The 49,470-nt window shown below is 60.0% G+C and carries 42 protein-coding genes; 9 read left to right on the top strand and 33 right to left on the bottom strand.

All coding sequences use genetic code 11. The annotated features are described in order from the left end of the window. Positions 1 to 23: 23 nt before the first annotated feature. The gene (gene lpxH, locus NTD84_RS28415; protein ID WP_262172377.1) at positions 24 to 776 is read right to left on the bottom strand and encodes a UDP-2,3-diacylglucosamine diphosphatase; all 753 of its coding nucleotides are present in this window, start codon (positions 774 to 776) and stop codon (positions 24 to 26) included. After that, positions 773 to 1,279, bottom strand: coding sequence for a peptidylprolyl isomerase (locus tag NTD84_RS28410; protein ID WP_262172376.1), 507 nt, complete (start codon positions 1,277 to 1,279; stop codon positions 773 to 775). The genes lpxH and NTD84_RS28410 overlap by 4 nt, the downstream gene beginning before the upstream one ends. Before the next feature lie 249 nt (positions 1,280 to 1,528). Between NTD84_RS28410 and NTD84_RS28405 the strand changes: the two genes are divergently transcribed. Together NTD84_RS28405 and cysS are read left to right on the top strand one after the other, a co-directional pair. Further along, complete coding sequence (locus tag NTD84_RS28405) at positions 1,529 to 3,229, top strand: glutamine--tRNA ligase/YqeY domain fusion protein (protein WP_262172375.1); 1,701 nt, start codon at positions 1,529 to 1,531, stop codon at positions 3,227 to 3,229. A gap of 15 nt (positions 3,230 to 3,244) precedes the next feature. Next, complete coding sequence (gene cysS, locus NTD84_RS28400; protein ID WP_262172374.1) at positions 3,245 to 4,627, top strand: cysteine--tRNA ligase; 1,383 nt, start codon at positions 3,245 to 3,247, stop codon at positions 4,625 to 4,627. A gap of 171 nt (positions 4,628 to 4,798) precedes the next feature. Here the strand turns inward: cysS and NTD84_RS28395 are convergent, their stop codons facing one another. After that, on the bottom strand, positions 4,799 to 6,649 hold the full coding sequence (locus NTD84_RS28395; protein WP_262172373.1) for a sigma-54-dependent Fis family transcriptional regulator: 1,851 nt from the start codon (positions 6,647 to 6,649) through the stop codon (positions 4,799 to 4,801). Between the two features lie 383 nt (positions 6,650 to 7,032). On the opposite strand from NTD84_RS28395, the gene NTD84_RS28390 reads away from it, so the two are divergent. Genes NTD84_RS28390 through NTD84_RS28365 form a run of 6 tightly spaced genes read left to right on the top strand, consistent with a single transcriptional unit; the run spans position 7,033 to position 12,987 of the window. Further along, a complete protein-coding gene (locus tag NTD84_RS28390) occupies positions 7,033 to 8,127 on the top strand; it encodes an ABC transporter ATP-binding protein (protein WP_046032511.1) in 1,095 nt (364 codons plus the stop codon). Then, entirely contained in the window at positions 8,127 to 9,242 is a 1,116-nt protein-coding gene (locus NTD84_RS28385; protein ID WP_262172372.1) for an ABC transporter ATP-binding protein, read from the top strand. The genes NTD84_RS28390 and NTD84_RS28385 overlap by 1 nt, the downstream gene beginning before the upstream one ends. Then, a complete protein-coding gene (locus tag NTD84_RS28380; RefSeq protein ID WP_262172371.1) occupies positions 9,239 to 10,105 on the top strand; it encodes a carbohydrate ABC transporter permease in 867 nt (288 codons plus the stop codon). The genes NTD84_RS28385 and NTD84_RS28380 overlap by 4 nt, the downstream gene beginning before the upstream one ends. A gap of 8 nt (positions 10,106 to 10,113) precedes the next feature. Beyond that, on the top strand, positions 10,114 to 10,914 hold the full coding sequence (locus NTD84_RS28375; RefSeq protein WP_262172370.1) for a carbohydrate ABC transporter permease: 801 nt from the start codon (positions 10,114 to 10,116) through the stop codon (positions 10,912 to 10,914). A 10-nt stretch (positions 10,915 to 10,924) separates the two neighbouring features. Beyond that, the gene (locus NTD84_RS28370; RefSeq protein WP_007912485.1) at positions 10,925 to 11,197 is read left to right on the top strand and encodes a DUF2160 domain-containing protein; all 273 of its coding nucleotides are present in this window, start codon (positions 10,925 to 10,927) and stop codon (positions 11,195 to 11,197) included. Between the two features lie 47 nt (positions 11,198 to 11,244). Beyond that, entirely contained in the window at positions 11,245 to 12,987 is a 1,743-nt protein-coding gene (locus tag NTD84_RS28365) for an extracellular solute-binding protein (protein ID WP_262172369.1), read from the top strand. A gap of 50 nt (positions 12,988 to 13,037) precedes the next feature. Here NTD84_RS28365 and NTD84_RS28360 read toward each other — a convergent pair whose 3' ends face one another. The 30 genes from NTD84_RS28360 to NTD84_RS28215 all read right to left on the bottom strand — a co-directional run bounded on the left by NTD84_RS28360 (position 13,038) and on the right by NTD84_RS28215 (position 47,615). Next, positions 13,038 to 13,982, bottom strand: a complete 945-nt coding sequence (locus NTD84_RS28360) for a class I SAM-dependent methyltransferase (protein ID WP_262172368.1) — start codon at positions 13,980 to 13,982, stop codon at positions 13,038 to 13,040. Beyond that, entirely contained in the window at positions 13,979 to 15,214 is a 1,236-nt protein-coding gene (locus tag NTD84_RS28355) for a YcaO-like family protein (protein ID WP_262172367.1), read from the bottom strand. The genes NTD84_RS28360 and NTD84_RS28355 overlap by 4 nt, the downstream gene beginning before the upstream one ends. A 630-nt stretch (positions 15,215 to 15,844) precedes the next feature. Further along, positions 15,845 to 16,222: a type II toxin-antitoxin system VapC family toxin gene (locus tag NTD84_RS28350; RefSeq protein WP_262172366.1), complete on the bottom strand. Its 378-nt coding sequence runs from the start codon at positions 16,220 to 16,222 to the stop codon at positions 15,845 to 15,847. Next, a complete protein-coding gene (locus tag NTD84_RS28345) occupies positions 16,219 to 16,650 on the bottom strand; it encodes a type II toxin-antitoxin system Phd/YefM family antitoxin (RefSeq protein ID WP_262172365.1) in 432 nt (143 codons plus the stop codon). The genes NTD84_RS28350 and NTD84_RS28345 overlap by 4 nt, the downstream gene beginning before the upstream one ends. Positions 16,651 to 16,856: 206 nt before the next feature. Beyond that, a complete protein-coding gene (gene nuoN, locus NTD84_RS28340) occupies positions 16,857 to 18,320 on the bottom strand; it encodes an NADH-quinone oxidoreductase subunit NuoN (RefSeq protein ID WP_262172364.1) in 1,464 nt (487 codons plus the stop codon). A 7-nt stretch (positions 18,321 to 18,327) separates the two neighbouring features. After that, positions 18,328 to 19,860, bottom strand: a complete 1,533-nt coding sequence (gene nuoM / locus NTD84_RS28335; RefSeq protein WP_262172363.1) for an NADH-quinone oxidoreductase subunit M — start codon at positions 19,858 to 19,860, stop codon at positions 18,328 to 18,330. A 40-nt stretch (positions 19,861 to 19,900) separates the two neighbouring features. Further along, positions 19,901 to 21,754 carry an NADH-quinone oxidoreductase subunit L gene (gene nuoL / locus NTD84_RS28330; RefSeq protein WP_262172362.1) on the bottom strand — a complete coding sequence of 618 codons (1,854 nt, stop codon included), beginning with the start codon at positions 21,752 to 21,754 and terminating at the stop codon, positions 19,901 to 19,903. Continuing rightward, positions 21,751 to 22,059, bottom strand: a complete 309-nt coding sequence (gene nuoK / locus NTD84_RS28325) for an NADH-quinone oxidoreductase subunit NuoK (protein WP_262172361.1) — start codon at positions 22,057 to 22,059, stop codon at positions 21,751 to 21,753. Before nuoK ends, nuoL begins: the two co-directional genes overlap by 4 nt. A 2-nt stretch (positions 22,060 to 22,061) precedes the next feature. Next, complete coding sequence (nuoJ, locus tag NTD84_RS28320; RefSeq protein ID WP_262172360.1) at positions 22,062 to 22,565, bottom strand: NADH-quinone oxidoreductase subunit J; 504 nt, start codon at positions 22,563 to 22,565, stop codon at positions 22,062 to 22,064. A gap of 9 nt (positions 22,566 to 22,574) precedes the next feature. After that, positions 22,575 to 23,123: an NADH-quinone oxidoreductase subunit NuoI gene (gene nuoI, locus NTD84_RS28315; protein ID WP_410017387.1), complete on the bottom strand. Its 549-nt coding sequence runs from the start codon at positions 23,121 to 23,123 to the stop codon at positions 22,575 to 22,577. A gap of 9 nt (positions 23,124 to 23,132) precedes the next feature. Next, positions 23,133 to 24,140 carry an NADH-quinone oxidoreductase subunit NuoH gene (nuoH, locus tag NTD84_RS28310; protein ID WP_008032732.1) on the bottom strand — a complete coding sequence of 336 codons (1,008 nt, stop codon included), beginning with the start codon at positions 24,138 to 24,140 and terminating at the stop codon, positions 23,133 to 23,135. Then, positions 24,137 to 26,851 carry an NADH-quinone oxidoreductase subunit NuoG gene (nuoG, locus tag NTD84_RS28305; RefSeq protein WP_262172358.1) on the bottom strand — a complete coding sequence of 905 codons (2,715 nt, stop codon included), beginning with the start codon at positions 26,849 to 26,851 and terminating at the stop codon, positions 24,137 to 24,139. Before nuoG ends, nuoH begins: the two co-directional genes overlap by 4 nt. A gap of 137 nt (positions 26,852 to 26,988) precedes the next feature. Further along, entirely contained in the window at positions 26,989 to 28,347 is a 1,359-nt protein-coding gene (gene nuoF / locus NTD84_RS28300) for an NADH-quinone oxidoreductase subunit NuoF (protein WP_262172357.1), read from the bottom strand. After that, the gene (gene nuoE, locus NTD84_RS28295; RefSeq protein ID WP_007946422.1) at positions 28,344 to 28,841 is read right to left on the bottom strand and encodes an NADH-quinone oxidoreductase subunit NuoE; all 498 of its coding nucleotides are present in this window, start codon (positions 28,839 to 28,841) and stop codon (positions 28,344 to 28,346) included. The genes nuoF and nuoE overlap by 4 nt, the downstream gene beginning before the upstream one ends. A gap of 2 nt (positions 28,842 to 28,843) precedes the next feature. Next, a complete protein-coding gene (nuoC, locus tag NTD84_RS28290) occupies positions 28,844 to 30,628 on the bottom strand; it encodes an NADH-quinone oxidoreductase subunit C/D (protein ID WP_262172356.1) in 1,785 nt (594 codons plus the stop codon). 72 nt (positions 30,629 to 30,700) lie between these two features. Next, positions 30,701 to 31,375 carry a NuoB/complex I 20 kDa subunit family protein gene (locus tag NTD84_RS28285; protein ID WP_008146035.1) on the bottom strand — a complete coding sequence of 225 codons (675 nt, stop codon included), beginning with the start codon at positions 31,373 to 31,375 and terminating at the stop codon, positions 30,701 to 30,703. Between the two features lie 10 nt (positions 31,376 to 31,385). Beyond that, a complete protein-coding gene (locus NTD84_RS28280) occupies positions 31,386 to 31,799 on the bottom strand; it encodes an NADH-quinone oxidoreductase subunit A (protein WP_077045930.1) in 414 nt (137 codons plus the stop codon). Between the two features lie 499 nt (positions 31,800 to 32,298). Next, a complete protein-coding gene (locus NTD84_RS28275; RefSeq protein ID WP_262172355.1) occupies positions 32,299 to 33,540 on the bottom strand; it encodes an aspartate aminotransferase family protein in 1,242 nt (413 codons plus the stop codon). Between the two features lie 32 nt (positions 33,541 to 33,572). Further along, positions 33,573 to 34,484, bottom strand: coding sequence for a LysR family transcriptional regulator (locus tag NTD84_RS28270; protein WP_262172354.1), 912 nt, complete (start codon positions 34,482 to 34,484; stop codon positions 33,573 to 33,575). Positions 34,485 to 34,526: 42 nt separating this feature from the next. Continuing rightward, positions 34,527 to 35,063, bottom strand: coding sequence for a 2,4'-dihydroxyacetophenone dioxygenase family protein (locus NTD84_RS28265; protein ID WP_053121625.1), 537 nt, complete (start codon positions 35,061 to 35,063; stop codon positions 34,527 to 34,529). Positions 35,064 to 35,202: 139 nt separating this feature from the next. After that, on the bottom strand, positions 35,203 to 36,627 hold the full coding sequence (locus NTD84_RS28260) for an amino acid permease (RefSeq protein WP_262172353.1): 1,425 nt from the start codon (positions 36,625 to 36,627) through the stop codon (positions 35,203 to 35,205). A 303-nt stretch (positions 36,628 to 36,930) separates the two neighbouring features. Beyond that, positions 36,931 to 38,256, bottom strand: a complete 1,326-nt coding sequence (aceA, locus tag NTD84_RS28255) for an isocitrate lyase (protein ID WP_053121621.1) — start codon at positions 38,254 to 38,256, stop codon at positions 36,931 to 36,933. Positions 38,257 to 38,731: 475 nt separating this feature from the next. Beyond that, a complete protein-coding gene (locus NTD84_RS28250; RefSeq protein WP_262172351.1) occupies positions 38,732 to 39,493 on the bottom strand; it encodes a secretin N-terminal domain-containing protein in 762 nt (253 codons plus the stop codon). Positions 39,494 to 39,764: 271 nt separating this feature from the next. Continuing rightward, positions 39,765 to 40,190, bottom strand: coding sequence for a GNAT family N-acetyltransferase (locus NTD84_RS28245; protein ID WP_017339601.1), 426 nt, complete (start codon positions 40,188 to 40,190; stop codon positions 39,765 to 39,767). Then, positions 40,183 to 41,352 carry a cupin domain-containing protein gene (locus NTD84_RS28240; protein WP_262172350.1) on the bottom strand — a complete coding sequence of 390 codons (1,170 nt, stop codon included), beginning with the start codon at positions 41,350 to 41,352 and terminating at the stop codon, positions 40,183 to 40,185. The genes NTD84_RS28245 and NTD84_RS28240 overlap by 8 nt, the downstream gene beginning before the upstream one ends. Before the next feature lie 86 nt (positions 41,353 to 41,438). Continuing rightward, on the bottom strand, positions 41,439 to 42,809 hold the full coding sequence (gene purB, locus NTD84_RS28235) for an adenylosuccinate lyase (protein ID WP_262172349.1): 1,371 nt from the start codon (positions 42,807 to 42,809) through the stop codon (positions 41,439 to 41,441). 126 nt (positions 42,810 to 42,935) lie between these two features. Then, positions 42,936 to 43,559, bottom strand: coding sequence for a high frequency lysogenization protein HflD (gene hflD, locus NTD84_RS28230; protein ID WP_262172348.1), 624 nt, complete (start codon positions 43,557 to 43,559; stop codon positions 42,936 to 42,938). Continuing rightward, positions 43,556 to 44,689 (bottom strand): tRNA 2-thiouridine(34) synthase MnmA, encoded by a 1,134-nt coding sequence (mnmA, locus tag NTD84_RS28225; protein WP_262172347.1) that lies wholly within the window; start codon positions 44,687 to 44,689, stop codon positions 43,556 to 43,558. Before mnmA ends, hflD begins: the two co-directional genes overlap by 4 nt. A gap of 59 nt (positions 44,690 to 44,748) precedes the next feature. After that, positions 44,749 to 45,195: an NUDIX hydrolase gene (locus NTD84_RS28220; protein WP_262172346.1), complete on the bottom strand. Its 447-nt coding sequence runs from the start codon at positions 45,193 to 45,195 to the stop codon at positions 44,749 to 44,751. Positions 45,196 to 45,389: 194 nt separating this feature from the next. Continuing rightward, positions 45,390 to 47,615, bottom strand: coding sequence for an NADP-dependent isocitrate dehydrogenase (locus tag NTD84_RS28215; RefSeq protein ID WP_262172345.1), 2,226 nt, complete (start codon positions 47,613 to 47,615; stop codon positions 45,390 to 45,392). A gap of 492 nt (positions 47,616 to 48,107) precedes the next feature. Here NTD84_RS28215 and icd point away from each other — a divergent pair, with 492 nt between their 5' ends. Continuing rightward, on the top strand, positions 48,108 to 49,364 hold the full coding sequence (gene icd / locus NTD84_RS28210) for an NADP-dependent isocitrate dehydrogenase (RefSeq protein ID WP_262172344.1): 1,257 nt from the start codon (positions 48,108 to 48,110) through the stop codon (positions 49,362 to 49,364). Positions 49,365 to 49,470 lie beyond the last annotated feature (106 nt).

The raw sequence follows: 49,470 nt of genomic DNA, 5'->3' as shown, positions 1-49,470 counted from the left end.
CACAAGGGGATTTGTGCGTGCCGTCAGATTGCAGGCGCAGCCAACGCCGGCGGCGGGGCGAAGTCGAACGGCGCCAGGGCAAATCCGCTCTCGTCTACCTGCAACGCCCAGCCCTGGCGATCCCAATCTCCCAACACAATGCGTTTGGCCGCTTGTTCGCCAATCTGCAATTTGTGGATGGCCGGGCGGTGGGTGTGGCCATGGATCAGCGTTTTCACGCCATGGGCCTGCATGACCCGCGGCACTTCGTCGGGGGTGACGTCGACGATGTCATTGGCCTTCATCCGCGTTTGCGCACGGCTTTCACTGCGCAGTTTGCGCGCCAGTTTGTGCCGGGTGCGCAGGGGCAGGTGACGCAGGATGAACAGGGTGACCGGGTTGCGCAGGTAGCGACGCAGCTTCATGTAGGCTTCGTCGCGGGTGCAGAGGCTGTCGCCGTGCATCAGCAGCACCGGTTCGCCGTAGAATTGCACGACACTTGGGTCCTTCAGCAAGGTGCAACCGGCCTGTTTGCAGAAGGCCTGGCCGAGCATGAAGTCGCGATTGCCGTGCATCAGAAAAATCGCCGTGCCGCTGTCGCTGAGGTCGCGCAGGGCCTGGCAGATGGAACGCTGAAAGGGCGTCATGGCGTCGTCGCCAATCCACGCCTCGAAAAAGTCGCCAAGGATGTACAACGCACTCGCCGAGCGGGCGCGTCCGGCGAGCAAATTCAGAAACGCCCGGGTGATGTCCGGGCGCTCCTCTTCCAGATGCAAGTCTGAAATCAGCAGTATCACGCTTCGATGATCTCGGCTTTCTCGATGATCACGTCGTCTGCTGGCACGTCCTGGTGGCCGGATTTCATGGTGGTGGAAACGCCTTTGATCTTGTCGACAACGTCGGTGCCCGACACGACTTTAGCGAATACCGCGTAGCCCCAGCCCTGAGTGGTCTTGGCGCTGTGGTTCAGGAAGCTGTTGTCAGCGACGTTGATGAAGAACTGGGCGGAAGCCGAATGCGGCTCCATGGTGCGAGCCATGGCGACGGAGTACTTCTCGTTCGGCAAGCCGTTGTCGGCTTCGTTCTGGATGCTTGGGCGCTTGTCTTTCTTTTCTTTCATGCCTGGCTCGAAACCGCCGCCCTGGATCATGAAGTTACCGATGACGCGGTGGAAAACAGTGTTTTCGTAGTGACCGGCTTTAACGTACTCGATGAAGTTGGCCACGGTGATCGGGGCTTTTTCAGCGTTCAGTTCCAGGACGATGTCGCCATGGTTGGTGGTCAGTTTGACTTGGGTCATGATCGGTACTCTATCAATGAATTCGTGGGTTTCGGGGCTCAGCAGCCCGCAACCGGTCTGGTCTGTATCAACCAAGGTGCGCAGTTTAGCGTGCCGGGCGCGAATTTCGAGGCTGTTTTTCATTTGCATCCGATTAAATGCAGCCGTTTTCCGGCCTGCTCTGTCAGCGGCTTGACGGCATCGGCTATGATAGCGGCTTTGTTTTGTCAGGCTGTCTTCCGGCCGCGCACTTGTACGTTCAAGGATCCTATGAGCAAGCCCACTGTCGACCCTACCTCGAATTCCAAGACCGGCCCTGCCGTGCCGGTCAATTTCCTGCGCCCGATCATCCAGGCGGACCTGGACTCGGGTAAGCACACGCAGATCGTCACCCGTTTCCCGCCTGAGCCCAACGGCTACCTGCACATCGGTCACGCCAAGTCGATCTGTGTGAACTTCGGTCTGGCCCAGGAATTCGGCGGCGTCACGCACCTGCGTTTCGACGACACCAACCCGGCCAAGGAAGACCAGGAATACATCGACGCGATCGAAAGCGACGTCAAATGGCTGGGTTTCGAATGGTCTGGCGAAGTGCGCTACGCCTCGCAGTATTTCGACCAGCTGCACGACTGGGCCGTCGAGCTGATCAAGGCCGGCAAGGCCTATGTCGATGACCTGAGCCCGGAGCAGGCCAGGGAATACCGTGGCAGCCTGACCGAGCCAGGCAAGAACAGTCCGTTCCGTGATCGCTCCGTGGAAGAAAACCTCGACTGGTTCGCCCGCATGCGTGCCGGCGAATTCCCGGACGGCGCACGCGTGCTGCGGGCCAAGATCGACATGGCTTCGCCGAACATGAACCTGCGCGACCCGATCATGTACCGCATCCGTCACGCCCATCACCACCAGACCGGCGACAAGTGGTGCATCTACCCGAACTATGACTTCACCCACGGTCAGTCGGACGCCATCGAAGGCATCACCCACTCGATCTGCACCCTGGAATTCGAAAGCCACCGCCCGCTGTACGAGTGGTTCCTCGAGCACCTGCCGGTGCCGGCGCAGCCGCGCCAGTACGAGTTCAGCCGCCTGAACCTGAACTACACCATCACCAGCAAGCGCAAGCTCAAGCAACTGGTCGATGAAAAGCACGTGCATGGCTGGGATGACCCGCGCATGTCGACCCTGTCGGGCTTCCGTCGTCGCGGCTACACGCCGGCGTCGATCCGTAATTTCTGCGACATGGTCGGCACCAACCGTTCCGATGGCGTGGTCGACTTCGGCATGCTCGAATTCAGCATTCGTCAGGATCTGGACCAGAACGCCCCGCGCGCCATGTGCGTGCTGCGACCGCTGAAGGTCGTGATCACCAACTACCCGGAAGACCAGGTCGATCATCTCGAGCTGCCGCGTCATCCGCAGAAAGAAGAACTGGGCGTGCGCAAGCTGCCGTTCTCCCGTGAAATCTACATCGACCGCGATGACTTCATGGAAGAGCCACCAAAAGGCTACAAGCGCCTGGAACCGAACGGCGAAGTGCGCCTGCGCGGCAGCTACGTGATCCGTGCCGACGAAGCGATCAAGGACGCCGACGGCAACATCGTCGAACTGCGTTGCTCGTACGACCCGGACACCCTGGGCAAGAACCCGGAAGGGCGCAAGGTCAAGGGCGTGATCCACTGGGTGCCGGCCGCCGCCAGCATCGAGTGCGAAGTGCGTCTGTACGACCGTCTGTTCCGCTCGCCGAACCCTGAGAAGGCCGAAGACAGCGCCAGTTTCCTGGACAACATCAACCCTGACTCGCTGCAAGTGCTCACCGGTTGTCGTGCCGAGCCGTCGCTGGGCAATGCACAGCCGGAAGACCGTTTCCAGTTCGAGCGCGAAGGTTACTTCTGCGCGGATATCAAGGACTCGAAACCGGGGGCTCCGGTGTTCAACCGTACCGTGACCTTGCGTGATTCGTGGGGCCAGTGATTCAAGGATACTGACGTGCTTTCTATCTACAACACGCTCACCAAGAGCAAAGAAGTCTTCAAGCCGCTGGATGGCAATAATGTGCGCATGTACGTCTGCGGGATGACCGTGTACGACTATTGCCACATTGGCCACGGGCGCAGCATGGTCGCGTTCGACCTGGTGACCCGCTGGTTGCGGTTCAGCGGTTACAACCTGACCTACGTGCGCAATATCACCGACATCGAAGACAAGATCATCAATCGGGCGAAGGAGAACGGCGAGCCGTTCGACGCGCTGACCGAGCGCATGATCACCGCAATGCACGAGGACGAGGCGCGCCTCAATATCCTCAAACCGGACATGGAGCCGCGGGCCACCGATCATATCGCCGGCATGCAGACCATGATCCAGACCCTGATCGACAAGGGTTACGCCTACGCCCCGGGCAATGGCGACGTGTATTACCGCGTCGCCAAGTTCATGGGCTATGGCAAGCTGTCGCGCAAGAAGATCGAAGACCTGCGCATTGGCGCGCGGATCGAAGTCGACGAGTCGAAACAGGACCCGCTGGACTTCGTGCTGTGGAAGGGCGCCAAGCCGGGCGAGCCGAGCTGGCCTTCGCCGTGGGGCGACGGTCGTCCGGGCTGGCACATCGAATGCTCGGTGATGTCGACCTGCTGCCTGGGTGAGACGTTCGACATTCATGGTGGCGGCAGCGACCTCGAGTTCCCGCACCACGAAAACGAAATCGCCCAGAGCGAAGCGGCCACCGGCAAGACTTACGCAAACGCGTGGATGCATTGCGGCATGATTCGCATCAATGGCGAGAAGATGTCCAAGTCCTTGAACAACTTCTTCACCATTCGCGACGTGCTGGAAAAGTACCACCCGGAAGTCGTGCGTTACCTGCTGGTGTCGAGCCACTACCGCAGTGCGATCAACTACTCGGAAGACAACCTCAAGGACGCCAAGGGCGCACTCGAGCGTTTCTACCACGCGTTGAAAGGCCTGCCGAACGTGGCGCCGGCCGGTGGCGAAGCCTTCGTCGAGCGCTTCACCCAGGTGATGAACGACGACTTTGGTACGCCGGAAGCCTGCGCGGTACTGTTCGAGATGGTGCGCGAGATCAACCGTCTGCGTGAAAGCGATCTGGATGCGGCGGCGGGTCTGGCGGCGCGCCTGAAAGAACTGGCGAGCGTGCTGGGCGTGCTGCAGCTGGAAGCCGATGACTTCCTGCAGGCCGGCGCCGAAGGGCGGGTCGATGCGGCTGAAGTCGATGCGCTGATTGCCGCGCGTCTGGCAGCGCGTGCGGCCAAGGACTGGGCTGAATCCGATCGCATCCGCGACCAGCTCACCGCCATGGGCGTGGTGCTGGAAGACGGCAAGGGCGGCACGACCTGGCGGTTGACGGACTGATAGCGGCTGTACTGGTTGAAAAACAAAACCCGCCTTGTGCGGGTTTTTGTTTTTGGGACCCCGCGGATACCGGCGGTGCCTTGGCTGGCCTCATCGCGAGCAGGCTCGCTCCCACAAGGGATTGCGGAAAACTTGTGGGAGCGAGCCTGCTCGCGATTGACTGCGCAGCAGTCAGCTGTCCGACTGGCGCAATCGCTTGTAGAGGGTATTGCGACTGACCCCAAGCCGCCGCGCCAGGTGCGAAATATTCCCCCCCACCGCCTGCAACTGCCGATTCAAATCTTCGGCATCATCCAGGTCCACCGCCAGCGGCTCCAGCGACCCCACCGGCTCCATCTCCAGATCGACAAAAAAATCATCCGGCAAATGCTCTGGCCGCACCGGTTGTTCCTCGGCCATGGCCAGCGCCACCTGCATCACGCTGCTGACCTGGCGCAGATTCCCCGGCCACGGATGACGGCTGAACAACTCCATCACCTCGCGGCTTAACCCGGCCCATTGCGACGGCTCGCGATGCTGTTCCCACAAGCGTTTGAACAGTGCCTGCTTGTCGCTGCGCTCCCTCAGCGGCGGCAGTTCCAGGGTCAGTCCACCGATCCGGTAATACAAGTCCTCGCGAAACCGCCCCAGCTGCACCTGTTCACGCAACGAACGGTTGGTCGCCGAAATGATGCGGATGTCCACCGCAAACAGCTCGCTGCTGCCCACCGGCTGCACGCAACGTTCCTGCAACACCCGCAACAGGCGCGCCTGGGTCGGCAGCGGCATGTCACCGATTTCATCGAGGAACAGCGTGCCCTTGTCGGCCTTGCGAATCAGGCCGATGCTGCCTTTCTGGTTGGCGCCGGTGAAGGCGCCTTTCTCGTAGCCAAACAGCTCCGATTCCACCAGTTCGGCGGGGATCGCCGCACAGTTGACGGCAATGAACGGTTGTTTGCTCCGGGAGCTGGCTTGGTGCAGGGCTTTGACGAACACTTCCTTGCCGACCCCGGTTTCGCCGTGGATCAGCAGCGGAATGTCTTTCTCCAGCAAGCGTTCGGCCTGGCGCACGGCTTTTTCCACGCGGCTGTCGCCAAAGTGCAGGGTATTGAGGCTGATCGCGGCGGGCGTATTGACGATGGGTTCATTACTTTTCGGTTCAGCGAACAGCCGCGGCTGAATCTGAGCCTGTTTCGGACGCCGCAACACGCATTGGAAGCGGTTGCGTCCGGACGCTTGCAGGGCGAAGGGCAATCCATCCGGCTGGTTCAACAGCTCCAGCAACGAAACCTTGAACAGGCTCTCGACACTCACCCGCGACAGGCTGATGCCCAGCAGATTGTCGGCCCGGCGGTTGGCCGAGAGCACCTGGCCGGTTTCATCGAAAATCAATAACCCGGCCCACTGGCTGTCGAGGTTATTCAACCCGGTGTTGAACGTCAGTTGAAAGTGCTGGCCATGGAACAGGTTGAGGATCAGCCGGTTTTCCACGGTCTGGCTCATCATCTTGACCATGCCGAGGGTGTGGGACGGCGGCAGGTAGCTGTCGCTGGACACGTCCAGCACCGCGATCACCTTGCGTTCGGCATCGAAAATCGGCGCCGCGGAACCGGTCATGAAGCGGTTGGCCTTGAGGAAGTGTTCATCGTGTTCGATGTGCACCGCCTGCTCACAGGCCAGCGCGGTGCCGATCGCATTGGTGCCGCTGCAGCGTTCGATCCAGCTGGCGCCAGCGCTGAAGCCTCGGGTCAGGTTCGGCTCGATGAAGCGCTGGGTGCCCCAGGAGGTGAGCACCTGGCCCTGATTGTCGGCGAGCATAATCAGGCAATTGGAATTGCTGAGGATGTTCTCGTAGTAAGGCAAGACTTCCTGGTGGGTGGTCTGCACCAGTGAATGCTGGCTCTCCAGCAACTGCGCGATGTCTGCCGCCGGCAGTTGGTCGAACGCGGGCGTACTTTGATGATCGAGGCCGAACGCGCGGCAGCGGGACCAGGAGTCCTGGATGACGGCGTCGTGGGAAAGTGGCGAGGCGGGTGCGGCCATGGCAGTCGATCTCTGAACAAGCTTTTATTGTTTTTATGAATACTTCTATCACGCACGACCCCCCTGTAGGAGCGAGCATGCTCGCGATGGTGGTTAACGATAACGCTGGCAGCCTGACACTCGGCAGCGCTCTCACGTCCATCGCGAGCAAGCTCGCTCCTACAGGGGGTGTGGCGGTCTGTAGAGTGTTGTTCACTATTGTTCATTGTCAACCGTTGAATTGTTCAGTTGTTCATTTACGGTTGTTCATTTGTGTTCAGCAACGAAAGTGCTTCTCCTAACCTTTCAACGATTTCTTAATCAGATCAATACGTTGCACTTTTTGGCACGAAACTCGCTCTATCGCTCCGGTCGCTTGACTCCAATAATAAAAAGGCCGAGCCATGTCACTCACTCTGGAGCACGTCAGCCGCACCGTCGAGGGTCAGACCTGGATCGACGATGCGTGCCTTAGTTTCGAACCCGGATCCTTCAACGTTCTGCTCGGCCGCACGCTGTCCGGCAAAACCAGCCTCATGCGCCTGATGGCCGGTCTGGACAAGCCCGACAGCGGCCGCATCCTGATGAACGGCGTCGACGTCACCCAGCGCCCGGTGCGCTTGCGCAACGTGTCGATGGTCTATCAGCAATTCATCAATTACCCGACCATGACGGTGTTCGAGAACATCGCTTCGCCATTGCGCCAGGGCGGTGTGTCCAACGAGCTGATCCAGAGCAAAGTGCTGGAAACCGCGAAGATGCTGCGCATCGAAAAGTTTCTCCAGCGCCATCCGCTGGAACTCTCCGGCGGCCAGCAACAGCGCACCGCCATGGCCCGGGCGCTGGTCAAGGACGCCGAGCTGATTCTGTTCGACGAACCGCTGGTCAACCTCGATTACAAATTGCGCGAAGAGCTGCGCCAGGAAATGCGCGAGCTGTTCAAGGCGCGGCACACCATTGCAATTTATGCCACCACCGAGCCTAACGAGGCCCTGGCACTGGGCGGCACCACCACCATTCTTCATGAAGGCCGGGTGATCCAGAGCGGCAAGTCTTCCGAGGTTTATCACCAGCCGCAAACCGTGCTCGCCGCCGAATTGTTCTCCGAGCCACCGATCAACCTGATGCCAGGTCGGATTGCCGGCAATGAAGTCAGCTTCGCCAACTTCGTGCACTTTCCGTTGAATGTGGATCTGCGTCCGGTAGGCGAGGGTGAGTTCCGCTTCGGCGTGCGCCCGAGCCATATCTCGCTGGTGCCGAGCAACGACGACGACCTCGAACTGGCGGTGACCGTTGAAGTCGCCGAGATCAGCGGTTCGGAAACTTTCCTCCACGTGCGCAACGAACATTTCCTGCTGGTCCTGCATTTGCCGGGCGTTCACGAATACGACGTCGATGCACCGATTCGCATCTACATCCCGACCCATAAACTGTTTGTGTTCGATGCGCAGGGACGACTGGTCCAGGCGCCCGGTCGCCGTATCGCGAGGGTTGCCTGATGGCCGAAATCCGTTTGCACAACCTCGCTCACAGCTACACGCGCACGCCGAGCGGCCCCGAGGATTACGCGATCCGCGAGATGGACCACGTCTGGGAACAGGGCGGTGCCTATGCCTTGCTCGGGCCTTCGGGCTGCGGCAAGTCGACCTTGCTCAACATCATTTCCGGGCTGCTCAGCCCGTCCCAGGGCGAGGTGCAGTTTGACGGTAAAGTGGTCAACGACCTGACGCCCGAGAAGCGCAACATCGCCCAGGTTTTCCAGTTCCCGGTGGTCTACGACACCATGACGGTGTTCGACAACCTGGCGTTCCCCCTGCGCAACCAGGGCATGGCCGAAGCGAAAATTCACAGCAAGGTGCAGGAAATTGCCGAGGTCCTCGACCTCCAGGCGCTGCTGAACAAAAAGGCACGCAACCTCACCGCCGACGAAAAACAGAAAGTTTCCATGGGCCGTGGGCTGGTACGCGATGACGTGTCGGCGATCCTCTTCGATGAGCCGCTGACCGTGATCGACCCGCACCTGAAGTGGAAGCTGCGGCGCAAGCTCAAGCAGATCCACGAGCAGTTCAACATCACCATGGTCTACGTCACCCATGATCAACTGGAGGCCTCGACCTTTGCCGACAAGATCGCGGTGATGTACGGCGGGCAGATCGTGCAGTTCGGCACGCCGCGGGAATTGTTCGAGCGGCCGAGCCACACCTTCGTCGGTTACTTCATCGGCAGTCCGGGGATGAACCTGATCGAGGTGCAGCCGCAGCCGGGCGGGGTTGGTTTCGCCTCGACGCATCTGCCGTTGTCCGACGCGCAACAGCAACGCATCGCCGAGTCCAAATGGAAAACCCTGAAGGTCGGCATCCGTCCAGAGTTCGTGCACGTGTGGGACGAGCCGTTCGACGACGCGATGCAGGCACAGGTCGTACACGTTGAAGACCTCGGCACCTACAAGATCATGACGCTGAATCTGGATGGCGCGCCGTTGAAAGTGCGCCTGGCGGAAGACAAACCGGTGCCGGAAGGCACGGCGTATATCAGTTTTCCTGCGCAGTGGCTGATGGTCTACGCCGACGATTATCTGCTGTCAGCGCACGCCAATAACGGGGAGCAGCCATGAACAAGGTGCAGAACAACAAGGCCTGGTGGCTGGTCCTGCCGGTGTTTTTGCTGGTGGCGTTCAGTGCGGTGATCCCGATGATGACTGTGGTCAACTACTCGGTGCAGGACATCTTCGACCAGTCCAGCCGCTACTTCGTCGGCGCCGACTGGTACAAGCAGGTATTGCTCGATCCACGGCTGCACGATTCGCTGTTGCGGCAGTTCATCTACTCCGGCTGCGTGTTGCTGATCGAGATTCCGCTGGGCATCGCCATTGCCCTGACGATGCCGACCAAGGGACGCTGGTCGTCGCTGGTGCTGATCATCCTGGCGATTCCGCTGCTGATCCCTTGGAATGTGGTCGGCACGATCTGGCAGATTTTTGGCCGGGCCGACATTGGCCTGCTGGGTTCAACCCTTAATGCCATGGGCATCAGCTACAACTATGCGGCGAACACCATGGACGCCTGGGTCACGGTGCTGGTGATGGACGTCTGGCACTGGACGTCGCTGGTGGCGTTGCTGTGTTTCTCCGGGTTGCGGGCCATCCCGGACGTGTACTACCAGGCGGCGCGAATCGATCGGGCATCGGCCTGGGCGGTTTTCCGACACATCCAGTTGCCCAAGCTCAAGAGCGTGCTGTTGATCGCGGTGATGTTGCGCTTCATGGACAGTTTCATGATCTACACCGAGCCGTTCGTGTTGACGGGGGGTGGTCCTGGGAATGCCACGACCTTCCTGAGCCAGACGTTGACCCAGATGGCCGTAGGGCAATTCGACCTTGGCCCGGCGGCAGCTTTCTCGCTGGTGTACTTCCTGATCATCCTGTTGGTGTCCTGGCTGTTCTATACCGCCATGACTCACTCTGACGCCAACCGCTGAGGTCTGCCATGAGCAAGCGAAAACTCATCCCGTTGCTGATCTACATCCTGTTCCTGCTGGTGCCGATCTACTGGCTGCTGAACATGTCCTTCAAGAGCAATACCGAAATCCTCGGTGGCCTGACGCTGTTTCCGCAAAATTTCACCCTCGCCAACTATAAGGTGATCTTCACCGATCCGAGCTGGTACACCGGCTACCTCAACTCGCTGTACTACGTGAGCCTGAACACGGTGATCTCGCTGAGCGTAGCGTTGCCGGCGGCGTATGCGTTCTCGCGCTATCGCTTCCTCGGTGACAAGCACCTGTTTTTCTGGCTGCTGACCAACCGCATGGCACCGCCGGCGGTATTCCTGTTGCCGTTCTTCCAGCTGTATTCCTCGATCGGCCTGTTCGACACGCACATCGCGGTGGCGTTGGCCCATTGCCTGTTCAACGTGCCGTTGGCGGTGTGGATTCTCGAAGGCTTCATGTCCGGGGTTCCCAAGGAAATCGACGAGACGGCCTACATCGACGGGTACAGCTTTCCGAAGTTCTTCGTAAAGATTTTCGTGCCGCTGATTGGCTCGGGCATCGGCGTGACGGCGTTTTTCTGCTTCATGTTTTCCTGGGTCGAGCTGTTGCTGGCGCGCACCCTGACGTCGGTGAACGCCAAGCCGATCGCGGCGGTGATGACCCGAACCGTCTCGGCCTCCGGCATCGACTGGGGCGTGCTGGCGGCGGCGGGGGTGTTGACCATCCTGCCGGGCATGCTGGTGATCTGGTTCGTTCGCAACCACGTGGCCAAGGGCTTTGCCCTGGGCCGGGTATGAGGAACTGATGATGGAATGGATGAGTTGGACCACCCCTACAGCGGCATTCTTTATCGTCATTGGCCTGATCCTGGTGGGCATGACGACCTGGGAGTTGCGCTCGCCGAGCATTCTTCGGCGAGGTTTCCTGCCGATTGCCACCACCCGTGGCGATCGGCTGTTTATCGGTCTTCTCGGTAGCGCCTACCTGCATTTGCTGGTCATTGGCGCGACCGACTGGAGCATCTGGGTAGCGTCTGCGTTGTCCCTGGTGTGGCTGTTGGCTGTGATGCGTTGGGGCTAGTCGAATCGCTCGGCAATGTTGCTCCGAAACCTAAACAGGAGGTCTCTATGTTCGACAAAAACAATAAGCTGCGACATAGCATTTCATTGGCAGCCATGCTGGCACTCAGCGGTTTGAGCGCGTCTGCCTGGGCTGATGCCTACGAAGACGCGGCGAAAAAATGGATCGGCAGCGAATTCAAACCGTCCACCCTGACGGCGGATCAGCAGCTCGAGGAACTGAAGTGGTTCATCAAGGCGGCGCAGCCGTTTCGCGGGATGGACATCAAGGTCGTCTCGGAAACCCTGACCACCCACGAGTATGAGTCCAAGGTGCTGGCCAAGGCGTTCACCGAGATCACCGGGATCAAGGTCACCCACGATCTGCTGCAGGAAGGCGATGTGGTGGAAAAACTGCAGACCGTGATGCAGTCGGACAAAAGCATCTACGACGGTTGGGTCAACGACTCGGACTTGATCGGTACGCACTTCCGCTATGGCAAGACTGAGGCGATCACCGATCTGATGGCCAACGAAGGCAAGGACTTCACCTCGCCAACCCTGGACATCAAGGACTTCATCGGCATTTCCTTCACCACCGCGCCGGACGGCAAGATCTATCAACTGCCCGACCAGCAGTTCGCCAACCTCTACTGGTTCCGTGCCGACTGGTTCGAACGTCCGGAGCTCAAAGCCAAGTTCAAGGAAAAGTACGGCTATGAACTGGGCGTACCGGTGAACTGGTCTGCCTATGAAGACATCGCCAAGTTCTTCAGCGAAGACGTCAAGGAAATCGACGGCAAGCGTATCTATGGGCACATGGACTACGGCAAGAAAGACCCTTCGCTGGGCTGGCGCTTCACCGATGCCTGGTTCTCCATGGCCGGTGGCGGCGACAAGGGCTTGCCTAATGGCTTGCCGGTGGACGAGTGGGGGATCCGCGTCGAGGATTGCCACCCGGTCGGTTCCAGCGTAACCCGTGGCGGCGACACCAACGGCCCGGCCGCGGTGTTTGCCACGCAGAAATACGTCGACTGGATGAAGGCCTACGCACCACCGGAAGCGGCAGGCATGACCTTCTCCGAATCCGGCCCGGTGCCGTCCCAGGGCAACATCGCCCAGCAGATCTTCTGGTACACCGCGTTCACGGCCGACATGACCAAGCCAGGTCTGCCAGTGGTGAACGCCGATGGCACGCCGAAGTGGCGGATGGCGCCGTCGCCGCGTGGCCCGTATTGGGAAGAGGGCATGAAGCTGGGCTATCAGGATGTGGGTTCGTGGACGTTCATGAAGTCCACGCCTGAGAAACAGAAACTGGCGGCCTGGCTGTATGCGCAGTTCGTCACCTCGAAAACCGTATCGCTGAAGAAAACCATCGTCGGCCTGACCCCGATCCGCGAGTCGGACATCAACTCGCAAGCCATGACCGACCTGGCACCGAAACTCGGTGGCCTGGTCGAGTTCTATCGCAGCCCGGCTCGAGTGCAATGGACGCCGACCGGGACCAACGTGCCGGATTATCCGCGTCTGGCACAACTGTGGTGGAGCCACATTGCCGAAGCGGCCAGCGGTGAGAAAACGCCGCAGCAAGCGCTGGATGGGCTGGCCAAGGATCAGGACGCGATCATGACCCGTCTGGAGCGCTCCAAGGCACAACCGGTCTGCGGGCCGAAAATGAACCCGGAGCGCGACGCGCAATACTGGTTCGACCAACCGGGTGCTCCAAAGCCGAAACTGGCGAACGAGAAGCCTAAAGGCGAAACCGTGAGCTACAACGAGCTGCTCAAATCGTGGGCGGATGCGCGTAAGTAAACGGCGGACCTGTACTGTTTAACGGCACCTTCGGGTGCCGTTTTTCATCATCAGGCAGGCTTCCTCAGTCGGTAGAACTGAAACAGCTCCAAATGCCCTGGACGTGCTGCGACGCTGGAGATCAGTTCAAGCTTTTGCACCTGCGCCAGATAGGGCACGGCGACCAGCACCGGCGTATGCCCGAACAGCAGGATCGTGCCGCCGGGTTTAACGCACGGGACCATGTCGTGGAAGGTTTGCTGCGCGTCCTCGCGGGTCATCACTTCGGTATTGAGAAAACGCAGGATCAGCACGTCGCATTGCCTGCCGGTCGTGGCTATCTGGCGGGCGTCGGCCACGGAGAAGCGGGCAGGTGAAGAGCCATGACGTTTCAGGGCATGCTCGATCATCGAGGCTGAGCGGTCGGACCCGCGGCATTGGCGATCCGCGAGTTGGTAGGCCAGGTGCGCAATGAATTCGCCCGTAGAGCACGCCGGGTCGTGGATCAGCGCTCCCGGCTGCGTGAGGGTATTCAGCAGGGTTGCGCAATGCTCGCGGAAATGACCTTCGTCGACATTCAGTTGGGTCGCGAGCGACTCGGTGCACTGCCAGTAGTCGGGCGGGCATACACACTCCAGGCCATTGTGATCCAGGGCGGGGAAGGGGAAGCGCACGTCGCTGTCCGGTTGCGCCAATGCGCTGTGGAACGCGGTTTCCTTGTCCCGTGGAGACACCGCGCGAAAATAGATCACCGCACCTTGATCACCCCACTGCCATTCGGCCAGCGGCCCGAGCAACATCGAGGGTTTGAGCAGGCTGCTGACGTACCAGCCCTCGCTGTCACTGTGTTGCAGGACTTTGCGACCGATCCAGTCGTGGCCGCTCACGCGCAGGACGAACAGGTGTTGCAGGCCGGGTCCGAAGGGTTCGATGTAGCAATCGAGTTCGCCCGGCGCAGCCTTTTGAGGGGAGGGGGATTGAGCGAGGTGGTGTTCTCGACGAAGGGCCGGGGTCATGCGTTTGCCCCCTGATGCCGTTGCAGACTGCGACCGCGTGCCTGCGGGATCACCACATTGCCGCTGGAAACGACGAAAAACCGTTCCAGCCCGGGAATCACGACATTGACCAGGGTGGTCCCCAGTGGGGTTTGATGCAGCCGGGTGACTCCCAGCCTGCGGCCATGCCGGTGCAGGTCTTCGGCCAGCAGATGGATTTGCTCATCCACCGGGCACTCGATGACCGCGTCGGGTAATTCGACCGTGATCTGCTCGCACAAACTGAGCAGTGGATACAGATCGAACTGCAGACAGCGCTGCAGGCGAGGGAATGGGCTCAGGTGTCGTCGTGCGTTGTTCAAGTGGTGTTGCAGTTCCGGCCCTGCGGTCATGTGATGCATCTGGACGAGTTCGGTGAGTGCCCGCCAGGCGCCATGTCGAGCGCTGATCGAGCAGCCGCTGCCAAACACGTTGGGCTGGGCGCCGGGTGCAGATGAGAACGCCAGGAAGCTGTGTGGCAGGAACTCGGTGCTGATGTCGATCAGAATGATTTCCGCACCGACCTCCGCTTCGGCGTCCCGCCAGAGTCGACCCAGTTCATCGTGCTCCGCCACGCGAACAACCCGGCGCAGCGCCGGCCGGTTTTCGTAGTAGAAATGCTCCAGCAGAAACAGCGAGACCGCATCCCGCTCAATGCATTCATTGGCCGCGTGCAGGACTGCTTCGTTGTAACTGGCGCCGATGGCTGTTCCGCTGTTAGAGGCGTAGCGTCTTAGTACGCTGTAGTTTGTCGTGTCGTGTTTCAACGGGTGTTGTGCATAGTCGGGTGTGCATAACGCAACCGGGTAATAGAAGGAGCTTTGTTTGAGTGCGTCCGTATACGTTCTGCAGGCAGTCAATGCATGGGGTTGTTCAATCAGTGGCGCAAGAACAGTGTCGTCGATGAGTAGTTGCGAGTTGGCGAAGTAACTGGGTGCGATGCATTGAATATCTGCAGTGATGAGGTGATCACTTAAATAATGTTCCAGTGTTTCGTAAAGGGCACCGACCTGGGCATGCTGAAGGTAGCCTTTGCCCGCTCCCCTGGCGATGCTCTGCTGGTCGTCAGAACTGACCGTGACCTGAACAGCGACGATCTGTTGGCCCAGCACGCGAGATTCCGCGTGAAGTCTCAGATGCTCCAGGTCGGCCCGGATACGCTGTTCGGCCTGTGTGAGGGTGAGTTCTCGTTCCGCACTTGTGAAACTGTCCATTGTTCGCTCCTTGAAAAACGGGGGCCTTTAAAGCCCCCGATTTTTTAAACGACTTCCAGTTCGGCCTGCTCAGCCTCGGTCAGTTGCAGTTCTTCAAGTTGCTCCGGTGCCGGGGCTTCCTGTTGTTGGAGGTCGGTAAGTTTATTAGCGTTCATGGTTAAGTAACCCATAATCAGACTCTCTTTTATTGTTTGAGGGTGGATGTGCTGAATCAAGCACGGGGTCACTGTATGAGTTGAAAATTGAGCGGTCAAAAATGACCAAAAGTTTCAATGTCGTTATTCCCGGCATATGGAAATACGTACACATTAATCGGCAATTGACGATTGCGATTCGTAAATCCGGGGGAATGCCGAATAGATGCCACATTCGCTTAAGCGATGAAGTCGAACGAGGTGTAGGAAATCTCAGCTCGTTGGGTGGCCAAATCGCGATGACTGCTTGGTTCTGAAGGCTCCGGAACGTGTGCGCAGCGATTTTTCCTATGGAGTCTGGCGGGTCTTCAGGCAGATGGGCAGGCTCGCCTATCTCATTCAACCCAGGAAGTCTGTGGTGCCCGCACAAAAGCAAACGCCCCGAGGGCGTCGGGGCGTTTGCCGGAATAACAGTGACTTGTTTTTCCGCGTCGCCTTAAACCAGAACAGCTAAATCTGTGTACTTCGCAACCAATGGGTCAGCAGTCAGTAGCTTCATGGGCTCAGTCATGGCGGTGGCAATAATCAGACGGTCGAACGGGTCACGGTGGTGATGTTGGAGGTCTTTCACGGCAATCGCATGTTCCGACGTCACCGGCAGTTCGATAAACCCGCTTTCGACGCAGTAAAGGCGGATTTCCTCCAGATCTACCTGCAGCTTGCCCAGACCGACCTTGATTGCCATTTCCCAGAATGTCGCCGCACTGACGTAGATGTCGGTTGCGCCGTCGATAAGCTTTCTGGCATGACCAGACAGTCTGGAATCATCACTGAGTGTCCACAGGAGGATGTGCGTATCGAGCAGAAGCCTCATTCCCGATTACCCTCAAACGCATCAAGCATGTCATCCGGCAGTGGGGCATCGAAGTCTTCACGAAGCACCAGTTTACCTTTCATCAACCCGATTCGCTGACCACGGGGCTTTTTCACCGGAACCAGGCAAGCAAGGGCCCGACCATGTTTCGCGATGGTGATGACCTTTCCAGAGGCGGCGTCATCGACGAGTTTGGACAGGTTGTTTTTTGCTTCGGCTAGCGGAACGATGATCATCACTTCCTCCTCATATTCTGGACAAATATAGCCAAAATATTTTGGAGCTGCAAAGTTGCAAGCCACCTCTGTGCAGCGCAGTGGACTGGTGGCGAATTTCGTTCGATAGGGGAGTCGCATAATTGTACGTTGGCGGCCAATGTCCAAGGTTTCGAAGCCATCAACCCATTCAGAAAAGGTGTCATGTTTCATTTATTCGCTCTCGTTACGATTGCTCCAATCAGCATGCGTTCAAGATAGAGCCGATAGCCCCAATCCGGTTGTAGGACGAAACGGGTAATGCGGCGAGAGCTTTCGGGAACTGAGGAGAAAGGGGCAGCAGCAGTAACAAATCCTACAAACGCAAAAACGGCACCCGAAGGTGCCGTTTCCGTTTTCTACCGAGTCTTGCTAAGCGATCAACCCGCCAGGCCCGCCTGCTGAACCAGCGTCAGCAACGGTTGTGGATACAGCCCGAGGAAGAACGCCAGTACGGCGATGGCCAGCAGCATCACGCCACCTGCGCGTTGTTCCCAGTGCAGTTGGGCATCGTGGCGACGCAGGTTCGGTTCGATCAGGTACAGGGTGACCATGACGCGCAGGTAGTAGAAGACGCCGATGGCGCTGCCCAGTACCAGGGAACCGACCAGCCACCATTGGTGCGACTCGACACCGGTGGCGATGATGTAGAACTTGCCGATGAAGCCCGCGGTCAGCGGGATGCCGGCCAGGGACAGCATCATCACGGTGAGGACGGCGGTCAGGTACGGACGGCGCCAGAACAGGCCGCGGTATTCGTACAGGGCATCCGCGTCACGGCCGTTGTACGGCGAGGACATCAGGGTGATCACGCCGAAGGCGCCGAGGCTGGTGATCACGTAGGTGACCAGGTACACGCCGATAGCTTCCACGGCGAAACCCTTGCTCGCCACCAGGGCAATCAGCAGGTAGCCGAAGTGGGCGATGGACGAGTAACCCAGCAGACGCTTGAGGTTGCTCTGGGTCAGTGCCAGCAGGTTACCGAACAGGATCGAGGCGATGGCGATGATGGTCAGCACGTCGCTGAGTACACCGCTACTGGCTGCTGGCGAGATCTGGAACAGACGCACCATCACCGCGAACACTGCGACTTTCGAGGCGGTGGCCAGGAACGCTGCCACCGGCGCCGGAGCACCCTCGTAAACGTCCGGGGTCCAGAGGTGGAACGGCACCAGCGACAGCTTGAACGCCAGGCCGATCAGCATCATGCCCAGGCCGATTTGCGCCAGCGAGCTTGGCAGGCCGGTGGCCGCGAGGGCCTGGCCGATACCGACGAAGCTCAGGCTGCCGGAGTCGGCGTAGAGCAGGGCCATACCGAACAACAGGAATGCCGAACCGGCGGCCGACAGCACCATGTACTTGATACCGGCTTCCAGCGAACGCTTGTTGAAGAAGGCGTAAGCCACCAGACCGTAGACCGGCACCGACAGCAGCTCCAGACCGATGAACAACCCGGCCAGGTGCTGCGCGCTGACCAGAACCAGGCCACCGGCGGCGGCCATCAGGATCAGCAGGTACAGTTCTTCGCGGTTGCCCGGGTAACCCGAACCGCCATCGCCGAGGTAGGCGTGGGCGAGGGTCACACAGGCGAGGGTGGCGACCAGGATCAGTGCCATGTACAGGCAGGCGAAGCTATCGATCTGCAACAGTGGGGTCACGGCCAGCGGCGCGACTTTCAAGGCAGGCAGGATCGACAGCAGCGCCAGGTTCAGACCCGCCACGGAAATCAGGAAGGTCTGCGAGTGGTTGCGGCGCCAGGCAATCGCCAGCATCACCACGATGATCGTGGCGGTGGTGATCAACAGCGGCGCTAGCGCGATAAAGTGTTGAGTCGTGAATTCCATAGCGCTCTTACCGGGCCGAAGCGAGTTGAGTGAAGGCGGTGCCGAGCCATTGCTGCACGCCATGCATCGTCGCAGCAGAGGTATCGAGGAATGGCTGCGGGTACACGCCGATGTAAATCAGCAACACCGCCAGGCCGACCACCATGATCAGTTCACGACCGTCCATGCCATGCAGTACCGCGTCCGATTTGGCCGGACCGAAGTACGCACGGTGGATCATGATCAGCGAGTAGACCGAGCCGAACACCAGGCCGGTCGTGGCGATCGCCGTGATCCATGGCGCGCTGGCGAAGGTGCCGATCAGGATCAGGAACTCACCCACGAAGTTACCGGTGCCCGGCAAGCCCAGTGACGCGGCGGCGAAGAACAGGCTGATGGCCGGCAGGTAAGCGATCTTCGACCACAGGCCACCCATTTCACGCATGTCACGGGTGTGGGTGCGTTCGTACAGCTGACCACTCAGGATAAACAGTGCCGCGGCCGACACACCGTGCGCCAGCATCTGCATGACGGCGCCTTGCAGCGCCAGTTGGCTGCCGGAGTAGATGCCGATCAGGACGAAACCCATGTGGGAAACGGACGAGAAGGCGATCAGACGCTTGATGTCGGTTTGGGCGAAGGCCAGGAACGCGCCGTAGAAGATCCCGATCAGACCGAGGGTCATGGCAATCGGCGCAAACTCGGCCGACGCATTCGGGAACAGCGGCAGGGCGAAACGCAGCAGACCGTAGGCAGCAGTTTTCAGCAAGATACCCGCCAGGTCGACGGAGCCCGCGGTTGGCGCCTGGGCGTGAGCATCAGGCAGCCAGGAGTGAAACGGCACGACCGGCAGCTTCACCGCGAAGGCGATGAAGAAGCCGAGCATCAGGATGTACTCGGTCGTGAGCGACATCTTGGTTTTCAACAGGTCGGCGTAGTTGAAGGTAATCACGCCGGTGTTGTTGAAGTTGACCAGCACCAGACCGAGGATCGCCACCAGCATGATCAGGCCGGAGGCCTGAGTGAAGATGAAGAACTTGGTCGCCGCGTAGATCCGGGTTTTCTTGCCGTCCGAAGAACTGTGACCCCAGAGCGCGATGAGGAAGTACATCGGCACCAGCATCATTTCCCAGAAGAAGAAGAACATGAACAGGTCGAGGGCAAGGAACACGCCGACGACGCCGCCCAGGATCCACATCAGGTTCAGGTGGAAGAAGCCAACGTGACGTTGAATCTCTTTCCACGAGCAGAGCACCGAGAGGATACCCAGCAGACCGGTCAGCAGGATCATCAGCAGCGACAGGCCATCGAGGGCCAGGTGCACGCTGATGCCGAAGCGCTGGATCCAGAGGTGCTTGAACTCAAGCGCCCAGACCGGATCGGCGCCCGGCGCCGGTGCAAATGAATAGTTACCGTGGGCCCACAGCCAGAGGCCGAGCGCGAGTTCCAGGGTCATGGTCAACAGCGCAATCCAGCGGGGGAGGGTGGCGCCGAAGCGCTCACCCATCCAGCACAGCAGGCCGCCGATGAAGGGGATCAGGATTAGCCAAGGCAGAATCATGACGGGCTCAATTCCTTTCGCAAGTTCGCAAGGTTCATATTCAGACCGCTACCAGCACGATGGCGCCGATGACCAGCACGGAGCCGGCTGCCATCGAGGCTGCGTACCAACGCAGTTGACCGGTTTCGGTACGGCTCAGGGCGTTGTGACCGCCTTTGGCCATACGCGGGATCAGACCGATGGTCTGGTCGAGCGGGTCTTTGCGCAGTACGTGGCTGATCGCAAGGTATGGCTTGACGAACAGTTTGTCGTAGATCCAGTCGAAGCCCCAGGCAGCGAACCACCAGGCCGAAAGGAAGCGGCCGATGCCGCTGTTGGCGATTGCAGTGACGAAACGACGCTTGCCGAGGAACAGCAGCGCGGCCAGCAGGATACCGGCCAGGGCGATGGCGCCCGAGGCGATTTCCAGGCTGTGCTTGGCTTCGCCGCCGGCATGGCCGACGCTTTGCGGCAGCACGCCGTGCAGCGGCGGAACGATCATCGCGCCGACGAAGGTCGACAGCACGATCAGCACCGACAGTGGCAGCCAGTGAGCGATGCCATGACCGGCGTGGGCTTCGGTCTTCGCTTCACCGTGGAACGCGATGAAGATCAGGCGGAAGGTGTACAGCGAGGTCATGAAGGCGCCGACCAGACCTGCGTAGAGCAGACCGTGGTTGCCGCTGGCGAGCGCTTCCCAGAGGATTTCGTCCTTGGAATAGAAGCCTGCGGTCACCAGTGGCAGGGCAGACAGTGCCGCGCCGCCGACGATGAAGCTGGCGTAGGCCAGCGGCAGTTTCTTCCACAGGCCGCCCATCTTGAAGATGTTCTGCTCGTGGTGGCAGGCAACGATCACCGCACCGGAAGCAAGGAACAGCAGCGCCTTGAAGAACGCGTGGGTCATCAGATGGAAGATCGCGCCGTCCCAGGCACCCACGCCCAGCGCCAGGAACATGTAGCCGATCTGGCTCATGGTCGAATAGGCGAGGATACGTTTGATGTCCGTCTGTACCAGTGCAGCAAAACCGGCGAGGACCAGGGTCACGCCGCCGACCAGGCCGACGAGGTGCAGGATCTCCGGCGCCAACGTGAACAGGCCATGGGTACGGGCGATCAGGTAAACGCCCGCGGTCACCATGGTTGCCGCGTGGATCAGTGCCGACACCGGGGTAGGACCGGCCATCGCATCCGCCAGCCAGGTTTGCAGCGGCAGTTGCGCCGATTTACCGACCGCGCCGCCCAGCAGCATCAGGGTGGCCAGAACCATCCAGAAGTCGCCGGCCTGGAATTTCTGCGGTGCCAGCACCAGCAGTTCCTGGACGTTCAGCGTACCCAGCTGGGCGAACAGGATGAACAGGCCGATGGCCATGAACACGTCGCCGATGCGGGTGACGATAAACGCCTTGAGTGCCGCGTTGCCGTTGTTGCGGTTGCTGTAGTAGAAACCGATCAACAGGTACGAGCACAGGCCCACGCCTTCCCAGCCGAAGTACAGGAACAACAGGTTATCGCCGAGAATCAGGAACAGCATGCTGGCGATGAACAGGTTGGTGTAGGCGAAGAAGCGCGAGTAACCGTCTTCACCGCGCATGTACCAGGACGCGAACAGGTGGATCAGGAAGCCGACGCCGACGACCACGCCGAGCATGGTCACGGACAGGCCGTCCAGGTACAGCGCGAAGTTCGGCGTGAAGCCTTCGACCGCCATCCACTGCCACAGCACCTGGGTGAAGTGGCCGCCTTCCGGCGGGGCGACGTTGAATTGCCAGGTCACGTAAGCCGTGACGATGGCAGACAGGCCAATGGAACCGACGCCAATCAGCGCCGACAGGTTTTCCGAAAAGCGGCCGCGTGAGAACGACAGCAGCAGGAAACCTATGAGAGGGAATACGAAAGTCAGATAGAGAAGATTCATCCGCGCATCTCGCTGGCAGCGTCGATATCGAGAGTGTGGAAGCGGCGGTACAGCTGCAACAGAATCGCCAGGCCAATACTGGCCTCGGCGGCTGCGAGGCTGATCACCAGGATGAACATGATCTGTCCATCCGGCTGCGCCCAGCGGCTACCGGCAATGATGAACGCCAGGGCGGAGGCATTCATCATCACCTCCAGGCTCATCAGCACGAAAAGAATGTTGCGGCGGACCATCAGGCCGACCAGACCGAGGCAGAACAGGATGCCGGCGACCGCCAGACCATGCTCCAGAGGGATAGCAGGCATCGTCATTGCTCCTTGGCTTCGTTGCGGCCCAGGTGGAACGCCGTGACGGCTGCCGCAAGCAGCAACATCGAGGCGAGTTCGACCACCAGCAGGTACGGACCGAACAGGCTGATGCCCACGGCCTTGGCGTCTACGGTGGTGTGGCCGATGGCCTGGCCGCTCTGGTGGCTGAACAGCACGTACAGCAATTCAGCCAGCAGCAGCGCGCCGAGAATCACCGGGCCGAGCCAGATGCCCGGCTTGAGCCAGACGCGCTCTTGCTGAACCGAGGCCGGGCCGAGGTTCAGCATCATCACCACGAACACGAACAGCACCATGATGGCGCCAGCGTAGGCGATCACTTCCAGGACACCGGCAAACGGTGCGCCGAGGGCGAAGAACGTCATGGCCACGGCGATCAGCGAAATGATCAGGTAGAGCAGGGCGTGCACGGGGTTGGTGTGGGTGATCACGCGAAGCGTGGACACCACAGCGATACCCGATGCGAAATAGAAAGCGAATTCCATCTTTCTTCCTTAAGGCAGCAAGCTCTTCACGTTGATCGGTTCGGCTTCGTTCTGCGCGGCGCCTTTCGGCTTACCGGCAATCGCCATACCTGCAACACGATAGAAGTTGTAATCAGGGTTTTTGCCGGGGCCGGAGATCAGCAGATCTTCTTTCTCGTAAACCAGGTCCTGACGTTTGAACTCGGCCATCTCGAAATCCGGTGTCAGCTGGATCGCGGTGGTCGGGCAGGCTTCCTCGCAGAGGCCGCAGAAAATGCAGCGCGAGAAGTTGATGCGGAAGAAGTCCGGGTACCAGCGACCGTCTTCGGTTTCAGCTTTCTGCAGCGAGATGCAGCCGACCGGGCACGCCACGGCGCACAGGTTGCAGGCTACGCAACGCTCTTCGCCATCGGGGTCACGGGTCAGCACGATGCGGCCACGGTAGCGCGGCGGCAGGTAGACCGGTTCTTCCGGGTACTGCAGCGTGTCGCGCTTGCGGAAGGCATGGCCGAAGATCATCACCAGGCTGCGAAGCTGGGTGAAGAAGCCATGCACGATGTCGATTATGTACTTCATGATTCTCTATCCTCACTGAGCCGCGACGGCGGGCGTGTTGAGCAACACGATCGCAGCGGTCACCAGCATGTTGACGAGGGTCAGCGGCAGGCAGAACTTCCAGCTGAAATCCATCACTTGGTCATACCGTGGGCGCGGAATCGAGGCGCGCAGCAGGATGAAGATCATGATGAAGAACGCGGTTTTCAGCGCGAACCAGATGAACGGGATCTGCGGCAGGATGTTGAACGGGCCGTGCCAGCCACCGAAGAACAAGGTCACCAGCAGCGCCGAAATCAGCACGATGCCGATGTACTCGCCGACGAAGAACATGCCCCATTTCATGCCGGCGTATTCAATGTGGTAACCGTCGGCCAGTTCCTGCTCCGCTTCCGGCTGGTCGAACGGGTGACGGTGAGTCACGGCGACGCCGGCGATGAAGAAGGTCAGGAAACCGAAGATCTGCGGAATGATGAACCACAGGTTCTGTGCTTGATATTCAACGATGTCGCGCATGTTGAACGAGCCGACCTGGATCACGATGCCCATCAGCGACAGACCCATGAACACTTCGTACGACACGGTCTGCGCCGAGGCCCGCAAGCTGCCCAGCAGGGCGAACTTGTTGTTGCTCGACCAGCCGGCGAACAACACCGCGTAGACCGACAGGCCCGCCATGGCGAAGAAGAACAGGATGCCGATGTTGATGTCCGCCACGCCCCAGGTCGGGGTGATCGGGATGATCGCGAAAGCAATCAGCAGGGCGCTCATGGCCACGACCGGTGCCAGGGTGAAGATCATCTTGTCGGCGAACGGTGGGGTCCAGTCTTCCTTGAAGAACATCTTGATCATGTCGGCCGCGATCTGGAACGCGCCGAACGGGCCGACGCGGTTCGGACCGTAACGGTCCTGCCAGAGGGCGAGCAGACGCCGCTCGACCCAGCTCAGCAGCGCGCCGCAGACCACCACGGCGAGCAGAATCACGATGGCCTTGAGGACCGCGATGATCACGTCAATCACTTCAGGCGTGAACCAGGTCATTGAGCTGCCTCCTGCAGACCGTCAACGGATTTGCCGAAGATCGCCGGCGGAATGCCTGCGATACCGGCCGGCAATGCGACCAGGCCGGCACCCAGCTCTTCGTTGATGCGCAGCGGCAGACGCAAGGTCTGGCCCGCGACGTTCAAGCTCAGCAGGGCACCGTCATTGACGCCCAGGCGGTCGGCTTCGGACTTGGCCAGCGACACGTAGGCGGCCGGAATGCGTTCCTGGACCGGCGCGGCTTTCGAAGAGTTCTCTTCGCTGCCGAACAGGTGGAAGAACGGCACAACCTGCCAGGTGCCCGGCGCCGGGTTGAATGCACGCGGCACGGTGGCGAACCAGTTCAGCGAATCACCGGTGCTTTCGATCAGGCGGGTGCCCGGGTCGCCAGCGCGGAGGTGACCACCGACTTCGTCCTGGAACTTGTTCCAGGCTTGCGGCGAGTTCCAGCCCGGAGACCAGGCGAACGGCACTTGCTGACGCGGTTCGGTGGAGCCCGAGTAACCTTCCATCGAGAAGGCAAACGCGGTGTCCTTATCCTGCGGAGTACGCGGTTCATGCACGCTGATGTCGGCGCGCATGGCGGTACGACCGGAGTAACGCAGCGGTTCGCGGGCCAGTTTCAGGCCTTTGATACGGAACGCGGCGGACGGTGCGGCATCGACGATTCGCGCCAGTTGCGGTGTGCTCGAGGCAACGGCAGCGGTGACGTGGTCCAGTTGGGTCCAGTCGATCGGCTGGTTCAGCAGGGTCGCGCGCAGGGCATGCAGCCAGCGCCAGCCTTCGTGAACCAGGATGCTAGCGTCCAGGTATTGCGGGTCGAATACCTGGAAGAAGCGCTGGGCGCGACCTTCCTGGCTGACCAGCGTACCGTCGCCTTCAGCGAAGCTGGCGGCTGGCAGGACCAGGTGCGCGCGTTCGCTGGTGGCGGTTTTCTGATGGTCGGCAACGATCACCACTTTTGCAGCGGTCAGCGCGGCATCGACCTTGGCCTTGTCGGTACGGGTGTACAGATCGTTTTCCAGCACGACGATGGCGTCGGCCTTGCCGTCGATCACCGCTTGCAGCGCGTCGTCGACCGAGTCACCACCGAGCATGGCCAGACCGAGGCTGTTGGCTTCCGGCACGATCAGGCTGATGGAACCGTTCTTCTCGCGCAGCTTCAGGGCTTTGGCGATGTTCGCTGCCGCTTCGATCAGCGCCTTGGAACCCAACGAGGTGCCGGCGATGATGAGTGGGCGCTTGGCCGCGAGCAGGGCGTCGGCGATGCGCTGGGCCAGTTCGAGGGCTTCAGTGTCCAGGCCTTCGACCGCTGGAGCGCTGGCGTCGAGGGCGTGAGCCACGGCAAAACCGATGCGGGCCAGGTCGTCTGGAGCAGCGTGAACGCATTCTTCAGCGATGTCGTCGAGCTTGGTCTCAGCCAGGCTGGCGATGAACAGCGGGTTCAGCGCGTGCTGACCGATGTTCTTCACCGCAGCGTCGAGCCAGGGCTGAACGCGCATGGCGTCGGCCATGTCTTCAGCCTTGCCCTTGACCGATTGGCGCAGGGACAGGGCCATGCGCGCAGCGGTCTGGGTCAGGTCTTCACCGAGGATGAACACGGCGTCGTGGTCCTCGATGTCGCGCATGTTCGGGATCGGCAGCGGGCTGTCTTTCAACACCTGCATGACCAGACGAATGCGTTCCAGCTCGGCGGCTTCGATGCCGGAGTAGAAGTGTTCGGCACCGACCAGTTCGCGCAACGCATAGTTGCTTTCGAGGCTGGCACGGGGCGAACCGATACCGACGATGTTGCGACCGCGCAGCAGGTCAGCGGCTTTGTCCAGTGCTTCGTCGAGGCCCAGCTTGGCGCCGTTGGCCAGCAGTGGCTGGCGTGGGCGGTCGGTGCGGTTGACGTAGCCATAGCCGAAGCGGCCACGGTCGCACAGGAAGTACTGGTTCACCGAGCCGTTGAAACGGTTTTCGATACGACGCAGTTCACCGTAACGCTCGCCCGGGGAGATGTTGCAACCGCTGGAGCAGCCATGGCAGATGCTCGGCGAGAACTGCATGTCCCACTTGCGGTTGTAGCGCTCGGAGTGCGTCTTGTCGGTGAACACACCGGTCGGGCAGACCTCGGTGAGGTTGCCGGAGAACTCGCTTTCCAGGGTGCCGTCTTCAACGCGACCGAAGTACACGTTGTCGTGGGCGCCGAACACACCAAGGTCGGTGCCGCCGGCGTAGTCCTTATAGAAGCGCACGCAGCGGTAGCAAGCGATGCAGCGGTTCATCTCGTGGGAAATGAACGGGCCCAGTTGCTGGTTCTGGTGAGTACGCTTGGTGAAGCGATAACGGCGCTCGTTGTGGCCGGTCATCACGGTCATGTCTTGCAGGTGGCAGTGACCGCCTTCCTCACAGACCGGGCAGTCGTGAGGGTGGTTGGTCATCAGCCATTCAACGACGCTGGCGCGAAACACTTTCGCTTCTTCGTCGTCGATGGAGATCCAGCTGCCGTCGGTGGCGGGGGTCATGCAGGACATGACGATCCGACCACGCTTGTCGTTTTCGTCGGTGTACTGCTTGACCGCGCACTGGCGGCAAGCGCCAACGCTGCCAAGGGCGGGGTGCCAGCAGAAATAAGGGATATCGAGGCCTAGCGACAGACATGCCTGTAACAGGTTGTCTGCCCCATCGACTTCGAGCTCTTTGCCGTCTACGTGGATAGTGGCCATGGTTCAAAGTTCTTCGTTGGCCCGGTGTCAGCGGGCGTGGCTAATGGAATCTTGTGATCCGCGCGAATCAACACAGCCGATGAAGGCGTCATCGCGCGAAAAGCAAAGGGCACGGACCCTTCGCTTTTGCTAAGTGTTTACGCGCCGACCATGGTCGGCGTTACCACCTGGTTCAGATCGCCTGCGCGCGTGGGCGCGATACCGGCTTCGAACTCATGGCGGAAGTATTTGATGGCACTGCCCAACGGCTCCACGGCGCCCGGTGCGTGAGCACAGAAGGTCTTGCCAGGGCCGAGGAAACCGACCAGACCCAGCAGGGTCTCGATATCGCCGGCTTGCCCTTCACCGTTTTCGATTGCACGAAGCAGCTTGACGCTCCACGGCAAACCGTCACGGCACGGGGTGCAGAAACCGCACGACTCGCGGGAGAAGAACTCTTCCATGTTGCGCAGCAGGGACACCATATTGACGCTGTCGTCCACCGCCATGGCCAGGCCGGTGCCCATCCGGGTGCCCACCTTGGCGATGCCACCGGCGTACATTTGCGCGTCGAGGTGTTCCGGCAACAGGAAACCGGTGCCGGCACCGCCTGGCTGCCAGGCCTTGAGCTTGAAGCCGTCGCGCATGCCGCCCGCGTAGTCTTCGAACAGCTCGCGACCGGTAATGCCGAATGGCAGTTCCCACAGGCCCGGGTTCTTGACCTTGCCGGAGAAGCCCATGAGCTTGGTGCCCATGTCTTCGCTGCCTTCGCGCGCCAACGATTTGTACCAGTCCACGCCGTCGGCAATGATCGCCGGGACGTTGCACAGGGTTTCAACGTTGTTCACGCAAGTCGGCTTGCCCCATACGCCAACGGCGGCAGGGAAGGGCGGCTTGGAGCGCGGGTTGGCGCGGCGGCCTTCGAGGGAGTTGATCAACGCGGTTTCTTCACCGCAGATGTAACGCCCGGCGCCGGTGTGGACAAACAGCTCGAAATCGAAGCCGCTGCCCAGGATGTTCTTGCCCAGCAGGCCCGCTGCCTTGGCTTCTTCCACGGCACGGTTCAGGTGCTTGGCGGCGGTGGTGTATTCGCCACGCAGGAAGATGTAGCCACGGTAGGTTTTCAGCGCGCGAGCACTGATCAGCATGCCTTCGATGAGCAGATGGGGCAGTTGCTCCATCAGCATGCGGTCTTTCCAGGTGTTCGGTTCCATTTCATCCGCGTTGCACAGCAGGTAGCGGATGTTGATGGATTCGTCCTTGGGCATCAGGCCCCACTTCACGCCCGTGGGGAAGCCTGCACCGCCGCGACCCTTGAGGCCGGCGTCTTTCACGGTCTGGACGATGTCGTCCTGGGCCATGTCGGCGAAAGCCTTGCGCGCAGCGGCGTAACCGTTCTTGGCCTGGTACTCGTCGAGCCAGACAGCTTCGCCGTCGTCACGCAGACGCCAGGTGAGCGGGTGAGTCTCGGCCGAACGCTTGATGCGGTTGGCAGGACCGAAGGAAGTCAGGGTCATACGTAGCCCTCGAGCAATTTGGCAACGCCAGCAGGCTGCACATCACCGAAAGTGTCGTCGTCGATCATCAACGCCGGCGCCTTGTCGCAGTTGCCGAGGCAGCAGACCGGCAGCAGGGTGAAACGACCGTCGGCGGTGGTCTGACCCAGGCCGATGCCCAGATTGCTCTGGATTTCGCTGACCACGGATTCATGGCCACCGATGTAGCAGACCATGCTGTCGCAGACGCGAATGATGTGACGGCCCACTGGCTGACGGAAGATCTGGCTATAGAAAGTCGCCACGCCTTCAACGTCGCTCGCCGGGATGCCGAGGATTTCGCCGATGGCGTACAGAGCGCCGTCCGGCACCCAGCCACGTTCCTTCTGGACGATCTTCAGGGCTTCGATCGACGCCGCGCGCGGGTCTTCGTAGTGATGCAGCTCGTGCTCGATGGCCGAGCGCTCGGTTTCACTCAAGGTGAAACGGTCTGTCTGGATAAGCGTGCTGTTCATGCTTAGCGGTCCACGTCGGCCATAACGAAATCGATACTACCCAGGTACGCGATCAAGTCCGCGACCATGCTGCCTTTGATCACCGAAGGGATCTGCTGCAGGTGCGGGAAGCTTGGGGTGCGAATCCGGGTGCGGTAGCTCATGGTGCCGCCATCGCTCGTCAGGTAATAACTGTTGATGCCCTTGGTCGCTTCGATCATCTGGAAGGATTCGTTGGCCGGCATGACCGGGCCCCACGAAACTTGCAGGAAGTGCGTGATCAGGGTCTCGATGTGCTGCAGCGTGCGCTCTTTCGGCGGCGGCGTGGTCAGCGGGTGATCCGCTTTATATGGGCCTTCCGGCATGTTGCGCATGCACTGCTCGATGATCTTGATGCTCTGGCGCATTTCTTCAACGCGAACGATACAACGGTCGTAGGCATCGCCATTGGCCGCCAGCGGCACTTCGAATTCGAAGTTCTCGTAGCCGGAGTATGGACGCGCTTTACGCAGGTCGAAGTCGCAACCGGTCGAACGCAGCCCGGCACCGGTGACACCCCATTCCAGGGCTTCTTTGGTGTTGTAGGCGGCGACACCGATGGTCCGGCCACGCAGGATGCTGTTGTCCAGTGCAGCTTTCTGGTATTCGTCCAGACGCTTGGGCATCCACTCGACGAAGTCTTTCACCAGTTTTTCCCAGCCGCGCGGCAGGTCGTGGGCGACACCGCCGATGCGGTACCAGGCCGGGTGCAGACGGAAACCGGTAATGGCTTCGATCACCGTGTACGCTTTCTGACGGTCGGTGAACGTGAAGAACACCGGGGTCATGGCGCCGACGTCCTGGATGTAGGTCCCCAGGAACAGCAGGTGGCTGGTGATCCGGAAGAGCTCGGCCATCATGATGCGGATGACGTCGACCTTCTCGGGCACCTTGATACCGGCGAGCTTCTCGACCGAGAGCACGTACGGCAGGTTGTTCATCACGCCGCCGAGGTAGTCGATACGGTCGGTGTACGGAATGAAGCTGTGCCAGGACTGACGCTCGGCCATCTTCTCGGCACCACGGTGGTGGTAGCCGACGTCCGGTACGCAGTCGACGATCTCTTCACCGTCCAGCTGCAGGATGATGCGGAACGCACCGTGCGCGGAAGGGTGGTTGGGACCGAGGTTGAGGAACATATAGTCCTCGTTCGCCCCGGAGCGCTTCATGCCCCAGTCTTCAGGCTTGAAGCGCGCGGCTTCTTCCTCAAGCTGTTGCTTGGCCAGGTTCAGGGTGAACGGATCGAATTCGGTGGCACGGGCCGGGAAGTCCTTGCGCAGCGGGTGCCCTTCCCAGGTCGGCGGCATCATGATGCGGGTCAGGTGCGGGTGACCGGCAAAGTTGATGCCGTACATGTCCCACACTTCACGCTCGTACCAGTTGGCGTTCGGCCAGAGGCCGGTCACGGTCGGCACGCTGAGGTCGCCCTCGGACAACGCCACCTTGATCATCACGTCACTGTTACGTTCGATCGACATCAGGTGATAGAACACGGTGAAGTCGGCGCCGTTCGGCAGCCCTTGACGCTTGGTGCGCAGACGCTCGTCCACGCCGTGCAGGTCATAGAGCATGACGTACGGCTTGGGCAGGTTGCGCAGGAAGGTCAGCACTTCGACGAGTTTGGCGCGGGCAACCCAAAGCACCGGCATGCCGGTGCGGGTAGGCTGGGCGGTGAACGCCTCGGGGCCAAAACGGTTGTTCAGTTCGACGACCACATCCTGGTCGTCTGCCTTATAAGGCGGGATGTACAGAGCACTGCCTGTAGTCATGGTTATTTATCGCTTTCGGTCAACGTAAAGAATGAAGCCAGTGTCTCGTTCTATAAAAGAAGCAGATCTGGATCAGACTTCGTCGGGGCTGCGCAGGTTGGTGACTGCGATTCGCTGTTCGCGGCGCTGTTCCTTTTGCGAAGGCATCTCGGCGCGGTACACGCCTTGATCGCCAACGACCCAGGAAAGCGGACGACGCTCCTGTCCAATCGACTCCTGCAAGAGCATCAAGCCTTGCAGAAAAGCTTCAGGACGGGGCGGGCAGCCAGGCACGTAGACGTCCACGGGCAGGAACTTGTCCACCCCTTGAACGACTGAATAGATGTCGTACATGCCACCGGAGTTGGCGCACGAACCCATGGAGATGACCCATTTAGGCTCGAGCATTTGCTCGTAGAGACGCTGAATGATCGGCGCCATCTTGATGAAGCAGGTACCGGCGATAACCATGAAATCCGCCTGGCGCGGCGATGCCCGGATCACTTCGGCGCCAAAGCGCGCGATGTCGTGGGGCGCCGTGAAGGCGGTGGTCATTTCCACGTAGCAGCACGAAAGACCGAAGTTATACGGCCACAGGGAGTTCTTGCGCCCCCAGTTGATCGTGCCGTTAAGCACGTCTTCGAGCTTGCCCATGAAAATGTTTTTGTGAACTTGATCTTCTAACGGATCGGAAACGGTTTCCCGCTCGCCAATCGGATACTGCTCGTTAGGAGCATCGGGGTCGATCCTGGTGAGATTGTATTGCATTGCCAAAGCCTCATTGTTTCAGCTTCGCCTGCCGCTTGCGCCGCGCTTCCGGAGCCCAGTCAAGGGCGCCCACTCGGAACAGGTAGACAAGACCTGCCAACAGAATTGCTATGAAAACGAGAGCTTCGACGAATCCGGTCCAGCCGCTTTCGCGGACGGACACAGACCAGGCAAAGAGAAAGAGGGCTTCGATATCGAAGATCACGAAGAGCATCGCGACCAGATAGAATTTGGCTGAGAGCCGCAAGCGGGCGCCACCTGTGGGTAGCATGCCGGACTCGAACGGTTCGTTTTTGCTGCGGCCCCAGGCTTTTGACCCGAGGAGGCTGGAGACACCGAGCATGAAGGCACACAGGCCGATGACGCCCAGAAGGAAAATGGCAAAGCCCCAGTTGTGGGCCATGAGTCCTGTCGCTTCGGGCATGCTGGTAATCCTTAACAGAGAGCAAAGGTCTCTGAGCTTGAAAAAGTAACAAAGCAGTGACGATATGTCGCAGCAATCTATCCCGCTGATTTTATGGCACAACACCCAGCAAGTAAAATTCCTATGGCGAAATTATTTATAGGAATAAGGACATTACCTACCTCCAAAACCCCGCAGCCCATGCGTTGCGGGCATTAGCTGGCTTTTCATCAATTATGTTTTGTGGGGAATGTAACGAACATACTTGTCCATAAATGATAATTAATATCGTTTAGGTGGATTTTGTAACTGTTTACCGGGTGAACAGTTGGGAAGTTGACTTACTTGCGCGTTACTGCAAGTAGCGACGGCGCCCGTTTTAGCGGATTTTTCTACTGGCTCTACCGCTCTGGATCAATGTTTTGTCTCGCCGCCGACGCTTTCCGGTGGGAGCGAGCAGCAGTAGATCAATCACCATCAGACCCGACGCCTTGCACGCCGGGCCTGAAATCCAATCCTCTTAGCCAAACCGCCCGGCCAGTTTCGACGCGGCCACCTCAAACGCAGCCTTCATCTCCTCAACCACGCCATCATCGTGTGCGAACGACAGATAAACCCGCCCATATGGCGAAGGCATCACCAGCACTCCAGCTTCGCGCAACGCCAAATGCAGCTCCCTGCTAAATTCAGCATTGCCACATTCCAGCGCGTCGGCATAACTCGTCGGTGCCTTTGCCGAAGGCCAGATCCCAAACACATTCCCGTAACCACTGGTGCTGACCGTCATCCCATGTGCCTGGAACGAGGCTTCCAACGAAATACGCAGCGCCTCACCGCGCGCAATCAAACGCTGATAATCCGCATCATCCAGTTGCGCCAAGGTGCTGATCACCGCTGCACACGCCATCGGGTTGCCGCTGAAGGTGCCGCCACGCAGCACGCGACCCTCCTCAAAACCGGCGAGAATATGCGGCTTGCCGACAATCGCCGACACCGGCACGCCATTACCAATCGCCTTGCCAACACTGGCGATGTCCGGATCCAGCCCCGCCTGCAAACCCGCGAGCCCGGCGAACAAGCGAAAACCCATCAGCACTTCATCGCAGATCACCAGCGCGCCATGCCGATGCGCGACTTCCTGCACATGCAGCAAATACCCCGGCGCCGGCATGATGCAGCCGGCATTGGCGAGCATCGGTTCAAGGATCACTGCCGCGATGTCCGAATCCTCAGCAAACAATCGCTCGACATCGTCAAAGTCATTGAAGCGCAGCAATGTCGTGCGCGGCGTGGCAGGTCGCTGACCGTCAGCGAAATTCGCCTCGCTGGACGACACATTGCCGAAACTGACGTCATCAAACCAACCGTCGAAGCCCGCCGCCATTTTCGCGATGCGCCCGCGTCCGGTGAAGGCGCGGGCAGCTCGGCAGGCCAGGTGCACGGCTTCGCTGCCGGAGTTGGTGAAAATCACTTTGCTCAGCTCGCCGGTGTGCGCCGCGAGCGCCGAGGCCGCAGCGTGTTCACGAACATGCGCCCACGACGGCGCGGCAGAATCGGCCAACGCTGCCGCGACCTGTTCGTTCACGCAGTTATTGGCGTGCCCCAGCAGCACAGCGCCAAAGCCGAGCGCCGTGTCGATGTAGCGACGACCTTGATCGTCATACACGTAGGCGTCCTTGCCATTGCGGATAAACAGGGTTTCGCCATTGAGTTCGGGAAGGATGCGCGCGGCGCTGGAGACATCGCCAATCAGGTTACGCATAGAAGCCTCTGTGCTTATTAATAGGTGAGCGTTCAGCCGCGCTCGGTATTCCATGGGCTTTGCGCGAGTTTCTGTTCAAGAAAGTCGCGGAACACGCGGATCCTGGGGCTGAGGTGCTTGCGATTGGTGTAAATCATGTAAATCGGTTCAAAGCTGTCCGGGCTGTAGCGCTGCAGAAGCGGGATCAAGTGCCCTTCGCGGATGTCGTGGCCGATATGAAACTCGGCCAACCGCACAATGCCCGCGCCGCTAAGTGCCAGATCGCGCAGCAGATCACCTTGGGCGAAGGTCGCTTTGGGAATCACCGGGATGCTGGTGGGGTGGCCATCGATCAGGAAATCCCAGTCGTTCCACACGCTGTTGAAGCCGAAGCTGAAACAGGTGTGATCAAGCAATTGCTGCGGGTGCTCGGGCGTTCCGTGGCGAGTGAGGTAGTCCGGGGAGGCGCAGATGATCCAGCGGCTCTGACCAATTTTGCGAGCGATTCGCGTTGAATCCGGCAGCACGCCGCTGTGAATCGCCAGGTCCAGCCCCTGATCGAACTGATCGGAAAACTGCGCGCCGATCTGGATATCAATCGTCAGCCCGGGGTAGGCCGCCAAGAACTCCGGCAGCCATGGAATGATCTGGTGTTTGGCAAACGTCGACATCGTGTGAATTCGCAGCATGCCGCTGACCCGTGTCGGAAACGCTTCGGCCAGTGAGTCGGCTTCGGCCATCGCATTGATCACCGCACGGGCGCTGACCAGGTAGGCAGCGCCTTCTTCGGTCAGCGACAAACTGCGCGTGCCGCGTTGAAACAGGCGCACCTGCAAGCGATCCTCCAAACGGGAGATCAGTTTGCTGATGGCCGAAGGCGTCAGACCATGGGCGCGAGAGGCCGCAGAAAAGTTACCGTGCTCCGTGGCCCAAAGAAACGCCAGCAGCTGCGAGTAGTTATCCAATACCTGCCTCCCTTGTTGATCAGACGCCTGCCACGGCGTTGATCAGCGAATGAACTGTTCGATGTAATCGTCTGGCAGCCCAAGCTTTTTATAGTGCGCGCGGGCCGTTTCCAGTTTGGTGAAGACGTCTTCGTAACCGACCGCTACACCTTGTGGATCTACGTAGGTGTAGCCGCCCTGCACGTGAAACCAGGTGATCATCTCTTCGACATCTTCCGGCACGAACAGGGTGTGAGTCTCGCCCGGTGGCTCGAAGGCAAACGAACCTTCCTCGGCGACCCAGTCATGCTCCAGATAGTACCAGCGCCCCTTCAACACCATGGCATGTACGCCGCCGGTATGGCGATGACGCGAGAGCACGCCGCTTTTGCGCACCCGCAGCAGGTTGATGTAGTAGCCACCGGAAACGCTGAGCAATACCGGTTTGAACGACACCGAATCGGTCACCGGCACCCATAGTTGATCGTCTTCCAGCCATTGGCCGAGTACGCCGGGGTGCACCATATCGGGCGCCATGTACGGCACTTGTGGCAGTTGATACGGGATGGCCAGTTCGTCAGGTTTAGGCGCAATACTCATTGAGGCATTCCTTGTAAGTTTTGATAATCCCGGCGGGATGTGGGCCGGGATTTGAAGCAGCGTAGGGGGACGTTCAGTCTTGAAAAAGGGGCTCGCCGGCACACTCGCTGTGACGCTTAGTCACAGCGGCGGCCGGTTTTCAGGTCAACACGGGTGGCGTGAGCGGTTCAACCGGCGCCATGGCGCTGCGGCGTGCCGACAGCTCGGGCTGCGACTTCTGCAAATAAGCGCCGATGATCACCAGCACCGTGGTCAGGCCAAGGGTCGAGAGCAGTTCCGCGCGCTGGCCGGGGAAGGCCGCCATGATCGCGAACACGCCGAGGATAAAGCCGATCGTGAGGATCGTCAGATACGGAAACATCCACATCCGCACTTCGAGTTTTTTGCCTTGAGCGACCAGTTTGCGGCGCATGCACAGTTGCGTGACGGCGATTACCAGATACATCAGCAAGGCCAATGCGCCACTGGTGGCCAGCAGAAACTGAAACACTTGCTTGGGCAGCAGGTAGTTGGCGGTCAGCGCCGTCAAAGCCGCGACCGACGTCAGTGCCACCGCCAGCAGCGGCACGCCCTGACGCGTGGTGTGCGACACCGCGTTCGGTGCGTCGCCGCGACGGGCCAGTGAGTACGCCATGCGCGAAGCGGTATAGATCGCCGAGTTCAGGCAACTGGTGACCGCCACCAGCACAACAATGCCCATGATCTGCGGCGCCCACGGAATGTTCATCGCGCTCAGTACCGCCTGATAAGAACCCTGCGCCAGATCCGGGGCGTTCCACGGAATCAGGCACACCACCACAAACATCGAACCGAGGTAGAACAAGCCCAGGCGCCAGACCACGGCACGAATAGCTTTTTTGATGTTGGCTTTCGGGTCCTTGGATTCAGCGGCGGCGATGGTCACCACTTCGCTGCCCTGGAAACTGAACATCGCTGTCAGCAGGCCGGCGACAATCGCCACGTTACCGTTGGGGGCGAAACCGCCGTTGGCGTAGAGATTGGAAATCCCGCTGGTCGAGGAACCCGGCAAAATCCCGAAAATCGCCAGCACACCGAGAATGATGAAGCCCACAATCGACACGACCTTGAACAGCGACAACCAATACTCCAGCGTGCCGAACGAGCCGACGCTGAGGCTGTTGCACAGGATCAGCGAAAAGGTGACGCCGAACGCCGCCACCCAATGGGAAATCCCCAGCCAGTCGCCCAGAATATTGCCAGCGACAATCGCTTCGATGGCAATCACCAACACATAAAACCACCAGTACAACCAGCCGATGGAAAACCCGGCCCAGCGACCGATCGCCTGATCGGCATAGGAAGAAAACGACCCGGTGTCCGGCCGTGCAGTCGCCATTTCGCCGAGCATCTGCATGACCAGCACCACGATGATCGCGGCACAGACATACGACACCAACACCGCAGGGCCAGCGGTAGCGATGGCATTACTCGATCCCACAAACAGACCGGCGCCGATCACGCCGCCGATCGAAATCATCGTGACCTGCCGTGTTTTCAAGCCATTCCCTAGCTCGTTGTTAGCCTTGTCTTTGTTATCACGCATCGGCTTATACCTCGATTGAACGTCTTTATTATTGTCATAGCGCCGAACAAGACGGCGATGGGCCGTACCCTAAGCGTTAAGAGGCGTGGGCATTAGCCCCAAACGGTTCAAACGGGGTGTGAACTGTCGTCACAGATGACGGAGATCTGGCGGGGGAGTGTCAAGGACGCGAATGAACGGGGAAGCTGTAGTCAGGCGGACGGCCGAATCGCAGGCAAAAAAACGCCCCGAACCAGTCGGGGCGTCAGATGGGCGGCGTTGCGGTTAGCTTTTTATCCGGTCCGCAACGGCCGTTTGTTCAGATCAGTGAAACTGTTCTTCTTCAGTCGAACCGGTCAGCGCGGTCACCGAGGACGTGCCACCTTGAATCACGGTGGTCATGTCGTCGAAGTAGCCGGTGCCCACTTCCTGCTGGTGAGCCACGAAGGTGTAACCCTTGGCGGCGTCGGCGAACTCTTGCTCTTGCAGTTTCACGTAGGCCGTCATGTCGTTGCGGGCGTAGTCGTGCGCCAGGTTGAACATGCTGTGCCACATGTTGTGAATGCCGGCCAGGGTGATGAACTGGTGCTTGTAACCCATGGCGGACAGCTCGCGCTGGAACTTGGCGATGGTCGCGTCGTCCAGGTTTTTCTTCCAGTTAAAGGAAGGCGAGCAGTTGTACGACAGCAGTTGGTCCGGGTATTCCTTTTTGATCGCTTCGGCGAAGCGACGAGCCTCGTCCAGATCCGGTTTGGCAGTTTCGCACCAGATCAGGTCGGCGTACGGCGCGTAGGCCAGGCCGCGAGCGATGGCCTGGTCCAGACCTGCGCGCACTTTGTAGAAGCCTTCCTGGGTGCGCTCGCCAGTCACGAACGGCTGGTCGTACGGGTCGCAATCAGAGGTCAGCAGGTCAGCGGCGTTCGCGTCGGTACGGGCCAGAATGATGGTCGGCGTGCCGGCAACGTCAGCTGCCAGACGGGCAGCGGTCAGCTTCTGCACGGCTTCCTGAGTAGGAACCAGTACCTTGCCGCCCATGTGACCGCATTTTTTCACGGAAGCCAGTTGGTCTTCGAAGTGAACGCCGGCGGCGCCTGCTTCGATCATGCTCTTCATCAGCTCGTAGGCGTTCAGTACGCCACCGAAACCGGCTTCAGCGTCAGCCACGATCGGCGCGAAGTAGTCGATGTAGCCTTCGTCGCCCGGGCCTTTGCCGGCTTTCCACTGGATCTGGTCAGCACGACGGAACGAGTTGTTGATGCGCTTGACCACGGTTGGAACCGAATCCACCGGATACAGCGACTGGTCCGGGTACATCGACTCGGCAGAGTTGTTGTCCGCAGCAACCTGCCAGCCCGACAGGTAGATCGCCTGGATACCGGCCTTGACTTGCTGTACAGCCTGGCCGCCGGTCAGGGCGCCCATGCAGTTGACGAAATCTTTCTCGGGACGGAAGGACGGCTTGGCACCCTGGGTGACCAGGTTCCACAGCTTCTCGGCGCCGAGTTTTGCAAAGGTGTGCTCTGGTTGAACCGAGCCACGCAGGCGGACGACGTCAGCAGCGGAGTAAGCGCGTGTCACGCCTTTCCAGCGTGGGTTTTCAGCCCAGTCTTTTTCGAGGGCTGCAATTTGCTGTTCGCGTGTCAGTGCCATGGAGATAAACCTCGTCGCGTCTTTTACGGAAAGTTGTTCTGCGGTGGAAAATTCATGCGCTCGCTGACCAGAAGCTTAGGTGGTCAAGTCGGATTCGGCGGGACTGGCGACGGGATGAACGATGGGCTCGAGGGGAAGTGAGCAGGTAAGGGCGAACTGGCGGGCGGATCCGGGCGTCGTGGGCCTTGATACGAACTTCAGTGTGATGCCGGGTTACCTAAATACGCTTCCGTCCCTCGGGACAACTTCGTTCCAGTCGGCAATCTCGTCAAACACACCTTGTGGGCGGTACAGACACGAAGCGGCTCGCGGGGTAGGTACGAGCATCGCTTCGAAGGCCCTTGCCAGGGCCCCTGATTAGCGGGAGCGAGGCCATCATGCCTTCGCTTTTTTGGCTCGTCAAACGTTTTGTAGTGCTTTTTTTCAAGCACTACATCTTTGGTCTAATACGACTTATCAGTCAGTTTTCGGTGGTTTAGTCCAAAGTGTCGACTTTCACTCGCAGGGTCATGTCGTCGCGGCCCTGTGTCGCGTAGCTGCGGGTCAGGCCCTGTTTGTCGGCCTGAGTCTGGCGGTTGACACCGGCCAGGGTGATCCATTCGCCAAGGCGGCCGGTGACGGTTGTGTCGGTGCTCTGCACGTTCACTACATCGGGACGTTCCTGGCTCATGCGGTCACGGTTGGTACTGATCGACAGGTGAACGATGTCCCCGGTAACGCTGGCGGTGACGTAGAAACCCTGGGTGACATTGCGGTATTCGGTCTGGCTGCGCAGGTCGCCGTAGGAATCGGTCTGCGAGCTTGTCAGCGGCACGCTCTGACCCACCTGGATCAACGCCGGTGCGCCTTCGCTGGCCTGGACTTGCTGGATGCCGCCGTCGCGACTGGCGGTGCTGCGGTTGATGATCCGGGTCTGGCTCGGCTTGGCGCCGTTGACCGAATAACCCTGGTCGCCCTGAAAGTTGTTTTCGTTGGTATCGACGGTGATCAGCAGGCGTTTGGGCTGGATGTCGAGTTGGGCGATCAGGGCTTTAAGTTCGTCGATCTTGCGCGGATCGGCATTGACGATCAGCTGGTTGCCATAGGCGCTGACCTGGCCATCCTTGCCGATGAAATCCTGGGCCATCGGCAGCATATCGGCGCTGGTGTGGTAGTTGAGCGGCACGATCTCGGTGGCGGCGATGACCGAAAAACTGCAGGTCAGCAGCAGCGTGGTGAGCAGGGTGCGTAGGGACATTTCCGTTATCTCCGGCTATGACGTTCCCTGTAGGAGCGAGCTTGTTCCGGGCGGCGTTCCTACAGGGGGGGCGGTGTTCTGTTGATATTGCCAGTTTGTCGGCGTGCTGTGGGGCAAGTTGAATCGTAGACAGCAAAACACCCCGGCATCGGTGGATGGCGGGGCGTTTTCGTGTTGTTCATCACAACGCCATCGCCAGCAGGCTGGCTCCCACACGGTCTTGCACGATCCAGGTGGGAGCCAGCCTGCTGGCGATGACCGCGCTGCGGTCTCAAGCCGAATGACGAACCATATCGACATGCGGAATCCCGGCCTCCAGGAATTCCTCACTGACCAGGCTGAAACCCAGGCGCTCATAGAACGCCGTGGCCTGCACCTGCGCGCTCAGCATCTGCTGCTTCAGCCCGCGCTTCTCGGCTTCGCCGATCACCGCCTGCATCAGCGCATCGCCGACTTTCAAGCCGCGCCAGTCTTTCAGCACCGACACCCGGCCCACATGCCCATCGGGCAACAGGCGCGCGGTGCCAATCGGAAAGTCGCCTTCGAAGGCGAGGAAATGCACCGCTGTCGCATCGTCGGCATCCCATTCCAGTTCAGGCGGAACGGATTGCTCGGCGATGAACACCGTCTCACGAATGCGCCGGATCTCGGCGTTGTCCTTTTGCCAGTCTGCGACACGTACGTGAATTTTATTCATCGGCAAACCCCAGGCTTCCTTGCTTGATCAGTTCACACAGCAGGCCGCGACCGTCTTCGTCGCTGAGCCATTCGCCGAGGTTGTCGACGTGCAGCGCATCGGCGGCGCAGATCATTTTCAGCAGCTCGCGCAGCTTGCCCGGCAGGTAGCGGCTCTGGCCGCTGGCGAACAGCAACAGGTCGTCATCGACTTCCGACCAGGCCAGGCGCGCGCTCGGGTTGCGGATCAGCACAGCGCCTTCTTCGAGGCTGGCGAGCAGGTCGTCTTCTTCGATTTCTTCCGGGCCCACCACCAGTTCCGGGTAGCGTGGCTCGGTCATGAACTGGCCGAACCAGGTCAGCAGCAGCCGCTCGTCGCTCATGTGCTCGGCCAGCAGGCCTTTCAGGCGATCGAGGGCGTCGTGCTGGATCTGATGCGGGTCGACCGCAGGCAGGGCATCGGCGTCGGTATAACGCTCTTCGTCGGTCAGGAACTGGGCGAGGAAGTCGGTGAAGTGGGTCAGCACTTCAGCGGCGCTCGGCGCACGGAAACCCACCGAATAGGTCATGCAGTCATCGACGGCCACGCCGCAGTGGGCCAGGCGCGGCGGCAGGTAGAGCATGTCGCCGGGTTCCAGGACCCACTCATCGGTGGCGTCGAAATCGGTGAGGATACGCAGGTCTGCGTGGGGCAGCAGCGGGCTCTCGGAATTGCACATCTGGCCGATTTTCCAGTTGCGCTTGCCATGACCCTGCAGCAGGAACACGTCGTAGTTATCGAAGTGCGGACCGACGCTGCCACCGGGGGCGGCAAAGCTGATCATCACGTCGTCGACGCGCCAGCTTGGCAGAAAACGGAAGTGCTCCAGCAGCTCGCTGACTTCTGGTACGAACTGGTCGACCGCTTGCACCAGCAGGGTCCACTCGCGTTCCGGCAACTTGCTGAATTCGTCTTCGGCAAACGGGCCGCGGCGCAATTCCCAAGGACGCTCGCCGTGCTCGATCACCAGGCGCGATTCGACTTCTTCTTCCAGCGCCAGGCCGGCCAGTTCATCGGCGTCGATCGGGCTTTCGAAGTCAGGAATCGCCTGGCGGATCAGCAGGGGTTTTTTCTGCCAGTAGTCGCGCAGGAATTCGCGCGCCGTGATGCCGCCCAGAAGTTGAAGAGGAATGTCAGGATTCATGTGTAACCTATTGAAAAAAAGCACTTTTCAGACGGGAATAAAAACGCCCGGCGCTGCCGGGCGTCTCAAACGGGTACAGCGGTCGATCAGATGCGTTTGGCTTGTGCCACGGCGTTGCCGATGTAGTTTGCCGGGGTGAGCAGTTTCAGCTCGGCCTTGGCGGCGGCAGGCATGTCCAGGCCGTCGATGAAAGTTTGCAACGCTTCAGGGCTGATGCCCTTGCCACGGGTCAATTCTTTCAGCTTCTCGTACGGGTTTTCGATGTTGTAGCGACGCATCACGGTCTGGATCGGCTCGGCCAGGACTTCCCAGCAAGCGTCCAGGTCAGCGGCGATTTTCTGCGCGTTGAGTTCGAGTTTGCTGATGCCTTTGAGGCTGGCTTCGTAGGCGATCACGCTGTGGGCGAAGCCGACACCGAGGTTGCGCAGTACGGTGGAGTCGGTCAGGTCACGCTGCCAGCGGGAGATCGGCAGTTTGCTCGCCAGGTGCTGGAACAGGGCGTTGGCGATCCCCAGGTTGCCTTCGGAGTTTTCGAAGTCGATCGGGTTGACCTTGTGCGGCATGGTCGACGAACCGATTTCGCCAGCGATGGTGCGCTGCTTGAAATAACCCAGGGAGATGTAGCCCCAGATGTCGCGGTCGAAGTCGATCAGGATGGTGTTGAAGCGCGCGATCGCGTCGAACAGTTCAGCAATGTAGTCGTGCGGTTCGATCTGCGTGGTGTACGGGTTGAAACCCAGGCCCAGCTCGCCTTCGATGAACGCGCGGGCGTTCTCTTCCCAGTCGATTTCAGGGTAGGCCGACAGGTGAGCGTTGTAGTTGCCGACAGCGCCGTTGATCTTGCCCAGCAGCGGAACGGCAGCGACCTGGGCGATCTGACGCTCCAGACGGTACACCACGTTCGCCAGTTCTTTGCCCAGGGTGGTCGGCGAGGCCGGTTGACCGTGGGTGCGCGACAGCATCGGCACGTCAGCGAAACGGATGGCCAGTTCGCGGATAGCTTCGGCAGTCTGGCGCATCAGCGGCAGCATCACATCATCACGGCCTTCGCGCAGCATCAGGGCGTGGGACAGGTTGTTGATGTCCTCGCTGGTGCAGGCAAAGTGGATGAATTCGCTGACCGCCGCCAGTTCCGGCAGCTTGGCCGCTTGCTCTTTGAGCAGGTATTCGATGGCTTTGACGTCGTGGTTGGTGGTGCGCTCGATCTCTTTGACGCGCTCGGCGTGCTCCAGCGAGAAGTTTTCCGCCAGAGTGTTCAGCACCGCGTTGGCTTCGGCGGAGAACGCCGGCACTTCGCTGATGCCAGGGTGAGCGGCCAGGCGCTGGAGCCAGCGCACTTCAACCAGAACGCGAGCACGGATCAGGCCGTACTCGCTGAAAATTGGGCGCAGGGCCTGGGTTTTGCCGGCGTAGCGGCCGTCAACAGGGGAAACCGCAGTGAGCGAAGAAAGCTGCATGGGGTGTTCTCGGACAGTCGGGCAACGAAATGGGGCGCGTATCATACATGAAAAAATCCGCCGGTCCGTCGCCAACTGACCAGCGTCTTACGCGTTACACGTCAAACAGGGTGTTGCGGGCGCGGTTTAGCTGCTGCGCATCAGCGGGTAAAGCTCTTTGAGCAGCTTGCGACGGCTGATCACCAGCTGCCAGCGATGTCCGCCCAGCTGCCGCCACAGGCGCGCCGAGCGAATACCCGCGAGCAGCAACGCACGTATCTTCGAGGCATTGCTCGGCTGCTGCAGGTTGCGCATGTCGCCGTGGACCTGAATCCGTTGGCGCAAGGTGCTCAAGGTATCCTGGTACAGCGCGCCGCACGCGGCGATGACGTTTTCGTGGGCCGGGCCGAAGTGCTCGACCTGGGACTGGATCTGCGGCAGACGCTTGCCAATCACGTCGAGCATGTCGCCGCGCTTGGCCAGCTGACGCTCCAGCCCCAGCATCGCCAAAGCGTAACGCAGCGGTTCGCGTTGCAGGGTGCTCGGGTCGCGTTCCAGGGCGCCGATCAGCGCGCGATAGCCTTCGCGCAGGTTGATGTCGTCGCCACCGTAGACTTCCAGCGTGTCCTTGGGGTCGCGAATCAGCAGGCTGCCGAGCATGCACGTCAGCCCGGCTTCGTTGGTCTGGCCGGACTTCGCGATCTTGTCCACCAGCACGGCGGCGAGGAACACGCCGCCGAGCGCCGCCAATTGCTCCTGGGTCGGGCTCATTGGGCCTGGCCTTTGCTGGTCCAGGGTTCGGCAATTTCAATCACGCCGCCGCCCAGGCAGATTTCACCGTCGTAGAACACCACGGATTGCCCTGGGGTGACCGCGCGCTGCGGGTCATCGAAGGTTGCGCGGTAGCCGGTGGCGGTTTTTTCCAGTGTGCAGGGCTGGTCGCTCTGGCGATAACGAACCTTGGCGGTCAGCTTGCGCGGCTCGCTCAGGTCGATCGGGTTGACCCAATAGATGTCCGAAGCGAGCAGGGCGCGGGAGAACAGGTAAGGGTGGTCATTGCCTTGGCCGACGATCAGCTCGTTGTGCTCCAGGTCCTTGATCAACACGTACCATGGCTCGTCGCCAGCGTCTTTCAGGCCGCCGATGCCCAGGCCCTGGCGCTGGCCGATGGTGTGATACATCAGGCCATGGTGGCGGCCGATGACTTCACCTTCGGTGGTCTTGATTTCGCCCGGCTGGGCCGGCAGGTATTGCTTGAGGAAGTCACTGAAACGGCGTTCGCCGATGAAGCAGATGCCGGTGGAGTCCTTTTTCTTCGCGGTCGCCAGGTCGTGTTTTTCGGCAATCGCGCGCACTTGCGGTTTTTCCAGCTCGCCCACCGGGAACAGGGTCTTGGCGATCTGTTCGCCGCCGACGGCGTGCAGGAAGTAGCTCTGGTCCTTGTTCGGGTCCAGGCCCTTGAGCAGTTCGGTGCGCCCGTCGATGTCACGGCGGCGCACGTAGTGGCCGGTGGCAATCAGGTCGGCACCCAGCATCAAGGCGTAGTCGAGGAACGCCTTGAACTTGATCTCGCGGTTACACAGGATGTCCGGGTTCGGCGTGCGACCGGCCTTGTATTCGGCCAGGAAGTGCTCGAACACGTTGTCCCAGTACTCGGCGGCGAAGTTGGCGGTGTGCAGCTTGATGCCAATTTTGTCGCACACGGCCTGGGCGTCCGCCAGGTCGTCCATGGCGGTGCAGTATTCCGTTCCATCGTCTTCTTCCCAGTTCTTCATGAACAGGCCTTCCACCTCATAACCCTGCTCGATCAGCAGGAGAGCGGAAACGGAAGAGTCCACGCCGCCGGACATGCCGACAATGACGCGCTTCTTTTGTGTGTCGGAAGGGGCTGGATCACGCATAGGGATTCAATGAGTGTCTTGAAAAAGGACGCGATTCTAGCAGGCCGCAGCCCACAAGGCTAAAGAGAAGGGCGGATCAGTTCGAGACCGAAGCGTTTGCCGTCCAGATAATCATCGATGCAGCGGATGATCAGTTCACTGCGCCAATGGTCGCGCTGATGGAGTAATTCGTCCCGCGTCAGCCACTTGGCGCCGACGATGCCTTCGTCCAGCTGATAGTCGGGATGGTGCCGGAGTGGTTTGGCGGTGAAGCAGACCCGCTGGTAGGTCACGCCGTTGCTCGGCGCCGTGTAGAGATAGATGCCCACCACGCCGGTGGCTTCCACGTCCCAGCCGGTTTCCTCAAGGGTTTCGCGCACGGCTGCTTCGATCAGGGTTTCGTTCGGGTCAAGGTGCCCGGCGGGCTGGTTGAGTACCGTTCGTCCGCCCTTGAGCTCTTCGACCATCAGGAAGCGGCCGTTGTCTTCGACGATGGTGGCGACGGTGATGTGGGGTAGCCAGTCCATGAACCTTCCTCAAATCTCAATAGTTGAAACACTATTACTGTAGGAGCTGGCCTGCCAGCGATAGCGGTGGGTCAGTCACCATCATTGGTGGATGATAAGCCACCATCGCTGGCAAGCCAGCTCCCACAGGGTTTGTGGTGTCCGAAAACAGAAACCCCGGCACTCGGCCGGGGCTTCTTTGCATCCTTACAACCTTAAACCAGCGCGGCGATCGCGGCGTTGAAAGTGTTGCTCGGGCGCATGGCCTTGCTGATCAGCTCGGCATTGGCGTGGTAGTAACCGCCGATGTCCACTGGCTTGCCCTGAACGGCATTGAGCTCGGCAACGATGGTTGCTTCGTTCTCGGTCAGGGTTTTGGCCAGTTCGCCGAACTGCGCTTGCAGTGCTGCGTCTTCAGTCTGGGCGGCCAGGGCCTGGGCCCAGTACAGCGCCAGGTAGAAGTGGCTGCCGCGGTTGTCGATGTTGCCGACTTTGCGCGATGGCGACTTGTTGTTGTCCAGGAACTGACCGGTGGCCTGATCCAGGGTCTTGGCCAATACCAGCGCCTTGGGGTTGTTGTACGTCACGCCCAAGTGCTCAAGGGATGCGGCCAGGGCCAGGAACTCGCCCAGGGAATCCCAGCGCAGGAAGTTTTCTTCCAGCAGCTGTTGAACGTGCTTCGGTGCCGAACCGCCGGCGCCGGTTTCGAACAGGCCGCCGCCATTCATCAGCGGAACGATCGACAGCATCTTGGCGCTGGTGCCCAGCTCCATGATCGGGAACAGGTCGGTCAGGTAGTCGCGCAGTACGTTGCCGGTCACCGAGATGGTGTCCTTGCCCTCGCGGGTGCGCTGCAGGGTGTACTTCATCGCTTCGACTGGCGCCATGATCTGGATGTCCAGACCGGCAGTGTCGTGATCCTTCAGGTATGCCTGAACCTTCTCGATCACCACGCCGTCGTGGGCGCGCATCGGGTCCAGCCAGAAGATGGCCGGGGTGCTGCTGGCGCGAGCACGGTTGACCGCCAGTTTGACCCAGTCCTGGATCGGCGCGTCTTTGGTCTGGCACATGCGGAAGATGTCGCCGGCTTCAACCGACTGCTCCAGCAACGTGCGGCCTGCGCTGTCGGAAACCCGAACCACGCCATTGCTCTTGATCTGGAACGTCTTGTCGTGCGAACCGTACTCTTCGGCTTTTTTCGCCATCAGGCCAACGTTTGGCACGCTGCCCATGGTGGTCGGATCGAAGGCGCCATTTGCCTTGCAGTCTTCGATCACTGCCTGGTAGATAGTCGCGTAGCAGCGATCCGGGATCACCGCCTTGGTGTCGTGCAGTTGGCCGTCAGTGCCCCACATCTTGCCGGAGTCACGGATCATGGCTGGCATCGAGGCGTCGACGATGACGTCGCTCGGCACATGCAGGTTGGTGATGCCTTTGTCGGAGTTGACCATGGCCAACGACGGACGAACGGCGTACACCGCCTGGATGTCCGCTTCGATCTGCGCTTGCTGCTCGGCCGGCAGGGCCTTGATGCGAGCGTACAGGTCGCCGATGCCGTTGTTCAGGTTGAAGCCGATCTGCGCCAGCACGTCAGCGTGCTTGGCCAGTGCGTCTTTATAGAACTCGGCAACGATCTGGCCGAACATGATCGGGTCGGAGACCTTCATCATGGTGGCTTTCAAGTGGACTGACAGCAGCACGCCCTGGGCTTTGGCGTCTTCGATCTCGGCAGCGATGAAGCTGCGCAGCGCGTTCTTGCTCATGACCGCGCAATCGAGGATCTCACCGGCTTGCACGGTGGTCTTTTCTTTCAGGACGGTGGTGGTGCCGTCTTGGGCGATCAGTTCGATTTTGACGGCGTCAGCGGCGTCGATCAGGGCAGCTTTTTCGCTGCCGTAGAAATCGCCGGTGCTCATGTGCGCGACGTGGGACTTGGAGTCCTTGGCCCAGGCGCCCATTTTGTGCGGGTGCTTGCGCGCGTAGTTCTTGACCGACAGCGGTGCGCGACGATCAGAGTTGCCTTCGCGCAGAACCGGGTTCACGGCGCTGCCCTTGATCTTGTCGTAACGCGCCTTGGCTTCTTTGTCGGCGTCGCTGGTCACGGTTTCCGGGTAGTCCGGCAGTGCAAAGCCCTGGGCTTGCAGCTCTTTGATCGCGGCCTGCAGCTGCGGAACCGAAGCACTGATGTTCGGCAGCTTGATGATGTTGGCTTCAGGCGTAACAGCCAGGTCGCCCAGTTCGGCGAGGTGGTCGGCTACGGCTTTGTCACCCAATTGCTCGGGGAAGCTGGCCAGGATGCGCCCTGCAAGAGAGATATCGCGGGTTTCCACGGCGATATCAGCCGAGGCGGTGAACGCCTCTACGATAGGCAACAGTGAATAGGTGGCGAGGGCTGGGGCTTCGTCGGTGAAGGTATAGATGATCTTCGAGCGGGTGGGCATATTCGGATTAACTCTCTCTTCTTTGCTAAAGCGTGCGCAGAAACTCGAGGGGCGCCGGGTAAGCGCGTTCGTTCAAAGTCATCCATGAGCCGAATGTCGAGATTTGTGCGCGGTGATGTTGGGTGCATCAGTCGAGCGTCAAGCGGGTGGGCTGCGATAACAGCCCTGCTTTTCGGGTCCTGAGCCTCGTCATGGAGAGGTCGGCCGGCGTGACTCTGTGGTCAGCGGCGGCATTATACATAGGTAGCTGGCAATCTGCCGATGGTTCATACGCAACGATTCTCGTCCATTGGTCTAAAGGTCGCAGGGGAGCGTGCGGCGTAGAGTCGTCGGCCGTGCTTGAGTTTGGCGCTTTTCCCTTTGCTTTCAGGCTTGTAGAACACCAACGGCGTAGCTTTGCCGCAGATGGGCAGAACATAGGGTTTGCGCGCCGATTTAACTGGGGTACGCTCGAACGAAGCCAGATGTTCAATCCAAACAATGGAGTTCAGCATGGGATACAAGAAGATTCAGGTTCCAGCCGTCGGCGACAAAATCACCGTCAACGCGGACCATTCTCTCAATGTTCCTAACAACCCGATCATTCCCTTCATCGAAGGCGATGGTATTGGCGTTGATATCAGCCCGGTCATGATCAAGGTTGTCGATGCTGCTGTTAAGAAGGCTTACGGCGGCGAGCGCAAAATTTCCTGGATGGAAGTCTACGCCGGGGAGAAAGCGACTCAGGTTTACGATCAGGACACCTGGCTGCCTCAGGAAACCCTGGACGCAGTCAAGGATTACGTGGTTTCCATCAAGGGCCCTCTGACCACCCCGGTCGGCGGCGGCATCCGTTCCCTCAACGTGGCCCTGCGCCAACAACTCGACCTGTATGTGTGCCTGCGCCCGGTGCGCTGGTTCGAAGGCGTGCCAAGCCCGGTCAAGAAGCCCGGTGACGTCGACATGACGATCTTCCGTGAGAACTCGGAAGACATCTACGCCGGTATCGAGTGGAAGGCCGGTTCGCCAGAGGCGACCAAGGTCATCAAGTTCCTTAAAGAAGAAATGGGTGTCACCAAGATCCGTTTCGACCAGAACTGCGGTATCGGCGTCAAGCCGGTATCCCTGGAAGGCACCAAGCGTCTGGCGCGCAAAGCCCTGCAATATGTGGTCGACAACGATCGCGACTCGCTGACCATCGTGCACAAAGGCAACATCATGAAGTTCACCGAAGGTGCCTTCAAGGAATGGGCCTACGAAGTGGCGGCTGAAGAGTTCGGTGCGACCCTGCTCGACGGCGGTCCGTGGATGCAGTTCAAGAACCCGAAAACCGGCAAAAACGTCATCGTCAAGGATGCCATCGCCGACGCCATGCTCCAGCAGATCCTGCTGCGCCCGGCCGAATACGATGTGATCGCGACCCTGAACCTGAACGGCGACTACCTTTCCGACGCCCTCGCGGCCGAAGTAGGCGGTATCGGTATCGCGCCGGGTGCCAACCTGTCCGACACCGTGGCCATGTTCGAAGCGACCCACGGCACCGCGCCGAAGTATGCCGGCAAGGACCAGGTCAACCCGGGCTCGCTGATCCTGTCCGCCGAGATGATGTTGCGTCACATGGGCTGGACCGAAGCGGCCGATCTGATCATCAAGGGCACCAACGGCGCGATCTCCGCGAAGACCGTGACCTATGACTTCGAACGTCTGATGGACGGCGCTAAGCTGCTGTCTTCTTCGGCCTTTGGTGATGCGCTGATTTCGCACATGTAAGCGAATCGGCACAAAAAAACCGCCCTCGGGCGGTTTTTTTTCGACTGGTGTCTCGTCCTGAATAAGGTTTACACCTTCTGGCTTCTTATCAGGAAGGTGCAATGGA

The sequence above is a fragment of the Pseudomonas sp. 14P_8.1_Bac3 genome, assembly GCF_025466085.1.
Taxonomy (GTDB): domain Bacteria; phylum Pseudomonadota; class Gammaproteobacteria; order Pseudomonadales; family Pseudomonadaceae; genus Aquipseudomonas.
The sequence above is the reverse complement of the archived record's forward strand: the minus strand, read 5'-3'. Positions and strand labels throughout refer to the sequence as shown.

Bases quoted from the DNA above. Each gene is read 5' to 3' on its own strand.
- NTD84_RS28410 (WP_262172376.1), bottom strand. From the start codon at position 1,279: ATGACCCAAGTCAAACTGACCACCAACCATGGCGACATCGTCCTGGAA.
- NTD84_RS28405 (WP_262172375.1), top strand. From the start codon at position 1,529: ATGAGCAAGCCCACTGTCGACCCTACCTCGAATTCCAAGACCGGCCCT.
- NTD84_RS28395 (WP_262172373.1), bottom strand. From the start codon at position 6,649: ATGGCCGCACCCGCCTCGCCACTTTCCCACGACGCCGTCATCCAGGAC.
- NTD84_RS28390 (WP_046032511.1), top strand. From the start codon at position 7,033: ATGTCACTCACTCTGGAGCACGTCAGCCGCACCGTCGAGGGTCAGACC.
- NTD84_RS28385 (WP_262172372.1), top strand. From the start codon at position 8,127: ATGGCCGAAATCCGTTTGCACAACCTCGCTCACAGCTACACGCGCACG.
- NTD84_RS28380 (WP_262172371.1), top strand. From the start codon at position 9,239: ATGAACAAGGTGCAGAACAACAAGGCCTGGTGGCTGGTCCTGCCGGTG.
- NTD84_RS28375 (WP_262172370.1), top strand. From the start codon at position 10,114: ATGAGCAAGCGAAAACTCATCCCGTTGCTGATCTACATCCTGTTCCTG.
- NTD84_RS28370 (WP_007912485.1), top strand. From the start codon at position 10,925: ATGGAATGGATGAGTTGGACCACCCCTACAGCGGCATTCTTTATCGTC.
- NTD84_RS28365 (WP_262172369.1), top strand. From the start codon at position 11,245: ATGTTCGACAAAAACAATAAGCTGCGACATAGCATTTCATTGGCAGCC.
- NTD84_RS28360 (WP_262172368.1), bottom strand. From the start codon at position 13,982: ATGACCCCGGCCCTTCGTCGAGAACACCACCTCGCTCAATCCCCCTCC.
- NTD84_RS28355 (WP_262172367.1), bottom strand. From the start codon at position 15,214: ATGGACAGTTTCACAAGTGCGGAACGAGAACTCACCCTCACACAGGCC.
- NTD84_RS28350 (WP_262172366.1), bottom strand. From the start codon at position 16,222: ATGAGGCTTCTGCTCGATACGCACATCCTCCTGTGGACACTCAGTGAT.
- NTD84_RS28345 (WP_262172365.1), bottom strand. From the start codon at position 16,650: ATGAAACATGACACCTTTTCTGAATGGGTTGATGGCTTCGAAACCTTG.
- nuoN (WP_262172364.1), bottom strand. From the start codon at position 18,320: ATGGAATTCACGACTCAACACTTTATCGCGCTAGCGCCGCTGTTGATC.
- nuoM (WP_262172363.1), bottom strand. From the start codon at position 19,860: ATGATTCTGCCTTGGCTAATCCTGATCCCCTTCATCGGCGGCCTGCTG.
- nuoL (WP_262172362.1), bottom strand. From the start codon at position 21,754: ATGAATCTTCTCTATCTGACTTTCGTATTCCCTCTCATAGGTTTCCTG.
- nuoK (WP_262172361.1), bottom strand. From the start codon at position 22,059: ATGCCTGCTATCCCTCTGGAGCATGGTCTGGCGGTCGCCGGCATCCTG.
- nuoJ (WP_262172360.1), bottom strand. From the start codon at position 22,565: ATGGAATTCGCTTTCTATTTCGCATCGGGTATCGCTGTGGTGTCCACG.
- nuoH (WP_008032732.1), bottom strand. From the start codon at position 24,140: ATGACCTGGTTCACGCCTGAAGTGATTGACGTGATCATCGCGGTCCTC.
- nuoG (WP_262172358.1), bottom strand. From the start codon at position 26,851: ATGGCCACTATCCACGTAGACGGCAAAGAGCTCGAAGTCGATGGGGCA.
- nuoF (WP_262172357.1), bottom strand. From the start codon at position 28,347: ATGACCCTGACTTCCTTCGGTCCTGCCAACCGCATCAAGCGTTCGGCC.
- nuoE (WP_007946422.1), bottom strand. From the start codon at position 28,841: ATGAACAGCACGCTTATCCAGACAGACCGTTTCACCTTGAGTGAAACC.
- nuoC (WP_262172356.1), bottom strand. From the start codon at position 30,628: ATGACTACAGGCAGTGCTCTGTACATCCCGCCTTATAAGGCAGACGAC.
- NTD84_RS28285 (WP_008146035.1), bottom strand. From the start codon at position 31,375: ATGCAATACAATCTCACCAGGATCGACCCCGATGCTCCTAACGAGCAG.
- NTD84_RS28280 (WP_077045930.1), bottom strand. From the start codon at position 31,799: ATGCCCGAAGCGACAGGACTCATGGCCCACAACTGGGGCTTTGCCATT.
- NTD84_RS28275 (WP_262172355.1), bottom strand. From the start codon at position 33,540: ATGCGTAACCTGATTGGCGATGTCTCCAGCGCCGCGCGCATCCTTCCC.
- NTD84_RS28265 (WP_053121625.1), bottom strand. From the start codon at position 35,063: ATGAGTATTGCGCCTAAACCTGACGAACTGGCCATCCCGTATCAACTG.
- NTD84_RS28260 (WP_262172353.1), bottom strand. From the start codon at position 36,627: ATGCGTGATAACAAAGACAAGGCTAACAACGAGCTAGGGAATGGCTTG.
- aceA (WP_053121621.1), bottom strand. From the start codon at position 38,256: ATGGCACTGACACGCGAACAGCAAATTGCAGCCCTCGAAAAAGACTGG.
- NTD84_RS28250 (WP_262172351.1), bottom strand. From the start codon at position 39,493: ATGTCCCTACGCACCCTGCTCACCACGCTGCTGCTGACCTGCAGTTTT.
- NTD84_RS28245 (WP_017339601.1), bottom strand. From the start codon at position 40,190: ATGAATAAAATTCACGTACGTGTCGCAGACTGGCAAAAGGACAACGCC.
- NTD84_RS28240 (WP_262172350.1), bottom strand. From the start codon at position 41,352: ATGAATCCTGACATTCCTCTTCAACTTCTGGGCGGCATCACGGCGCGC.
- purB (WP_262172349.1), bottom strand. From the start codon at position 42,809: ATGCAGCTTTCTTCGCTCACTGCGGTTTCCCCTGTTGACGGCCGCTAC.
- hflD (WP_262172348.1), bottom strand. From the start codon at position 43,559: ATGAGCCCGACCCAGGAGCAATTGGCGGCGCTCGGCGGCGTGTTCCTC.
- mnmA (WP_262172347.1), bottom strand. From the start codon at position 44,689: ATGCGTGATCCAGCCCCTTCCGACACACAAAAGAAGCGCGTCATTGTC.
- NTD84_RS28220 (WP_262172346.1), bottom strand. From the start codon at position 45,195: ATGGACTGGCTACCCCACATCACCGTCGCCACCATCGTCGAAGACAAC.
- NTD84_RS28215 (WP_262172345.1), bottom strand. From the start codon at position 47,615: ATGCCCACCCGCTCGAAGATCATCTATACCTTCACCGACGAAGCCCCA.
- icd (WP_262172344.1), top strand. From the start codon at position 48,108: ATGGGATACAAGAAGATTCAGGTTCCAGCCGTCGGCGACAAAATCACC.